The sequence below is a fragment of the Tabrizicola sp. genome (genome assembly GCF_034366665.1).
Classification (GTDB): domain Bacteria; phylum Pseudomonadota; class Alphaproteobacteria; order Rhodobacterales; family Rhodobacteraceae; genus Tabrizicola.
On sequence record NZ_JAXMMF010000119.1, the window covers coordinates 1 to 47,239 of the forward strand.

Annotated in this window: 48 protein-coding genes and 1 other RNA gene; 32 read left to right on the forward strand and 17 right to left on the reverse strand. The window is 66.1% G+C overall.

The features are described from left to right. From U1E69_RS16775 to U1E69_RS16840, 14 genes are all read left to right on the forward strand, one after another. A partial coding sequence (locus U1E69_RS16775; protein WP_322245567.1) for a UDP-N-acetylglucosamine--N-acetylmuramyl-(pentapeptide) pyrophosphoryl-undecaprenol N-acetylglucosamine transferase occupies positions 1–540 on the forward strand: 540 nt, incomplete at its 5' end. A gap of 1 nt (position 541) precedes the next feature. Next, complete coding sequence (gene murC, locus U1E69_RS16780; protein ID WP_305569403.1) at positions 542–1,948, forward strand: UDP-N-acetylmuramate--L-alanine ligase; 1,407 nt, start codon at positions 542–544, stop codon at positions 1,946–1,948. Further along, the gene (locus tag U1E69_RS16785; RefSeq protein ID WP_305569405.1) at positions 1,945–2,211 is read left to right on the forward strand and encodes a DUF2484 family protein; all 267 of its coding nucleotides are present in this window, start codon (positions 1,945–1,947) and stop codon (positions 2,209–2,211) included. Before murC ends, U1E69_RS16785 begins: the two co-directional genes overlap by 4 nt. Further along, positions 2,208–2,465, forward strand: coding sequence for a DUF2484 family protein (locus tag U1E69_RS16790; RefSeq protein WP_305569407.1), 258 nt, complete (start codon positions 2,208–2,210; stop codon positions 2,463–2,465). The genes U1E69_RS16785 and U1E69_RS16790 overlap by 4 nt, the downstream gene beginning before the upstream one ends. Next, positions 2,462–2,755 carry a hypothetical protein gene (locus tag U1E69_RS16795; RefSeq protein ID WP_322245568.1) on the forward strand — a complete coding sequence of 98 codons (294 nt, stop codon included), beginning with the start codon at positions 2,462–2,464 and terminating at the stop codon, positions 2,753–2,755. Before U1E69_RS16790 ends, U1E69_RS16795 begins: the two co-directional genes overlap by 4 nt. A 46-nt stretch (positions 2,756–2,801) precedes the next feature. Continuing rightward, positions 2,802–3,728 (forward strand): UDP-N-acetylmuramate dehydrogenase, encoded by a 927-nt coding sequence (gene murB / locus U1E69_RS16800; protein ID WP_305569411.1) that lies wholly within the window; start codon positions 2,802–2,804, stop codon positions 3,726–3,728. Positions 3,729–3,768: 40 nt separating this feature from the next. Continuing rightward, positions 3,769–4,704: a D-alanine--D-alanine ligase gene (locus U1E69_RS16805; protein ID WP_305569413.1), complete on the forward strand. Its 936-nt coding sequence runs from the start codon at positions 3,769–3,771 to the stop codon at positions 4,702–4,704. Next, positions 4,692–5,594 (forward strand): cell division protein FtsQ/DivIB, encoded by a 903-nt coding sequence (locus U1E69_RS16810; RefSeq protein WP_305569414.1) that lies wholly within the window; start codon positions 4,692–4,694, stop codon positions 5,592–5,594. The genes U1E69_RS16805 and U1E69_RS16810 overlap by 13 nt, the downstream gene beginning before the upstream one ends. Then, entirely contained in the window at positions 5,591–6,925 is a 1,335-nt protein-coding gene (gene ftsA, locus U1E69_RS16815) for a cell division protein FtsA (protein WP_322245569.1), read from the forward strand. The genes U1E69_RS16810 and ftsA overlap by 4 nt, the downstream gene beginning before the upstream one ends. Positions 6,926–7,120: 195 nt before the next feature. After that, positions 7,121–8,788, forward strand: coding sequence for a cell division protein FtsZ (gene ftsZ, locus U1E69_RS16820; RefSeq protein WP_322245570.1), 1,668 nt, complete (start codon positions 7,121–7,123; stop codon positions 8,786–8,788). A gap of 193 nt (positions 8,789–8,981) precedes the next feature. Then, positions 8,982–9,902, forward strand: a complete 921-nt coding sequence (gene lpxC, locus U1E69_RS16825; RefSeq protein WP_322245571.1) for a UDP-3-O-acyl-N-acetylglucosamine deacetylase — start codon at positions 8,982–8,984, stop codon at positions 9,900–9,902. A gap of 139 nt (positions 9,903–10,041) precedes the next feature. Then, complete coding sequence (locus tag U1E69_RS16830; protein ID WP_322245572.1) at positions 10,042–10,884, forward strand: outer membrane protein assembly factor BamD; 843 nt, start codon at positions 10,042–10,044, stop codon at positions 10,882–10,884. 39 nt (positions 10,885–10,923) lie between these two features. Continuing rightward, positions 10,924–12,567 carry a DNA repair protein RecN gene (gene recN / locus U1E69_RS16835; protein ID WP_322245573.1) on the forward strand — a complete coding sequence of 548 codons (1,644 nt, stop codon included), beginning with the start codon at positions 10,924–10,926 and terminating at the stop codon, positions 12,565–12,567. Between the two features lie 51 nt (positions 12,568–12,618). After that, positions 12,619–12,858 (forward strand): hypothetical protein, encoded by a 240-nt coding sequence (locus U1E69_RS16840; protein ID WP_322245574.1) that lies wholly within the window; start codon positions 12,619–12,621, stop codon positions 12,856–12,858. On the opposite strand, the gene U1E69_RS16845 is transcribed toward U1E69_RS16840, so the two are convergent. Further along, positions 12,859–14,235: an FAD-binding oxidoreductase gene (locus U1E69_RS16845; RefSeq protein ID WP_322245575.1), complete on the reverse strand. Its 1,377-nt coding sequence runs from the start codon at positions 14,233–14,235 to the stop codon at positions 12,859–12,861. Between the two features lie 97 nt (positions 14,236–14,332). Between U1E69_RS16845 and purQ the strand changes: the two genes are divergently transcribed. From purQ to U1E69_RS16870, 5 genes are all read left to right on the forward strand, one after another. Next, positions 14,333–15,001: a phosphoribosylformylglycinamidine synthase subunit PurQ gene (gene purQ, locus U1E69_RS16850; protein ID WP_322245576.1), complete on the forward strand. Its 669-nt coding sequence runs from the start codon at positions 14,333–14,335 to the stop codon at positions 14,999–15,001. A 46-nt stretch (positions 15,002–15,047) separates the two neighbouring features. Further along, a complete protein-coding gene (locus U1E69_RS16855; protein WP_322245577.1) occupies positions 15,048–16,808 on the forward strand; it encodes a sensor histidine kinase in 1,761 nt (586 codons plus the stop codon). A 10-nt stretch (positions 16,809–16,818) separates the two neighbouring features. Next, positions 16,819–18,147 carry a sigma-54 dependent transcriptional regulator gene (locus U1E69_RS16860; RefSeq protein WP_322245578.1) on the forward strand — a complete coding sequence of 443 codons (1,329 nt, stop codon included), beginning with the start codon at positions 16,819–16,821 and terminating at the stop codon, positions 18,145–18,147. 155 nt (positions 18,148–18,302) lie between these two features. Beyond that, entirely contained in the window at positions 18,303–19,181 is an 879-nt protein-coding gene (locus U1E69_RS16865; RefSeq protein ID WP_322245579.1) for a hypothetical protein, read from the forward strand. Positions 19,182–19,579: 398 nt separating this feature from the next. After that, positions 19,580–22,291, forward strand: coding sequence for a ribonuclease E/G (locus tag U1E69_RS16870; RefSeq protein WP_322245580.1), 2,712 nt, complete (start codon positions 19,580–19,582; stop codon positions 22,289–22,291). A 49-nt stretch (positions 22,292–22,340) separates the two neighbouring features. Here U1E69_RS16870 and U1E69_RS16875 read toward each other — a convergent pair whose 3' ends face one another. After that, on the reverse strand, positions 22,341–22,571 hold the full coding sequence (locus U1E69_RS16875) for a sulfurtransferase TusA family protein (RefSeq protein WP_322245581.1): 231 nt from the start codon (positions 22,569–22,571) through the stop codon (positions 22,341–22,343). Positions 22,572–22,693: 122 nt separating this feature from the next. On the opposite strand from U1E69_RS16875, the gene U1E69_RS16880 reads away from it, so the two are divergent. Genes U1E69_RS16880 through U1E69_RS16890 form a run of 3 tightly spaced genes read left to right on the forward strand, consistent with a single transcriptional unit; the run spans position 22,694 to position 26,040 of the window. Then, a complete protein-coding gene (locus U1E69_RS16880; RefSeq protein ID WP_322245583.1) occupies positions 22,694–23,452 on the forward strand; it encodes a cytochrome c biogenesis CcdA family protein in 759 nt (252 codons plus the stop codon). Positions 23,453–23,503: 51 nt separating this feature from the next. Beyond that, positions 23,504–24,718, forward strand: coding sequence for a hypothetical protein (locus U1E69_RS16885; protein ID WP_322245584.1), 1,215 nt, complete (start codon positions 23,504–23,506; stop codon positions 24,716–24,718). Further along, positions 24,715–26,040 (forward strand): cytochrome P450, encoded by a 1,326-nt coding sequence (locus U1E69_RS16890; RefSeq protein ID WP_322245585.1) that lies wholly within the window; start codon positions 24,715–24,717, stop codon positions 26,038–26,040. The genes U1E69_RS16885 and U1E69_RS16890 overlap by 4 nt, the downstream gene beginning before the upstream one ends. 81 nt (positions 26,041–26,121) lie before the next feature. Here U1E69_RS16890 and purS read toward each other — a convergent pair whose 3' ends face one another. Both purS and U1E69_RS16900 read right to left on the reverse strand, forming a co-directional pair. Continuing rightward, positions 26,122–26,361, reverse strand: coding sequence for a phosphoribosylformylglycinamidine synthase subunit PurS (gene purS, locus U1E69_RS16895; protein WP_322245587.1), 240 nt, complete (start codon positions 26,359–26,361; stop codon positions 26,122–26,124). Between the two features lie 62 nt (positions 26,362–26,423). Continuing rightward, entirely contained in the window at positions 26,424–27,176 is a 753-nt protein-coding gene (locus tag U1E69_RS16900) for a phosphoribosylaminoimidazolesuccinocarboxamide synthase (protein WP_322245588.1), read from the reverse strand. A 179-nt stretch (positions 27,177–27,355) separates the two neighbouring features. Here U1E69_RS16900 and U1E69_RS16905 point away from each other — a divergent pair, with 179 nt between their 5' ends. From U1E69_RS16905 to bmt, 3 genes are all read left to right on the forward strand, one after another. Beyond that, positions 27,356–27,670 (forward strand): DUF1476 domain-containing protein, encoded by a 315-nt coding sequence (locus U1E69_RS16905; protein WP_322245589.1) that lies wholly within the window; start codon positions 27,356–27,358, stop codon positions 27,668–27,670. Between the two features lie 135 nt (positions 27,671–27,805). Further along, positions 27,806–29,647, forward strand: a complete 1,842-nt coding sequence (locus U1E69_RS16910; RefSeq protein ID WP_322245590.1) for a phosphatidylglycerol lysyltransferase domain-containing protein — start codon at positions 27,806–27,808, stop codon at positions 29,645–29,647. A gap of 12 nt (positions 29,648–29,659) precedes the next feature. Further along, positions 29,660–30,673 carry a betaine--homocysteine S-methyltransferase gene (gene bmt / locus U1E69_RS16915; protein ID WP_322245591.1) on the forward strand — a complete coding sequence of 338 codons (1,014 nt, stop codon included), beginning with the start codon at positions 29,660–29,662 and terminating at the stop codon, positions 30,671–30,673. Between the two features lie 111 nt (positions 30,674–30,784). On the opposite strand, the gene U1E69_RS16920 is transcribed toward bmt, so the two are convergent. Together U1E69_RS16920 and U1E69_RS16925 are read right to left on the reverse strand one after the other, a co-directional pair. After that, a complete protein-coding gene (locus tag U1E69_RS16920; RefSeq protein ID WP_322245592.1) occupies positions 30,785–31,870 on the reverse strand; it encodes a PA0069 family radical SAM protein in 1,086 nt (361 codons plus the stop codon). Positions 31,871–31,939: 69 nt separating this feature from the next. After that, the gene (locus tag U1E69_RS16925; protein ID WP_322245593.1) at positions 31,940–32,455 is read right to left on the reverse strand and encodes a hypothetical protein; all 516 of its coding nucleotides are present in this window, start codon (positions 32,453–32,455) and stop codon (positions 31,940–31,942) included. 165 nt (positions 32,456–32,620) lie between these two features. On the opposite strand from U1E69_RS16925, the gene U1E69_RS16930 reads away from it, so the two are divergent. The 3 genes from U1E69_RS16930 to U1E69_RS16940 all read left to right on the forward strand — a co-directional run bounded on the left by U1E69_RS16930 (position 32,621) and on the right by U1E69_RS16940 (position 34,195). Beyond that, positions 32,621–33,319, forward strand: coding sequence for a B12-binding domain-containing protein (locus U1E69_RS16930; RefSeq protein ID WP_322245594.1), 699 nt, complete (start codon positions 32,621–32,623; stop codon positions 33,317–33,319). Positions 33,320–33,395: 76 nt separating this feature from the next. Beyond that, the gene (locus U1E69_RS16935) at positions 33,396–33,554 is read left to right on the forward strand and encodes a hypothetical protein (protein ID WP_322245596.1); all 159 of its coding nucleotides are present in this window, start codon (positions 33,396–33,398) and stop codon (positions 33,552–33,554) included. Positions 33,555–33,562: 8 nt separating this feature from the next. Further along, a complete protein-coding gene (locus U1E69_RS16940) occupies positions 33,563–34,195 on the forward strand; it encodes a DUF1638 domain-containing protein (protein ID WP_322245597.1) in 633 nt (210 codons plus the stop codon). Here the strand turns inward: U1E69_RS16940 and U1E69_RS16945 are convergent. The 10 genes from U1E69_RS16945 to U1E69_RS16990 all read right to left on the reverse strand — a co-directional run bounded on the left by U1E69_RS16945 (position 34,192) and on the right by U1E69_RS16990 (position 41,395). Continuing rightward, positions 34,192–35,229 carry a zinc-binding dehydrogenase gene (locus U1E69_RS16945; protein WP_322245599.1) on the reverse strand — a complete coding sequence of 346 codons (1,038 nt, stop codon included), beginning with the start codon at positions 35,227–35,229 and terminating at the stop codon, positions 34,192–34,194. The two genes, U1E69_RS16940 and U1E69_RS16945, sit on opposite strands and share 4 nt — an antisense overlap. After that, a complete protein-coding gene (locus U1E69_RS16950; protein ID WP_322245600.1) occupies positions 35,229–35,447 on the reverse strand; it encodes a ribbon-helix-helix domain-containing protein in 219 nt (72 codons plus the stop codon). The genes U1E69_RS16945 and U1E69_RS16950 overlap by 1 nt, the downstream gene beginning before the upstream one ends. Positions 35,448–35,535: 88 nt before the next feature. Further along, positions 35,536–35,766 carry an N-(5'-phosphoribosyl)anthranilate isomerase gene (locus U1E69_RS16955; protein WP_322245601.1) on the reverse strand — a complete coding sequence of 77 codons (231 nt, stop codon included), beginning with the start codon at positions 35,764–35,766 and terminating at the stop codon, positions 35,536–35,538. A 47-nt stretch (positions 35,767–35,813) separates the two neighbouring features. Then, on the reverse strand, positions 35,814–35,993 hold the full coding sequence (locus U1E69_RS16960; protein ID WP_322245602.1) for a DUF4169 family protein: 180 nt from the start codon (positions 35,991–35,993) through the stop codon (positions 35,814–35,816). Then, positions 35,993–37,387: a class II fumarate hydratase gene (fumC, locus tag U1E69_RS16965; protein WP_322245604.1), complete on the reverse strand. Its 1,395-nt coding sequence runs from the start codon at positions 37,385–37,387 to the stop codon at positions 35,993–35,995. Before fumC ends, U1E69_RS16960 begins: the two co-directional genes overlap by 1 nt. Before the next feature lie 82 nt (positions 37,388–37,469). Continuing rightward, on the reverse strand, positions 37,470–38,021 hold the full coding sequence (locus U1E69_RS16970) for a methyltransferase type 12 (RefSeq protein ID WP_322245605.1): 552 nt from the start codon (positions 38,019–38,021) through the stop codon (positions 37,470–37,472). Next, positions 38,021–38,479 carry an SspB family protein gene (locus U1E69_RS16975; protein ID WP_322245606.1) on the reverse strand — a complete coding sequence of 153 codons (459 nt, stop codon included), beginning with the start codon at positions 38,477–38,479 and terminating at the stop codon, positions 38,021–38,023. Before U1E69_RS16975 ends, U1E69_RS16970 begins: the two co-directional genes overlap by 1 nt. Before the next feature lie 156 nt (positions 38,480–38,635). After that, positions 38,636–39,286: a DUF1194 domain-containing protein gene (locus U1E69_RS16980; protein WP_322245608.1), complete on the reverse strand. Its 651-nt coding sequence runs from the start codon at positions 39,284–39,286 to the stop codon at positions 38,636–38,638. A 110-nt stretch (positions 39,287–39,396) separates the two neighbouring features. Then, positions 39,397–39,753: a transfer-messenger RNA gene (gene ssrA / locus U1E69_RS16985) on the reverse strand. A 67-nt stretch (positions 39,754–39,820) separates the two neighbouring features. After that, positions 39,821–41,395 (reverse strand): cation:proton antiporter family protein, encoded by a 1,575-nt coding sequence (locus tag U1E69_RS16990; protein WP_322245609.1) that lies wholly within the window; start codon positions 41,393–41,395, stop codon positions 39,821–39,823. Positions 41,396–41,646: 251 nt separating this feature from the next. Between U1E69_RS16990 and U1E69_RS16995 the strand changes: the two genes are divergently transcribed. From U1E69_RS16995 to U1E69_RS17005, 3 genes are all read left to right on the forward strand, one after another. Further along, entirely contained in the window at positions 41,647–42,399 is a 753-nt protein-coding gene (locus U1E69_RS16995) for a DUF1194 domain-containing protein (protein ID WP_322245611.1), read from the forward strand. Between the two features lie 44 nt (positions 42,400–42,443). Continuing rightward, complete coding sequence (locus U1E69_RS17000) at positions 42,444–42,653, forward strand: nickel-binding protein (protein WP_322245616.1); 210 nt, start codon at positions 42,444–42,446, stop codon at positions 42,651–42,653. A gap of 124 nt (positions 42,654–42,777) precedes the next feature. Continuing rightward, complete coding sequence (locus tag U1E69_RS17005) at positions 42,778–44,358, forward strand: winged helix-turn-helix domain-containing protein (protein ID WP_322245612.1); 1,581 nt, start codon at positions 42,778–42,780, stop codon at positions 44,356–44,358. A 66-nt stretch (positions 44,359–44,424) separates the two neighbouring features. Here the strand turns inward: U1E69_RS17005 and U1E69_RS17010 are convergent, their stop codons facing one another. Next, the gene (locus U1E69_RS17010) at positions 44,425–45,471 is read right to left on the reverse strand and encodes an ABC transporter substrate-binding protein (RefSeq protein ID WP_322245614.1); all 1,047 of its coding nucleotides are present in this window, start codon (positions 45,469–45,471) and stop codon (positions 44,425–44,427) included. A 399-nt stretch (positions 45,472–45,870) separates the two neighbouring features. Here U1E69_RS17010 and U1E69_RS17015 point away from each other — a divergent pair, with 399 nt between their 5' ends. Then, complete coding sequence (locus U1E69_RS17015; RefSeq protein ID WP_322245615.1) at positions 45,871–47,112, forward strand: aminotransferase class V-fold PLP-dependent enzyme; 1,242 nt, start codon at positions 45,871–45,873, stop codon at positions 47,110–47,112. Positions 47,113–47,239 lie beyond the last annotated feature (127 nt).

Here is a 47,239-nt window from a genome sequence, read left to right on the forward strand (position 1 = left end):
AGCCTTGTCGTCATCGGTGGCAGTCAGGGCGCGCGCATCCTGTCGGATGTGGTGCCAGCCGCCATTGCCGCCTTGCCCGCCGCGATCCGCCGCAACCTGCGCGTGGCGCATCAGGCGCGGGCCGAGGATGCCGACCGCGTCACCGCCGCCTATGACGCGGCGGGCATCATGGCCGAGGTGCAGCCCTTCTTCACCGACATTCCGCGCCGCCTGTCGGAGGCGCAACTGGTCATCTCGCGCTCGGGTGCGTCGTCGGTGGCCGACATCTCGATCATCGGGCGCCCGTCGATCCTGATCCCCTATGCGGCGGCCACCGGCGACCATCAGACCGCCAACGCGCGCGGGCTGGTTGACGCGGGGGCAGCCATCCTGATCCCCGAGAAGGTGCTTGACGCGGAAAGCCTCTGCGGCCACATGGCCGCAATCCTCGGCCAGCCCACGGTTGCCGAACAGATGGCCCGCGCCGCCCTTGCGCAAGGCCGCCCCGATGCGACAGAGCGCCTTGCAGCCCTCGTCCAAGACCTCGTGAAGGAGGCATGACATGAACGCCGCAACCAAACTGCCGATGGAACTTGGCCCCATCCACTTCGTCGGGATCGGCGGCATCGGCATGTCGGGCATTGCCGAAGTGTTGATGAACCTTGGCTACCGGGTGCAGGGATCGGACGCGAAAGCGTCAAGGATCACCGACCGTCTGGTGAAGCTGGGCGCGACCTTCTTCGAAGGTCAGGCCGCCGCCAACATCGGTGACGCCGCGGTGGTGGTGATCTCGTCCGCGATCAAGAAGGGCAACCCGGAACTGGAAGAGGCGCGCCGCCGCAAGCTGCCCGTCGTGCGCCGGGCCGAGATGCTGGCCGAACTGATGCGGTTGCGGTCGAACATCGCCATTGCAGGCACGCATGGCAAGACCACGACCACGACGATGGTGGCGACCCTGCTGGACAAGGGCGGGTTCGATCCGACGGTGATCAACGGCGGCGTGATCCATGCCTACGGCTCGAACGCCCGCGCCGGGGCGGGGGAGTGGATGGTGGTCGAGGCCGACGAGAGCGACGGGTCGTTCAACCGCCTGCCCGCGACCATCGCCATCGTGACCAACATCGACCCTGAACACATGGAGCACTGGCACACCTTCGACGCGCTGCGGAAGGGGTTCCTCGATTTCGTGTCGAACATCCCGTTCTACGGGCTGGCGGTGTGCTGCACCGACCACCCCGAGGTGCAGGCGCTGGTCGGCCGCGTCACCGACCGCCGGATCGTGACCTTCGGTTTCAACGCGCAGGCCGATGTGCGGGCGCAGAACCTGACCTACGTCAACGGCGTGGCGCATTTCGATGTGGCGTTGCAGGCCGAAAACACCGTGATCGAAGGCTGCACCCTGCCGATGCCCGGCGATCACAACGTGTCGAACGCGCTGGCTGCCGTGGCCGTGGCCCGCCACCTTGGCATGAAACGTGACGAAATCCGCGAGGCGCTGGCCAGTTTCGCCGGGGTCAACCGCCGCTTCACCCGCGTGGGTGAAGTCAACGGTGTCACCATCATCGACGATTACGGCCATCACCCGGTCGAGATTGCCGCCGTGCTGAAAGCGGCGCGGCAGGCCACCAAGGGGCGGATCATCGCGGTCCACCAGCCGCACCGCTATACGCGCCTCGCCAGCCTGTTCGACGATTTCTGCACCTGCTTCAACGAGGCGGATGTCGTGGCCATCGCCGATGTCTATGCCGCCGGCGAAGACCCCATTCCCGGTGCCAGCCGCGATGATCTGGTCGCGGGCCTGATCGCCCACGGCCACCGCCATGCCCGCGCGCTGATCGACGAGGCCGATCTTGTGCGCCTGGTGCGCGAACAGGCGCGGCCCGGCGACATGGTGGTGTGCCTTGGTGCGGGCACGATCTCGGGCTGGGCCAACAACCTGCCTGCCAAGCTGATCGGGCAGGCGGCATGAGCACACCCCTCATCCTGGGCTGCGTCTGGATCATCGCCGCCGCCATCGTGGCGATGCTGCCGATGCAGCGTCAGATGCTGCCGGGCATGGCGCTCTTGATTGCCGCCCCGGTCTTGCTGGCGTGGATTGCCTACGCGCATGGCTGGATGTGGCTGGCGCTGGGTCTGTTTGCGATCCTGTCGATGTTCCGCAACCCGCTGCTTTACTTCGCGCGCCGCGCGCTTGGCCGCCCTGCCGAACTGCCGCCGGAGTTGCGCAAATGATGCTGCCGCTGGCCCTGTGCCTTGTCTGGTTGGTGCTGGCGAACCTGATCGCGATGTTCCCGTCGCGCGATCATCACTGGCGCGCGGCCTATGTGCTGATTGCGCTTGGCATCCCGCTCCTGGGCTGGGTCACCTATGAACACGGGCCGATCATCGGCATCGCGGTGCTGGCGGCGGGGGCGTCGATCCTGCGCTGGCCCCTGGTGTTCTTCTGGCGCTGGGTGCGCTCCAAGGTTGGGTCGCGCGAGGGATGATGGAGGGAAGCCTGATCCCGATGGCGGTGGTGGCGGCGGTCTTTGTGGCCGGGGTGGTGGCGCTGGTGTGCTGGTATGTGGCAACGCGGCTGGGGCAGGGCTGGGCAATCGCCCTGCCGCTGGTCGCCCTGGCCGGGTTCGTCCTGATTGTCTGGGAACGGGTCGACGCGACCCTTGACCAAGGGCTGGGGTTCGTGGCGCTGTGCGCGATCGTCGCATCGCCCATCTTGCTTGGCGCCGCCCTCGGCATCGGGCTTTACCGCTGGCGCCGCAAGTCTGCCGCGCGCTGACCCCAACCCCTTGCCTGAAGGCGACCCCACCGCTACCAAGGCCCGCATGACCGACATGCCCACCCCTCGCGGCGCCCTGACGCCCGACCGCCCGCTTGCCGATCTGACGTGGCTGCGCGTCGGCGGCCCTGCCGACTGGCTGTTCCAACCGGCGGACGAGGCTGATCTTGCGGCCTTCCTCACCGCGCTCGACCCCGCAGTGCCGGTGTTTCCGATGGGTGTGGGGTCGAACCTGATCGTGCGCGACGGTGGCATCCGCGCCGTGGTGATCCGGCTTGGCCGGGGCTTCAACGGGATCACGGTTGATGGCGCTACGGTCACCGGCGGCGCTGCCGCGCTTGACGCGCATGTGGCGAAACGGGCGGCGGAGGCGGGGCTGGACCTGACGTTCCTGCGCACCATTCCCGGCTCCATCGGCGGCGCGGTGCGGATGAATGCGGGCTGCTACGGGTCTTATGTGGCCGATCACCTGATTTCCGCCCGCGTGATCCTGCGCAGCGGGCAGATCGTCGACCTGCCCGCCGCCGACCTGCACCTTGCCTACCGCCAGTCCACGCTGCCCGAGGGCGCGGTGATCGTCGCCGCCACCTTCCGCGCCAATGCAGGCGACCCGGCGGCGCTGGAGGCGCGGATGGCCGACCAGATCGCCCGCCGCGACGCGAGCCAGCCGACCAGGGAGCGCAGCGCCGGGTCGACCTTCCGCAATCCGGCCGGGTTCTCCTCCACCGGGCGGGCCGATGACAGCCACGAGCTGAAGGCCTGGAAGGTGATCGACGACGCCGGTTTGCGCGGTGCGACCCTTGGCGGGGCGCAGATGTCGCCCAAGCATTCCAACTTTCTGATCAACATCGGGGGGGCCACCGCCGCCGATCTGGAAAATCTGGGGGAGGATGTGCGAAAAAGGGTTTTCCAACAGAGCGGTATCACGTTAGAGTGGGAAATCATGCGGGTCGGAGAATACTCGCACAAATAACAAATATCACGGGCCACCAAAGGTCCGGATGAGGCAGTAAATGGCGGGTGCATCGAGCGGGATGCCCTCCAGAGTGGCGGTGTTGATGGGTGGGCCTTCCGCAGAGCGGGACGTGTCACTTGTCTCTGGGCATGAATGTGCCAAGGCCCTCAGGGAGGCAGGGTATGAGGTGGTCGAGGTCGATTGCGACCGCGATCTTCCCGCACGCCTGTCTGCGATCAGGCCCGATGTCTGTTTCAACGCGCTGCATGGCCGCTGGGGCGAGGATGGCTGCGTGCAGGGCATGCTGGAATGGCTGGGCCTGCCTTACACCCATTCCGGGGTGCTGGCCTCGGCGCTGGCGATGGACAAGGCGAAATCCAAGGAAGTCTATGCCGTCGCCGGTCTGCCGACCGTGACCGGCGTGCTGGCCACCCGCGACGCGGTGGAGGCCGGGCATGTGCTGCCGCCGCCCTATGTGGTCAAGCCGAACAACGAAGGCTCGTCGGTCGGGGTCTATATCGTGCATCCCGGATCGAACGCGCCGCGTCTGGCCGCGACGATGCCCGACACCGTGATGGTCGAAACCTACGCGCCGGGGCGCGAGCTGACGACCACGGTGATGGGCGACCGCGCGCTTGGCGTGACCGACATCATCACCGACGGCTGGTATGACTATGATGCCAAATACAAACCCGGCGGCAGCCGCCATGACTGCCCCGCGAACATCCCCGCCGAGATCGAGGCCGCCTGCCTTGACTACGCGCTGCGCGCCCACCGCGCGCTGGGCTGCCGTGGCGTCAGCCGCACCGATTTCCGCTGGGACGAAGCGCTTTGGAAAGAGAGGCGGGGGCTGGATGGCCTGATCCTCTTGGAAACCAACACCCAGCCCGGCATGACGCCGACCTCGCTTGCCCCCGAACAGGCGGCGATGCGGGGCATCGGGTTCCCGGAATTCTGCGCCTGGATGGTGAGGGACGCGTCATGCAACCGTTGAGCGCGCGGCGCGAACGCGGGCAAAGCCGCACCCTGCGCGACCCGGCCCCCAGCCGCTGGGCCTACCGTCTGCAGCGCGTGATGCTGACGCCGCACCTGCGGATGCTGATCCGCACCGGGCTGCCGACCTTTGCCGTGCTTGGCGCGGTGGCGCTGTTCTTTGCGCATGAGCCGAACCGGGCGGCGGTGGTGCAGACCGCCACCGACCTGCGCGACCAGTTCGAGGAGCGGCCAGAGTTTCGCGTGTCGCTGGCCCGGATCGAGGGCGCGTCGGAGGATCTGGCCGAAGCGGTGCGGATGCGGCTTGGCATCGACCTGCCGCAATCGTCGTTCGACATCGACCTTGATGGCGCCCGCGAACGGATCGAGGCGCTGGATGCGGTCAAGCAGGCCGAACTGCGCGTCCGGTCGGGCGGCGTGCTGCAGGTGGTGATCACCGAGCGCGTCCCCGTGGCCGTGTGGCGCACCGAAGACGGGCTGACGCTGCTAGATGACACCGGCCACCGCGTTGCGGGCCTTGTGGCGCGCACCGACCGCCCCGATCTGCCGCTGATCGCCGGAACCGGCGCCGACAGTGCCGCGCCCGAGGCGCTGGACCTGATCGCCGCCGCCGGGCCGTTGGAGCCGCGCGTCCGCGGCTTGGTGCGGATGGGCGAACGGCGCTGGGATATCGTGCTTGACCGCGACCAGCGCATCATGCTGCCCGAAAAGAACTCCGTCCGCGCACTGGAACGCCTGCTGGCACTTGACCATGTGCAGGACATCATGAACCGCGACCTGACCGCCATCGACCTGCGCATCGACCACCGCCCGGTCCTGCGTCTCACCCCATACGCCCTTGGCCAGATGCGTCAGGCCCAGGGCATTGACACCGTGGAGAACGAACTGTGACCGATCTCTATACTTCCCAACGTGCGATGCGGAACATGCGCAAGGCTGCCATGCAGCGTGGCGTGATCGCCATTCTGGACGTCGGCACCTCAAAGATCGCCTGCCTGATCCTGCGCTTTGACGGGCCGGATCACCTGCGCGAACAGGATGGCGTCGGGCCGATGGCGGGGCAAAGCCAGTTCCGCGTGATCGGCGCGGCCACCACCCGGTCGCGCGGCGTGCGCTTTGGCGAGATCTCGGTGATGAACGAGACCGAGCGCGCGATCCGCACCGCCGTGCAGGCCGCGCAGAAAATGGCCAACGTCCGCGTCGACCATGTGATCGCCTGCTTTGCCGGCGCCGAACCGCGCAGCTATGGCCTTGTTGGCGAATGGGAATTGCAGGACAGCGTGGTCACCGAACAGGACGTGGCCCGCGCCCTTGCCGCCTGCGACGTGCCCGACATCGGCCCGGGGCGCGAGGTGCTGCACGCCCAGCCGGTCAACTTCGCGCTGGATCACCGCTCGGGCCTTGGCGACCCGCGCGGCCAGATCGGCAACCGGCTTTCGTGCGACATGCACCTTCTGTCGGTCGACGGCGACGTGGTGCAGAACCTGCTTTACTGCATCAAGCGCTGCGATCTGGAATTGGCGGGGATTGCGTCCTCGGCCTATGTCTCGGCGATTTCGTCGCTGGTCGAGGATGAGCAGGAACTGGGCGCGGCCTGCATCGACATGGGCGGCGGGGCCACCGGCATCTCGATCTTCATGAAGAAGCACATGATCTATGCGGATTCGGTGCGGATGGGCGGGGATCACGTGACCTCGGACATCTCCAAGGGCTTGCAGATCCCGCTGGCGACGGCTGAAAAGATCAAGACGCGCCACGGCGGGCTGTATGCCACCGGCATGGACGACCGCGAGATGATCGACATCGGCGGGGATTCAGGCGACTGGGAGAAGGACCGCCGCCAGATCAGCCGGACCGAACTGATCGGCATCATGCGCCCGCGCGTCGAAGAGATCCTGGAGGAAGTCCGCGCCACGCTGGACGCAGCCGGGTTTGATACGCTGCCCAGCCAGCAGATCGTGCTGACCGGCGGTGGCAGCCAGATCCCGGGGCTTGACGGCATCGCGACGCGGGTCCTGGGGCAGCGCGTGCGCCTTGGCCGTCCGCTGCGGGTGCAGGGGTTGCCGCAGGCCGCGACGGGCGCGGCTTTTGCCAGCGCGGTGGGCCTCTGCCTCTTTGCGGCGCATCCGCAGGACGAATGGTGGGATTTCGAGATTCCGGCGGAACGCTACCCCGCACGCTCGCTGCGGCGGGCCGTCAAATGGTTCAAGGATAACTGGTGACCACTATATCCGGCTGCGAAGGGCGAAATACCGCTGAATACGGGGGTTTGACCCCCAGATTTCGTGGTTTGGCACGAGTTTTTGCGTGACCTTTGCGGGCGTTGTGGATAGAATCGGGGATAAGTCGGCCTTCGGCAGGGGTATCATGCGGAAAGGACCGGTAAACAGGCGGCGGACAAAGGGACAGGCGAACCCATGGCACTCAATTTGACGATGACTTCCGAGCGTGAAGAGCTGAAGCCGCGCATCACCGTGTTCGGTGTTGGTGGCGCGGGCGGCAACGCGGTGAACAACATGATCGACAAGATGCTGGAAGGCGTCGAGTTCGTCGTGGCCAACACCGACGCGCAGGCCTTGCAGCAAAGCCGGGCAGGCGCGCGGATCCAGATGGGTGTCAAGGCGACGGAAGGTCTTGGGGCAGGGGCCCGGCCGACGGTGGGTGCCGCTGCGGCGGAAGAGACGATCGAAGAAATCGTCGACCACCTGGCCGGGGCGCACATGTGTTTCATCACGGCGGGTATGGGCGGCGGCACCGGGACCGGGGCCGCTCCAATCATCGCGCAGGCCGCGCGTGAGTTGGGTGTGCTGACTGTCGGTGTCGTCACGAAGCCCTTCCAGTTCGAAGGCGGCAAGCGGATGCGCCAGGCCGAAGAGGGGATCGAAGCCCTGCAGAAGGTCGTCGATACGCTGATCATCATCCCGAACCAGAACCTGTTCCGGCTGGCCAACGAGCGCACGACCTTCACTGAAGCTTTCGCGATGGCCGACGATGTCCTGTACCAGGGCGTCAAGGGCGTCACGGACCTGATGGTGCGGCCCGGCCTGATCAACCTTGATTTCGCCGACGTCCGCGCCGTGATGGACGAAATGGGCAAGGCGATGATGGGCACCGGCGAAGCCCAGGGCGACGACCGCGCCGTGCAGGCTGCCGAGAAGGCGATTGCCAATCCGCTCCTGGACGAAATCAGCCTGAACGGCGCCAAGGGTGTGCTGATCAACATCACCGGCGGCCATGATCTGACGCTGTTCGAACTGGACGAAGCCGCCAACATCATCCGCGAGAAGGTGGACCCCGAGGCGAACATCATCGTTGGTTCGACGCTGGACACCGCGATGGAAGGCCGCATCCGCGTGTCGGTCGTGGCGACCGGCATCGACGCTTCGGCCGCCAACAAGGCCGATACCCCGGTCGCACGGCGTTCGATGGGCGCGCCGCTGACGCTGAATTCGGAAACTCACCGCGAAGCCGCGCGGGAACCTGTACGTGAAGCCCCTCGCGCTGCAGCCCCGGTCTACACCCCGGCTCCGGCCCCGGTGATGGAAGATCGCGCGCCCTTCCACGACGAGGTTGAATCCCTCGCCGATGCCGCCTTCGATGCGGCGGCTTCGAAGGCCGACATGGAGGCCGACGCCTTCTCGATCGCCGACGACCTGCCGCCTCCGGCCTACCGTCCGCAGCCCGCGGCCCAGCCGACCCTGGTGCGTTCGACCCCCGCCGCGATCGAGGCGGATGCCTCGGAGTTTGTCGCCCCCCGTCCGCGCGTTGCCGGTCAACCCTCGCCCGAGGCGCTGGCCCGGCTGCAGGCGGCGGTCAGCCGTCCGGGCGCTGCGGCATCGGCCAAGGTTGCACGTCCGGCCCCGGTTGCGGCCCCCGTGCCCGCCTCGGCGGCTGCGGCAGGGGCCAAGCCGCGCTTCGGGATCGGCTCGCTGATCAACCGGATGGCGGGTCATCTGGAGGCCAACCAGGCTGCACCCGCGGCCCGCGCCCAGCCCCCGGTGACGGCCTATGACGACGACCACGACATGGGCTCGGACCAGGACCGGATCGAGATCCCTGCCTTCCTGCGCCGCCAGGCGAACTGAAAAGAATGCGGTATCAACCTGTCGGAAAGGTCCGGGAAACCGGGCCTTTTCTTTTTGTTTCAATGCATTGCGTAACGTTTCAAACCTGACACATACCGTCACAAAGAGTGAGTTGAGCTTCAAACCCCTAACGAATAGCTAACATGCAATCGGAACGGGCGTGGAAGCCGGTCCACATGAGGTTGAGCGAGACGTGCAGAACACTCTGAAATCTCCAGCCGCCTTTACCGGCGTAGGCCTGCATGGCGGTGCGCCCGTGCGCATGATCGTGCGTCCGGCGCCAGCCGATCACGGGGTCTGGTTCCGCCGGACCGACGTGGCCGATCTGGACGCGCTGGTCCCGGCGCGCTGGGACGCAGTGACGCCCTCGCGACTATGTACGGTGATCGAGAATGCCGACGGCGTGTCGGTGTCCACCATCGAACATATCATGGCCGCTCTTGCCGGTTTCGCCATTCACAACGCCCTGATCGAGATCGACGGGCCGGAAGTGCCGATCCTTGATGGCTCGGCCGTTCCCTTCATCCAGGGGTTCCTGGCGGCTGGTCTGGAAGAGCAGGATCTGCCAGTGCGCGCCTTGCGTGTGCTAAAGTCGGTCGAAGTCCGCGACGGGGATGCCGTCGCGCGGCTGGAGCCGGCCGAGATGCTGGAGATCGCCTTCCGCATCGACTTTGCCGACCAGGCCATCGGCGTGCAGTCGCGGCAGTTGAACATGGCCAATGGGGCCTTCGTGCGTGAGCTGTCGGACAGCCGCACCTTCTGCCGCCAGGCGGATGTCGATGCGATGCGGGCCAAGGGGCTGGCTCTGGGCGGCTCGTTGGAAAACGCGGTGGTCTTTGATGGCGACCAGGTGCTGTCGCCAGGTGGCCTGCGCCACGCCGATGAACCCGTGCGCCACAAGATGCTGGACGCGGTGGGCGACCTTGCCCTGGCCGGTGGCCCGATTCTGGGGCGCTATGTCGGGGAACGGGCGGGCCATGCGTTGACGAACCGGCTGCTGCGCGCGCTGTTCGCCGACCCCACCGCCTTTGAAATCGTCGATTGCGGACCCCGGACGCTGGGCAAGCTGCCGGGCGTGGGTGTGCATGCCGGCGATCTTCCCGCGCGCGGCTAGGATCAGCGGCCAGATCACAGGACCCTGAAAAGTCACGAAAGGCGTTTTGCGCCCCGGATTTTTCTGTGCTAGGACGGGCACAACGAGACGAGCCGAGGGTGTGGCAAACCGCCCGGGCTGCAGGTTGGATAGGCAAAGCATGTCAGGCAGACAGCCCGGCGCAGGGTTTCTTCAGGCGGCGCTTCTGGCGTCCATGCTGGCTGGCTGTGCCGGCTCTGCGTCGAATGAGCGGGCGCTTGACAGCTATACCGCCGAGGAAATCTACAAGAAGGGCGAGCTGGAGCTTGAGACCGGCAAGAAGCCCAAGGACGCGCTGATCTACTTCCAGGAAGTCGAGCGGCTGTATCCCTACACGGAATTCGCCAAGCGTGCGCTGATCATGCAGGCCTTCACCCATCACAAGGCCAAGGAATACCCCGAAGCCCGCGATGCGGCGCAGCGGTACCTGGATTTCTATCCGGGTGACGAGGATGCACCCTATGCGCTGTATCTGATGGCTTTGTCCTATTACGACCAGATCGACGACGTGGGCCGTGACCAGGGCATCACCTTCCAGGCCTTGTCCGGCATGCGCGATGTGATCGAGACCTATCCCGACAGCGAATATGCCCGCTCTGCGATTCTGAAGTTCGATCTGGCCTTCGACCAGCTGGCAGCGAAAGAGATGGAGGTCGGGCGCTATTACCTGAAGCGCGGGCATTATGCGGCAGCGATCAACCGTTTCCGCGTCGTCGTCGCCGATTTCCAGACCACCACCCACACCGCCGAAGCGCTGCACCGTCTGGTCGAAGCCTACCTGGCGCTGGGTCTTACGGACGAGGCGCAGACGGCAGGCGCGATCCTGGGATATAACTACCAGGCCTCGCCTTTCTACGACGACACCTTCCGCCTGCTGAAAGGCAAGGGCCTGTCGCCCGAGGCCAAGGGTGAAGGCTGGCTGCGCACGATCTACCGCCAGATGGTAAAGGGCGAGTGGTTGTAGGAATGGTGGGTGGCATCACCCACCCTACGCGTGCGCCCTATGCTGCGTAGCCTGGATATCCGCGATGTGTTGATCATCGACCGGCTAAGCCTGGAGCTTGAGCCGGGCCTCAACGTGCTGACCGGCGAGACGGGGGCGGGCAAGTCGATCCTGCTGGATGCCCTTGGCTTCGTGCTGGGCTGGCGGGGCCGGGCGGAACTGGTGCGCCAGGGGGCTGCGCAGGGCGAGGTGACGGCGGTCTTCGACCTGGCCCCCGGCCACGCCGCGCGGTCCGTGCTTGCGGAAGCGGGGATCGAGGCGGAGGACGAGCTGATCCTGCGCCGGGTCAATGCGGCGGACGGGCGGAAGACGGCTTTCGTCAACGACCGTCGGGTCAGTGGCGAGGTCTTGCGGGACCTGTCGGATCATCTGGTGGAACTGCATGGCCAACATGACGACCGGGGACTGCTGAACCCTCGGGGGCACCGGGCTTTGCTGGATGCCTTTGCGGGGCTGGACCTGGGCGGCTTGCGGGCCGCTTGGGCGACGCAGCGCGAGGCGCGGGCGCGTCTGGCCGAGGCGGAAGGGTCATTGGCCCGGGCGGCGGCCGAGGAAGAGTTCCTGCGCCACGCGGTGGCCGAGTTGGACAAGCTGAACCCCTTGCCGGGCGAGGACGAGGCGCTGGATGCGCGGCGTCGGCTGATGCAGGGGGCAGGGCGCATCCGCGAGGATGTGGCCAAGGCGCTGATGGCCCTGTCGGACGAAGGCGCCGAGGGCCGGATGCGTGACGCGCTGCGCTGGATGGACGGCGCGGCGGAAAAGGCCGAGGGGCGGCTCGATGCGCCGATGGACGCGTTGAACCGCGCGCTGATCGAGTTGGGCGAGGCATCGGACGGTGTCGAACGCGCGCTGGAGGCGCTTGACTTCGATCCGGGCGAGCTGGAGCGGATCGAAGAGCGTCTGTTCGCGATCCGGGCGCTGGCACGCAAGCACGGGGTGCTGGCGGACGATCTGGGCGGATTCGCCGATGGTCTGCGCGCGCGGGTGGCGGCGATCGACGGGGGGGCTGCGGGGCTGGCGAAGCTGGGCAAGGCCGTGGCCGACGCCGAGGCGGCTTTTGCCGCAGAGGCTGCGCGGGTGACCAAGGCTCGGGTCGCGGCGGCGAAGAAGCTGGATGCGGCGATGGCGGCGGAACTGGCCCCCTTGAAGATGGAGCGCGCAGTCTTTGCGACCGAGGTGACGGCGGGCGAGCCCGGGCCCGAGGGCGTCGATGCCGTGACCTTCACTGTGGCGACCAACCCCGGCGCGCCCTCGGGGCCGCTGAACCGGATCGCCTCGGGTGGCGAGCTGTCGCGGTTCCTTCTGGCGCTGAAGGTCTGTCTGACGGGCGACAGCCCCGGCCTGACGCTGATCTTCGACGAGATCGACCGGGGCGTCGGCGGGGCGACGGCGGATGCGGTGGGGCGGCGGCTGAAGGCGCTGGCGCAGGGCGCGCAGGTGCTGGTGGTGACCCACTCGCCGCAGGTGGCGGCCTTTGGCGCGCGGCACTGGCGGGTGGAAAAGCGGGTCGCTAAGGGGCAGACGCTGTCCACGGTCACTGGTCTTGGCGCCGAAGAGCGTGTCGAAGAAATCGCGCGGATGCTGGCGGGCGATACCGTCACCGAGGCCGCCCGGGCCGCAGCTCGGGCCTTGCTGCAGGGCTGACCGGCCTGCCCAAATCCTCGGCGGACTTGCGGTGAGCCATGCGTTCAGCGCATGGCGGCACTTCAGCCTTGGCCCTACAATGCCGCACTGCAGCGTCCTATCTTCAAGGCAAGAAGAAAGGACATCATCATGTTCAACCTGTTCAAATCCTTGATCAACGGCACGGCGTTCCCCCGCATCGCGGACTTGGAGCGTGCCTATCTGAACGCATCGGCATCGCGCATCGACCTGGAGCGTCGCCAGCGCGAAGTCGAGAATGGCCTTTTCCGCCGGTCAAGCTTTGATCTGTGATCAAGTCTGACCCGGGACGACTTTTCCCGGGTTCATCAGACAAAGCGGGTCAAGCGCGGCTTTCACCGCGCCCATGACTTGCCAGCCCGCGCCATGCTCGGCCGCCATCAGACCCAGCTTGCCGAAGCCGACGCCATGCTCGCCAGTGATGGTCCCGCCCAGACGAAGGGACCGCTCGGCCATTTGCTGAGCCAGGGCCTTGGCAACCGCGATTTCCCCAGGCTGCGATGGGTCCACCAGCAGGGTCGCGTGGAAATTGCCGTCGCCGACATGGCCGAGGATCGGGCCGGGTAGCCCGGTGGCGGCGATGTCGGCCCGCGTCTCCTCGACCGCCTGTGCCAAGGCCGAGATCGGAACGCAGACGTCGGTCACAACCGCCTTCGCCCCCGGACGCGAGGCCAGGATTGCCCGATAGGCGGCATGACGGGCGGCCCAGAGGCGGGTGCGGTCTTCTTGCCGTTCCGCCCAATCCAGGCCCGTGGCCCCGAAATCCGATGCCAGGGTGCGGAATCGGGTGACATCCTCGGCAAGGCCCTGAGGGTGTCCGTGGAATTCGACCAGAAGCAGCGGGGCAGGGGGCAGGGTCAGGCGGGAATAGGCGTTGCAGGCGGCGACGGTCTCCGCGTCCAGAAACTCGATCCGGGCGGGGGTCAGGCCCATCTGCATCGTGGCGATGACGCAGTCAACGGCGGCGGCAACGGTGGGGAAGGCGGCGACTGCGGTCATCACCGCCTCGGGCTGGCCGTGCAGCTTCAACGTCAGTTCGGTGATCAGGCCCAGCGTCCCTTCAGAGCCGACGAAAAGCGCGGTCAGGTCGTAGCCTGCCGCCGATTTCGGCGCGGCGCTGCCGGTGCGGATCACCTGACCGTCCGCAAGCACCACCTCCAACCCCCGGACATTGTCGCGCATCGTGCCGTAGCGGACCGCCGTGGTGCCCGAGGCGCGCGTGGCCGCCATCCCGCCAAGCGAGGCATTGGCACCGGGATCGACGGGGAACATCAGGCCCGTTGTACGCAAGTCCTGGTTCAGCGCCTCACGCGTGATGCCGGGCTGGACGCGGACGAGGCGGTCCTCGGGCCGGAGTTCCAGCACGGCGGCCATGTCGCGGAAGTCGACCACGACGCCACCAGATAGCGCCAGGGCGTGCCCCTCAAGCGAGCTGCCGGCGCCCCAGCCGATCAGGGGCATGCGATGCGTGGACGCCCAGCGGGCCAGCGCCGCCACCTCGTCGGTCGAACGGGGGAAGACCACGGCATCGGGCAGGCCGCCCGAGACGAGGCTTTCGCTTTGCGCATGTTCGGACAAGGCGGCCGCGGCGAAAGAGACCCGGTCACCGAAGATCGTGTGCAGGGCGAAAAGGGCGGAATCGGTCAACATGCGGCCAGCGTAATGCCTGCAAAGCGTGGTGCAAGCACTGGCCCTTTGCCGCACATTCGGCTATCAGGCGCGCAGTCCGAAGACAGGAGTCGCCCCGATGAAAGCCGCCGTCGTCACCTTCCCGGGTTCGAACTGCGACCGCGACCTTGCCGTCGCCTTCGAAGGGGCGGGGTTCCAGGTCGAACGGGTGTGGCACAAGGACACCGCGCTGCCTGCGGGCGTGGATGTCGTCGGTATCCCCGGCGGGTTCAGCTTCGGCGACTACCTGCGCTGCGGGGCCATTGCCGCACAGTCGCCGATCAGTGCCGCGGTCCGGGCGCACGCCGACAAGGGCGGCTATGTTCTGGGCATCTGCAATGGCTTTCAGGTCATCACCGAGATGGGGCTTCTGCCCGGCGTCCTGATGCGCAATGCCACGCTGAAGTTCGTCTGCCGGACGGTCACGTTGAAGGTGGCCACGGTGCAGTCCGACTTCACCAGCGCCTACAAGGCGGGGCAAGAGATCCGCATTCCAATCGCCCATCACGACGGCAACTACACCATCGACGACACCGGGCTGGCCCGGCTGAAGGCCGAGGACCGGATTGCCTTCACCTACGGGCAGAACCCCAACGGCAGCATGGCCGACATCGCGGGCGTCCTGTCGGAAAATCGTCGCGTTCTTGGGATGATGCCGCATCCGGAACGCGCGACCGAGGCGGCGTTGGGGTCGCCGGACGGCAAGGGCCTCTTCGCCTCGCTGATGCGCGGGATGGCGCTGGCCTGAACCCCTTCGGCTTGAGGCCACCCCGGCGCGGGCCTAGTCTTCGGCCATGACCGCCAACGACCTTAGCGAAGCCCCGACCACGACACCTGGCCTGCCTTGGCGCGCCAAGCTTGTCGTTGTGCTGCTGGTGATTCTGGCGGTCGTCGTGGTGCTGGTGTCGAACCGCCTGCTGACCGACCGCTACACCGCCGATACCCGCAGCCGGGCCGAAGTGCGGCTGGCGCTTTACACCGGGAACCTGATGGCCGAACTGCAGCGGACCTCGGTCGTGCCGCTGTTGCTGGCCGGTGACCCCGACCTGATCACGGCGCTGAGGGACGGCAACTTTTCCAGCACCTCGGCCAAGCTGATTTCGTTGCAAAGCCAGCTTGGTGTCGCCTCGATCCGGCTGGTCGATGCCGATGGCCGGGTGGTGGGCGCGACCAACCGCAACGTGCTGGGCACCAGCCACCGCAACGAGACCTATTTCGTCGATGCGCAGCGCGCGAAAGAGACCGTCTTCACCCCGGTCAAGCGCGACGCGGGCGGCTTTGACTTTGTCTATTCGCGCGCGGTTCTGGCCGAATCCAAGGTCATGGGGGTGATCATCGTCTCGGTCGACCTGATGAAATACGAACGCGCCTGGGCCGGGTTGCAGGACGCGATCATGGTCACCGACAGCGAGGGCATCGTCATGCTCTCGACCGAGCCACGCTGGCGCGGTTTGCCCCGGGACGAGGCGCTGGCGCTGCGCGATCCGCCCTCGGCAATCTCGCGGGCGCTGCAGGCCACGACCGAATGGGCGCAAGAGCCGCCCGATGCCTATGTTCGCGGCGAAGCGGTGATGAGCACCGAGGCGCGCATTCCCTTCCGTGGCTGGCGGATCGCGACCTTCACGGCCTATGGCTCGGTCCGCGAGCAGGTGAACGGGATCCTGGCACTTCAGATCATGGGCTTCGCGATCCTGATGGCCTTCACCTTCTACCTTCTGTCCCGGCGGGCCTGGTCGCGGTCGATCTCGTTCCAGCGGGAATCGGCAGAGTTGCGGCTGCTGAACGCCCGGTTGCAGCGGGCGATTGCGGAACGTGAAAAGGTCAAGAAGGACCTCGAGGTCGCGGAACTGACGCTGGCGCAGTCGTCGAAGCTGGCGGCTTTGGGCGAGATGTCGGCGGCGGTGAGCCATGAATTGAACCAGCCTCTGGCGGCGATGAAGACCTATCTTGCCGGTGCGCGGCTCTTGCTGCAGCGCAAGCGTCTGGATGAGGCCTTGTCGTCGTTCCAGCGCGTGGACGACCTGATCGAACGCATGGGCGCCATCACGCGGCAGTTGAAGTCCTATGCGAGGAAAGGCGGGGAAGCCTTTGAAGAGGTTGATCTTCGCGCCTGCGTGTCCTCGGCGCTGGCGATGATGGAGCCGCAGCTGAAGGCCCGCGTCGTGAAGATCAGCCGGGGCATGCCGCGCCAGGCCGTGATGGTCATGGCCGACCGTCTGCGGCTGGAGCAGGTGATCATCAACCTTCTGCGCAATGCGCTGGACGCCACGAAAGACACCAAGGACCCGCAGATCGACATCCTTCTGTCGGCGGGCGAAACCGCGACACTTACAGTGCGCGACAATGGCCACGGGATCACCGATCTCGAGAACCTGTTCGAACCCTTCTACACGACGAAAAAGCCGGGAGAGGGCGTGGGGCTTGGCCTTGCGATCTCGTCGGGGATCGTCACCGATCTGGGCGGCCGTCTGACCGCACGGAACGGCGAAGGGGGCGGCGCCGTTTTCGAGATGCAGTTGCCGATCCTGGGCAACAAACAGGAAGCAGCAGAATGAAGAGGTCCACATGGCCCGGGCAATGAAAGTCGCAATCGTCGATGACGAAGCGGACATGCGGCAGTCGATCAGCCAGTGGCTGGCGCTGTCGGGGTTCGACACGGAAACCTATGCCAGCGCCGAAGAGGCGCTGAAGGTGATCGGGCCGGATTTCCAGGGCGTGGTGGTCAGCGACATCAAGATGCCGGGGATGGACGGGATGGCGTTCCTCAAGCGGCTGATGGGGCAGGACTCGGGGCTTCCCGTCATCATGATCACCGGCCACGGCGATGTGCCGATGGCGGTCGAGGCGATGCGGGTGGGCGCGTTCGATTTCCTGGAAAAACCGTTCAACCCGGACCGGATGACCGAGCTTGCCAAGCGCGCAACCCAGGCCCGGAGGATGACGCTGGACAACCGCGCGCTGCGCAAAGAGCTGTCGGATGGGTCGACGATCATCAAGAAGCTGATCGGCACCAGCCCTGCGATGGAGCGTCTGCGCGAGGATATCCTGGACCTTGGCCAGGCGGACAGCCACGTGCTGATCGACGGCGAGACGGGGACGGGCAAGACGCTGGTCGCCCACGCCCTGCACGCGGTGGGGCCGCGGGCCTCGAAGAAGTTCGTCGCGATCTCGTGCGCGGCGTGGAGTGAGGACAAGCTGGCCGGCCGACTTTTCGGCCCGGCCGAGGATGGGGCGCTGCCCTTGGTCGAGGAAGCCCGGGGCGGGACGCTGTGCCTGGAAGACATCGAGGCGATGCCGGGTGCCTTGCAGGCGCGGCTTCTGACCTTCATCAACGACCAGGGAGTGCCGCCCGAAACCCGGATCATCGCGATCTGCAACAGCCATGCGCCCGACACGACGCTGGAACAGACCTTGCGGCCGGATCTTTTCTACCGGCTGGGGGCGATGACGATCCTGTTGCCGCCCTTGCGGACGCGGGGCGAGGACATCCTGCAGCTTTTCACCCGCCTTTCCGAGCAGTTCGCCGAGGAATACGGCTGCGACGCACCGCAGGTGACCGCTCAGGAGGCGGCGCAGCTTCTGCAGGCGCCCTGGCCGGGGAATGTGCGGCAGCTGGTGAACATTGCGGAACGCGCCGTGTTGCAGAACCGGCGCGGGTCGGGGTCGATTGCCAGCCTTCTGATGGCCGAGAATGAGGCTTCGGGGCCAGCGTTGACCACCGAAGGCAAGCCGTTGAAGGATTATGTGGAAGCCTTCGAGCGGATGCTGATCGACAACACGATGCGGCGTCACAAGGGGTCTATCGTGGCGGTGATGGAGGAGTTGTGCCTGCCGCGCCGGACCCTGAACGAGAAGATGGCCAAGTATGGCCTCAGCCGTGGGGACTATGTCTGACAGGCCGCAAACCGGGTTCCCGCGTCGCGCTGGCCTCGTCTTCTGTTCTGGTCGGTCAGTGACGAGAAGACGCAGTCGAACGAGGCGGGTCGGGAACCCGCACTTGCTGTCCGCTTCGCGCCAAGTGTAACTGCCTCTGTCGAACGGAGGCGCGCGTGACAGGAAAAACACTGATCTTGCCGGGGCTTCTGCCATTCCTGGCAAGCCCTGCGCTGGCCGAATGCACCGGCGGGGGCTGCTATGACGGCTTGGCAGAGTTTCTGCTTGCGGTGCTGGTCTATGGGCTGATCGCGATTGTCCTGCTGGTCATGATCCTGGTGCGCAAGTGGCGCCGGACCGGGCTGCGCGGGCTGGCCCTTGTGCTCGCCCTTGCCGTTGGAGTGCCCGTGCTAAGCCAGGGCTGGCAGCGGCTGCAGGTCTGGTGGACCGAGACCGCCGAAGTTCTGGGCCAGCCGCCGGCGATGACGACGCGGGTGCCTCTTTTGATCGCGCCCGAATGGGCCTGTCGAGACGACATTTGCGCAGCAGTTCTGCAAGGGCGTGGGGCGGGTGGGGTGTTTGCCCTGCCGCTGGAGGCGGTGGAGGAACTGGATTTTGCGGCTCCGCTGGTGCTTGCCGATTTGCCGTTGGAGCAGTGGGCCGTCGGCAGGGGTGGGGAGCCGCGGAAGCGACGGTTGGGCGCGGCAGAACGCAGCGCGGCGGCAGCGCGGATCGACTATCTGATCATCGCGACCCGGCCCTATTATCAGACCAGTCCCGGCGCGCTGGAGGCAGGGTTGGGGCTTGGCCGCAAGGTTCTCTTGCGGCTCGCGATGGCGCCCTTGCAGGCGGGGCAGGGCCGCTTTCGTCTTGCCGAGTTGACGTTCGATGTTCTTGACCTGACGTCGATGCGGGCCGCGCTGGGCATTCCGCTTGCGCCCGGGAATTGGCAGACGCTGTGGGATGACCCGCTGGACCCCGATCTGGTGGCGCGGTCGCTTTGTGGGAACGGTGCCGAGCCGGATTGGACCTGCCTCAACGCGGCCTGGCGCTGAAACGCGCCGTGGGCTCTGCGAAATTCGCCATTGCCCTTGGTCGGTTTTTGCCGCTAGGGTCGCCTGAAGGCAGTTTTTCTGCCCGAAGAATTCTCTCCCTTGGGGCTTGGGCGCGTCGGAACGTGTCGCCTTGGGGGAGCCGGATCGGCCGCAAGGTCGTGCACATTGCCTGCAAGTCCTTGGATTTGTTGGCTTGATTAGGTGAGGGGCCCGAAAGGCCCTTCAATTGTAACCGCGATGAGGCGTGCAGGCATTTTACCCAGCGATCCAGTCGGCCCCCAGGGTCGAGGACCGTTGCATGTGCCCGCTGCCCGCGCCCAGACAAGCCGCCCCGTCCGTTTCGAACCCCCGTCTGGTCCGCCAGGCGACCCGTTGCGCCCGGGGCGCAGTGGACCAACATGTCAAAGAAAATGCTTATCGACGCCACTCACCCCGAGGAAACCCGGGTTGTCGTGGTCGACGGAAACAAGGTCGAAGAATTTGATTTCGAGACCGTAAACAAGCGTCAGCTGGCCGGGAACATCTACTTGGCCAAGGTGACGCGGGTTGAACCCTCGCTGCAGGCGGCCTTCGTGGAATATGGCGGGAACCGGCATGGTTTCCTGGCCTTCGCCGAAATCCACCCGGATTACTACCAGATCCCGGTCGCCGACCGTAAGGCGCTGATCGAGGAAGAGCGGGCGATGGCCCGCGCCGAGGAAGAGGAAGACAACCGTCGCTCGCGCCGTCGCGGGCCGCGGCCTTCGCCCAAGGCCGAAGCGGTAAAGTCCGACGACGCGGTGGCCGAGGGTCCCGCCGGGATGGATGTGGTCGACCTTGACGATGATGAGGCCGCCGATGGCCCGCTGGTTCAGGCGGGAGAGGCCTCGCAGGACCTGCACGACCATGATGACCATGAGCATGACCACGCGCATGGCGACGAGCACGATCATCACAACGAGTCGGTCGAGAACGGCAATGGTGGGCGGTATCGCGCCGTGGACCATGCCAGCGACACCGACGAGGAAATCGAATCCATCGCCGAAGAGGATGTGGCCGAGGAAATCGCCGCTCCTCGCCGTCCGCGCGCCCGGCGCTACAAGATCCAGGAAGTCGTCAAGGTCCGGCAGATCATGCTGGTCCAGGTCGTCAAGGAAGAGCGCGGCAACAAGGGTGCGGCGCTGACCACGTACCTGTCGCTGGCGGGCCGCTATTGCGTGCTGATGCCGAACACGGCGCGGGGCGGCGGGATTTCCCGCAAGATCACCAATGCCGTGGATCGCAAGAAGCTGAAGGAAATCGCGGGCGAGCTGGAGGTGCCGGAAGGTGCGGGCCTGATCGTCCGGACGGCAGGGGCCAAGCGGACCAAGCCCGAGATCAAGCGCGACTACGAATACCTGATGCGCCTGTGGGAGCAGATCCGCGAGCTGACGCTGAAGTCGATCGCTCCGGCCAAGATCTATGAAGAGGGCGACCTGATCAAACGGTCGATCCGGGACCTTTACAGCCGTGAGATCGACGAGGTTCTGGTCGAGGGCGAGGGCGGTTATCGCACCGCCAAGGACTTCATGCGGATGATCATGCCAAGCCACGCCAAGCAGGTGGTGCGGTATACCGAGCAGACTCCGCTTTTTGCGAAGTACCAGGTCGAGGGCTATCTCGCGGGGATGTTCAACCCGGTGGTGCAGCTGAAATCCGGTGGTTACATCGTGATCGGGGTGACCGAAGCGCTGGTGGCGATCGACGTGAACTCGGGGAGGGCCACGAAGGAAGGGTCCATCGAGGAAACCGCGCTGAAGACCAACGTCGAGGCGGCCGAAGAGATCGCGCGACAGCTGCGCCTGCGCGACCTTGCCGGCCTGATCGTCATCGACTTCATCGACATGGAGGAACGCCGCAACAACGCCACGGTCGAGAAGCGGTTGAAGGACAAGCTGAAGACCGACCGGGCGCGGATTCAGGTCGGGCGGATCAGTGGCTTCGGCCTTCTGGAGATGAGCCGTCAGCGGCTGCGGCCCGGGATGCTGGAATCGACGACCCAGCCCTGCCCGCATTGCCACGGCACCGGGCTGATCCGGTCGGATGACAGCATGGCGCTGCAGGTCCTGCGCGCGCTGGAGGAAGAGGGCACGCGGAAGCGGTCGCGCGAGGTGCTGCTGAAGGCGCCCGTCGGGATCGTGAACTACCTCTTCAACCAGAAGCGCGAGCATGTCGCGATGATCGAGGCGCGCTACGGGATGTCCGTGCGGCTTGAGGCGGACCCGATGATGGTCTCTCCCGACTATTCCATCGAGAAGTTCAAGACCGCGCTGCGGGTGGTCCCCGAGACCCCTGTCGTGTCGGGTCATGCGGGGCTGATGGGCGCGCCAGTGGCGGAGGAAGAGGAAGACGAGGATTTCGTCGACGAGCTGGTCGAAGAGGACGTCGAGGACGAGGTGGTGGTTGTGGCCGCTCCCGTGGCTGCCTCCGCTGTGCCCGCACCTGCGGCCGAGGGCGATGGCCAGCCAGGGCGGAAGAAGCGTCGGCGTCGGCGTCGTCGGCGCGGGGGCCAGCGGGATGACGCTGCGGGCAACGGGTCGGGTGAAGATCAGGCCTCGGACGACGATGGCGAAGAGGATGGCGACGACGAGGGTGCCGAGCCGGAGGTCGCTGTCGCCGAAATAGGCGCGGAAGTGGTCGAGGACGCGTCGGCCACCAAGCCGAAGCGCACCCGCAAGCCGCGTGGTGCCAAGGCAGAGGCTGCAGCGGCAGAGGCTGCCCCGGTGGTCGAGGCGGCTCCCGAACCCGCAGCCGAGCTGGTGGCCGAAGAGAAACCCGCGCCGAAAAAGCGGGCGAGCCGGTCGAAGGCGGCTCCGGCCGATGCGCCGGTTGCCGAGGCTGAGGTGGTGGTCGTCGAGGCTGCGGTGGCGGAGGCTCCAAAGCCGAAGGGCAGGGGATCTCGGGCCAAGGCGGCCGCGCCAGAGGTGGCACCTGCGCCGGTTTCCGAACCCGCGCCGATGCTGGCGGCGGATCCGGGGCTCGCAGTGGCCGAAACGGTGGTGGCCGATCCGGCCGAGGCCGAGGCCCCCACGCCGGACGCAGACGATGCCGGCAAACCCAAGCGCAAGGGCTGGTGGTCGCTGGGCCGCTAAGGCAGGCCAAAGGCAACAGGACGGGCGGCTTCGGCCGCCCGTTTCCGTTTCAGCCGCGCCGGATCAGGTGCAGGGTGACCCCGCCCTGGTCCTGCGCGCCCAGATAAGCGTGCCCCGCCTCGGCGCAGAAATGCGGCAGGTCGACCCGGGCCATCGCATCGGTCGCGCGAACGCAGACTACGGTTCCCACAGCCAGCGCCAGAAGCCGCTTCCTTGCGCGCAGCACCGGCAGGGGACACAGCAGCCCCTCGCAATCGATCTCGATGTCCCAATCCGCCATGCCTGGGGTGTAGCTGTCGTGCAGCCCTGCGGCAAGGTTACAGGCCCCCAACGCGGATGTGACGCGGTGTCCCGGTGACGCGGGGCAAGAAAGCGTCTATCTGGGACGGGACGGGGAGCCCCATGTTCGGAATCGAGATCATCGACGCAGCCCTTCTGCCCGCGATGCTGGTCGCGCTTCTGGCAGGTGTCCTGTCATTCCTGAGTCCCTGCGTTCTGCCGATCGTGCCGCCCTACCTGGCCTATATGGGCGGGATCAGCATGGGCGAGATGACCGCCCAGGGCACTCAGCGCCGCCGGGTGATCCTGCCGGCGCTGTTCTTCGTCATGGGGCTGTCGACGATCTTCCTGCTGCTTGGGTTCACCGCCTCGGCGTTCGGCAGTTTCGTGCTGGAGAACCAGGTCCTGCTGGCCCGGATTTCGGGCGTGGTGATCATCATCTTCGGCCTGCATTTCCTAAGCGTTTTCCGCATCCCGCTTCTGGACCGCGAAATGCGGCTGGACGCAGGGGACCGGGGCGGCAGCGCCTTGGGGGCTTACCTGCTTGGCCTGGCCTTCGCCTTTGGCTGGACCCCCTGCATCGGCCCCCAGCTGGGCGCGATCCTGTCGCTGGCAGCGCAAGAGGGCAGCACGCAGCGCGGCACACTGCTTCTGGGCGTCTATGCGCTTGGCCTGGGACTGCCCTTCCTGCTGGCCGCGATTTTCATAGAAAGATCAATGCATCTGATGGCGAAGTTGAAGCGCCACATGAAGCTGATCGAGCGGCTGATGGGCGCCCTTCTGATCATCGTGGGCCTGGCGCTGGTGACCGGGGCCTTCACCGATTTCAGCTACTGGATGCTGGAGACCTACGAAGTTCTGGGCCTCCCCCTGCCGGGTTGATGCTTTCCTCTTGCTAACCGTCAGGTAAGGTATGCCGATCAGAATGGCGGCATGGTGGAACGCGTGAAACAGTCGGGACCAGCGGGGGAAAGGGGCGCCTATCGGCGGCATGTCCTTTATATCCCCGGCTATGACCCGTTTCCGCCGCGCCGCTACCGCGAGCTTTACCGGACCGAAGGCGCCGCGCAGGCCGCACATTCGGGCTACGAGCTGACGCTGAAGGCGCGACCGGGCCAGACCTATGGCTGGCAGGTCCAGGCCCACATCGACGGGCGCGACATCGAGGCCGAGGTCGAGGTTCTGGTCTGGTCCGACCTGGTCAAGGGATCTATGACACGCGGCATCGTGGGGACCTATGTGCTCTTGGCCCGGACGGCCTGGGTCTACATCGCCTCGGGGGCGCTGTTCCGGCTGATCCGGCTGCGCAAGGGGCCGATGATTGCGGCGCTGTATCCGGCGGTGCTGCTGCTGCTGCAGGGGCTGCTGGCGCTTTTGGCCGGGGGGCTGACGGTGTGGCTTGCGCCCTGGACCGGGATCGACTGGGTCCTGGGGGCCGGGGTGGTCTGGGCCGTGCTGGCGGGGTTTCGGCGGCTGGACCGACGATTGTACGTCTATTACCTGATGCACGACTTTGCCTTCACCGCGCTGGGGGGCGGGGTCTATCCGGCGGCGCTGGAAGAGCGGCTGGCCGTCTTTCGCGCCAGGGTTCGGACCGCGTTGGCCAGTGGCGTCAAGGAAGTGTTGCTGGTCGGCCATTCCTCGGGCGTGCATATCGGGGTCTCGGTGCTGGCCGATCTGATCCGCGAAGGCCTGCCCCCAGGACCTTCGCTTTCGTTCCTGAGCCTGGGGCAGGCGGTGCCGATGGCGTCCTTCCTGCCCGGGGCCCAGCGGCTGCGGGCCGACTTGCGCTGCCTGTCGGAATGCGCCGAAGTGACCTGGGTCGACGTAACGGCACCCAGCGACGGTTGCAGCTTTGCGCTGTGCGATCCGGTTGCGGTCAGCGGGGTTGCGACCGAAGCGCAGCGTTGGCCGCTGGTGATCTCGGCGTCCTTCACCAAGACGCTAAGCCCCGAACGGTGGCGCGAATTGAAGCGCCGGTTCTTCCGGCTGCATTTCCAGTACATGTGCGCGTTCGACAGGCCCGGAGACTACGACTATTTCCAGATCACTGCGGGACCGATGTCGCTGCGCAAGCGCTATCGGCGCCGCAACCCCTCGGCCAGCCGGATCACTACGCCATACAGCCCCTACCGGGACGCGGCATGACCCCGCCGAAGCCCGAGCCGCGGGCGGACAAGGTCTCGCTCTTCGGTCATCTGCGCGCGTTTCGGCGCGACATCCTGTCGGCGCAACCGGCGCGGCTCTATCGGGCCTGGATGGCGGAATTCCGGACGCCGTTCTTCCAGAGCTACCTCTGCAATGACCCGGCCCTGGTGCGGCTGGTGCTGGATGAGCGGCCCGGAAATTTCCCGAAGTCGGACCGGGTGACCGAAGGCCTGCGGCCCCTGCTGGGCCGGTCGGTCTTTGTCACCAACGGGGAGGAGTGGCTGCGCCAGCGCCGGATCATCGACCCTGCGTTTGAGGGCGGACGGCTGAAGGCGGCTTTCCCGGCGATCTGGGCGGCGGCGGAGGCGGCGGTGGCCCGGATGGACGAGGGCGAGGTCGAGGTGGAACTGGCCTCCAGCCACGCGGCAGCGGATGTGATCTTCCGCACGCTGTTCTCGATCCCGATCGAGGACCGGGTGGCGCAGGCGGTGTTCCACGAGTTCCGGGCCTATCAGCGGTCGGCGCCCATCCTGAATCTGGGGGCGTTCCTGCGCCTGCCGCGCTGGTTTCCTCGGCTGCACCGGGGGGCGACAAAGCGGTCGGCCGCAGTGATCCGGAGCTTGATCCAGGACCTGACGGGAGCGCGGGCGGCGGCGATTGTCGCGGGCCAGGCCCCGGAAGACCTGGCGACGAAGATCATGACCACGCCGGACCCGGTGACGGGGCAGCGGTTCGCGACCGAAGAGATGGTCGACCAGGTGGCGATCTTCTTCCTTGCCGGGCACGAGACCAGTGCCTCGGCCCTGGCCTGGGCGCTGTATCTGCTGGCGACGCATCCCGAGGCGCAGGATCGCGTGGCCGCCGAAGCGGCCAGTCTGCGACCGGAGTTCGGGGTGGTCGGGTCCTTGCGGTTCACGCGCGATGTCTTCCGCGAGGCGCTGCGGCTTTATCCCCCGGTGCCGATGCTGGTGCGCGAAACGGTGCGGCCGGAGGAGTTCCGGGGGCGGGCGGTGAAGAAGGGCGCGCAGGTCGTGATAAGTCCCTGGCACCTGCACCGGCATGAACGCTTGTGGGACCGGCCTGACGCCTTCGACCCCGACCGCTGGGCCGGCGAGGTGCCGCAGGGCGGCTACCTGCCGTTCTCGCGCGGGCCAAGGGTCTGTCCGGGGGCGGGCTTCGCCATGCTGGAGGGCACGCTGATGCTGGCGCATCTGGTGCGGGCGTTCCGGTTTCAGGCTGTGGAGGGGCGGGTGCCAGTCCCGGTGGCGCATCTGACAGTGCGGGCGAAGGACGGGATCTGGCTGCGGGTTTCGCGACGGTAAGGCGATCGGCGGGAAGGTGGGCGGATCGCCCACCCTACCTGGCGCCCGCGTAGGGTGGGCGATCCGCCCACCCGAAGATCGTCAGAGCAGCTCGACCCGGTAGCTTTCGATCACGGTATTGGCGAGAAGCTTGTCGCACATTGCCTTGACGTCCGCTTCGGCCTTCGCGGCATCGGTCGCGGCCAGATCCAGCTCGATCACCTTGCCTTGCCGCACGCCAGTCACACCCTGGAACCCCAGCGACCCCAACGCATGGCGCACGGCCTCGCCCTGCGGGTCAAGGACGCCGGTCTTCAGCATGACAGTGACGCGGGCTTTCATCGGGGCCTCCAGAAGTTGCTGTGGCCCGTCCTTAGCGAAGGGTCGGGCGGGCGACAAGCCGGTCAGTTGATCAGCGTGGGCTTCGTCGTGTGGGTGATGTTCGTGGGCAGGACACCCAGCCGACGCGCCAGTTCGGTGTAGACGTCGTTCATCGGCTGCGGGTCGGGGATCGTGCCGTCGGGCCGTTCGGGCTGGCGCATGTCCCACAGGCGGCAACTGTCGGGGCTGATCTCGTCCGCCACGATCAGGCGCATGAAATCGCCTTCCCAGATCCGGCCGACCTCGATCCTGAAATCGGCCAGCCGGATGCCGACGCCCATCATCACGCCCGACAGGAAGTCGTTCACCCGCAGGGACAACGCGACGATATCGTCCAGGTCCTGCTGGTTGGCCCAGCCGAAGGCGACGATGTGCTCCTCGGCCACCAGGGGGGACTGCAGCTTGTCGTCCTTGTAATAGTATTCGACGATCGGGCGTGGCAGCTGCGTGCCCTCGGGGATACCCAGGCGCGTGGTCATCGGGCCAGCCGAGAAGTTGCGCACCACCACTTCCAGCGGGATGATCTCGGCCATCCGCACCAGTTGCTCACGCATGTTGATGCGGCGGATGAAATGCGTGGGCACCCCGATCTGGTTCAGGCCCGCCATGAAGAATTCCGACAGCCGGTTGTTCAGGACGCCCTTGCCCTCGCGCGTGGCGGGGGCCGCGACGGACGGCGCGTCGTCGTCCTTGAAATACTGGATCAGCGTGCCCGGCTCGGGTCCTTCGTACAGGATCTTGGCCTTGCCTTCGTAGACCTTCTTGCGCCGTGCCATGCTTCACTCGATCAGGGGGGCGGTGACAGGGTGTCGCCTTCAAACCGCTTTCCTTGGGCTATAGTCCAAGGGGACCACACTCGCAAGGCGCGAGCAGCCCGGGCGGTGGCCAAGGGGCTTGCGGTGTTGGGTGCGGATAGGCATATGGATGGAAACAACCGCACTTCCGGGGGAAGCCCATGACGACGTTTGACGACCGCGAGAATGCCTTCGAGGCCAAGTTCGCCCATGACAGCGAGATGCAGTTCCGGGCCGAGGCGCGGCGCAACAAGCTGGTCGGGCTTTGGGCCGCGGACCTGATGGGCAAGTCGGGTGACGCGGCGGCCGCCTATGCCCTGGAAGTGGTGAGCGCCGACTTCGAGGAAGCAGGCGACGAGGATGTGGTCCGCAAGGTCGTGGCCGACCTCGCCGGCAAGGCCAGCGCCGACGACGTGCGGGCCAAGATGCGCGAACTGCTGCCCGTCGCGAAGACGCAGTTGATGTCGGAACTTTAAGCCGCTGATCCTCCGGAAGGGCGCGGTCCCGCTCCGGGGCCGCGCTTTTTCATTGCGCATTTGAGACGTTAACCGGATCGCCATGCCTGATCTGCATTCTTGTCCTTCGGTGGCACGAAGGGACGGATGCGACGCATGGCGGCTGCAAGGGCATTGGGTCCCAAACTCTATCGTCGGCTGGGGCTGACGGCAGGAAGCGGGCTTTTGTGCCTTGGCCTGCTGGCCGGACAGATGCAGGCGATCGATCCGGTCCGGGTGCTGGGCGCGCTGGGCCAGGTCGGATGGCTGCCCTGGGTTCTGGCGGCCTGCGCGACCTTGATCAGTTTTTGCGCAGTGGCAGGATACGACCTGGCGCTGCATCGCCATTTGGCGACCGGCATTTCCCCGGGGCGGGCCCGCAGCGCGGGGTTTGCCGCCATTGCCATCGGGCAGACTGTCGGGATGGGCGTGGTGGCCGGGACGCTTGTCCGCTGGCGGCTTTTGCCGGAACTGGGGTTTCTGGGGGCCGCGCGGCTGTCGCTTCTTGTGGCGGGCTCGTTCCTGGTGGCCTGGGCCGTGCTGACGGTTCTGGTCCTGGTGACCGTGCCGGGTGCGCCGTATTCCGGCGTGGCAATCTGGGGGCTTGTGGCAGTGGCAGTGCTGCTGTGCGGCCTGGCTTTTCCGCGGCCCGGGATGCCGAACCTGATCACGGGCGCGCGGCTGATCTTCCTTGCCGCGATCGACTGCGGTGCGGCGGCCTTGGCGCTATGGCTTCTGGTCCCGGCAGACATCGGTCTGGCAGCCTTCCTTCCGGCTTTCCTGCTGGCGTTTGGCGCGGGTCTGCTGTCCGGCTCGCCCGCCGGTTTGGGCGCGTTCGAGCTGGTGTTGCTGGCGCTTTTGTCCGCTGCCCCACCCGAGGCGCTGGTGGCCGGGGTTCTGGCGTGGCGCGGGCTTTACTATGCCCTGCCTGCCTTGGCCGGGGCCGGAGTGGCGTTGCTGTGTCACGGCGATGCGGGGCTGACTTTGCCCAGCCTTGCCGCGCCCGAGATCGCCGAGGCGGGTCTTGGCGCCCAGGGGACCTTGCGTCCACATGCTGCTGGGTTCCTGGCGGGACGGACGCCGCACGGACTGGTGGCACTGGCCGCCGTCGCGGACCTGGACCGTTTCCAAGCCGCAGCGCAAGAGGAAGGGCGGTTTGCGGTTCTTTACAAGGCCGACGCCCGGACAGCGGCGCGGGCGCGGGCTGCCGGCCTCGCTGTTCTGCCCGTCGCGTGCGAGGCGTGGCTCTGCCCACAAGACTTCGGGCTGGACGGCCCGGCCCGGGCCGGGCTGCGGCGAAAGCTGCGCCGGGCGGCTGCGACGGGCGTGGTCGCGGCGCGTGCCGCAGAGCCGGACTGGACAGCTCTGGCGGCCGTCAATACCGCCTGGACGGCCGCTCACGGCGGGGAGTACGGCTTTTCGATGGGGCGGTTCGATCCCGCCTATTGCGCCGGGCAACAGGCTATCGTGGCCTCACAGGCGGGGCGGACCGTCGGGTTTGCGACCTTTCATGCAGCGCGGGTTGCGGGACAGGTGGTCTGGACACTTGACCTTTTGCGTCCCGCGCCGGACGCGCCCGAGGGGACGGCACAGCTTCTGGTGGTTGCGGGCATCGAAGCTGCGCGCGCCGCCGGGGCCCGCATCCTGTCGCTGGCGGCGGTGCCCATCGGGGGCTGGCCAGACGCCGCCGACCCGGTGGCGCGTCTGGGGCGCAGGCTGGCGCGCGACACGATGCCGGGTCTGATGCAATTCAAGGCCGGGTTCGCGCCAAACTGGCGCAGGCTGTACATCGCGGGACCCTCGTGGCTGGCCCTGGCGCTGGTCGGCTGGGAAATCTGGCGCGCGGTGCAGCGTCCGGCGGGCAGGGCCGAGATGAGGCCGACCACAACACGACTTGCGGATAATGAAATTGCCTCTGGCTGCAACCCGTGGCAGAGGGAAGGGGATAGGCCCGCCTGAAGGAAGTTTGAGATGACCGATGCCCTGACCCGGATGCTTGAGACGCGTGATTGGCTGATGGCCGATGGGGCGACGGGCACGAACCTGTTCAACATGGGTCTTTCATCGGGCGAACCGCCGGAATTCTGGAACGTCGATCAGCCGCAGAACATCCTGAAGCTTTACGGCGACGCCGTGGCGGCCGGGTCGGACCTGTTCCTGACCAACACTTTCGGAGGCAACGCCTCGCGCCTGAAGCTGCACCAGGCGCAGGGCCGGGTGCGTGAGCTGAACCGGGTCGGCGCCGAACTGGGGCGGGAAATCGCCGACAAGGCGGGCCGGGCGGTCGTGGTGGCGGGCTCGATCGGGCCGACGGGCGAAATCTTCGAGCCGATGGGCTCGCTGACCCATGCGCTGGCAGTCGAGATGTTCCACGAACAAGCCGAAGCGCTGAAAGAGGGTGGGGCGGATGTCCTGTGGATCGAGACGATCTCGGCCCCCGAAGAATACCGCGCGGCGGCGGACGCAGCCCTGCGCGCCGACATGCCCTGGTGCGGCACGATGAGCTTTGACACGGCAGGGCGGACGATGATGGGCACGACCTCGGCCACGATGGCCGACATGGTCGAGCGGCTGGTGAACCCGCCCATTGCCTTTGGCGCGAACTGCGGGGTCGGCGCGTCGGACCTGATGCGGACGGTGCTGGGCTTTGCGGCGACGGGGACCGAACGCCCGATCATCGCCAAGGGCAATGCCGGGATCCCGAAATACCACGATGGCCACATCCACTATGACGGAACGCCCGAACTGATGGCGGAATACGCCGTGCTGGCGCGGGATGCGGGTGTCAGGATCATCGGCGGCTGCTGCGGCACGATGCCGGAGCACCTGCGCGCGATGCGGGTCGCGCTGGAAAGCCGCCCGAAGGGCAACCGCCCGTCGCTGGAAGTGATTCAGGCGAAACTCGGTGGGTTCTCTTCGGCTTCGGACGGGACCGGGGATGATGCGGGCGCAGGTCGCCGCGAACGCCGCGGCCGTCGGGGCTGAAAATTCGGGGCTGAAAATTCGGGGCTGAACGGTCGGGCAGTGGCCAAAATCCTTACGCAAGGATTTTGACAAATTTCTTACTCAAGAAATTTGACCCCCGGTCGAAGCCGGTCAGAACAGCGACAACTGATCGCCTGCCTTGGGCGGCGCGGCAAACAGGTCGGTGCGCAAGGCGGGCAGGCCTTCCGCCAGCCCCAGCCGCTTGCGTGCCACAGTGGCCCGCAGGTGGATCAGATCCGCCCAAGGGCCTTCGCCCCGCATCCGCTTTCCGAACTCGGGGTCGTAGTCGCGCCCGCCGTGCAACTCTCGCACCCGGCCCATTACCCGCTCGGCCCGGTCGGGGACGGTTGTGGCCAGCCAGTCGCGAAACAGGGCCGAGACCTCCAGCGGCAGGCGCAGCGGGATCGTGTTCGCGGCCCGCGCCCCGGCGTCGCGGCCCGCCTCCATCACCGCCTCCAGCTCGTGATCGGTCAGCGCGGGGATCAGCGGCGAGACCTGGACGCGGACCGGCACGCCAGCCTCGGCCAACCGCCGGATCATCTGCAGCCGCCGCTTCGGCGCGGGCGCCCGGGGTTCCATCTTGCGGGCCAACCCTTCGTCCAGAGTGGTGACCGAAATCGAGACCGAGGCCAGCCCTTCGGCCGCCATCCCGCCGATCAGGTCGATGTCACGTTCGATGGTGGTGCCTCGCGTGGTGATCCAGACCGGGTGGCGAAAGGCGGCCAACACCTGCAGCACCTGGCGCATCAGCCCGTGGTCCCGCTCGATCGGCTGGTAGGGGTCGGTGTTGGTGCCGATCGCCACCGGGGCGACCTTGTAGGAGGGGCGGCGAAGCTCGCCCTCCAGCACTTCGGCAATGCCGGGCCGGGCGATCAGCCGGGTTTCGAAGTCAAGGCCGGGGGACAGGTTCAGGAAGGCATGGCTGGGCCGGGCGAAGCAGTAGATGCAGCCATGCTCGCAGCCCCGGTAGGGGTTGATTGAGCGGTCGAAAGGCACATCCGGGGACCGGTTGAACGTCAGGGCCGAGCGCGGGCGTTCCAGCCGGACCTCGGTTGCGACAAGGCGGTCTTCTTCGGGCAGGTCCCAGCCGTCATCGAAAGCCTCGCGCGCGGTGCCTTCATACCGGCCGGTCCGGTTGCTGTCGGCCCCCCGCGCGCGCAGGCGCTGGCCGGGCAGAAGGGAAGGGTTGACTGTCATGCCGCAAGTCTAGAACAAAGAAAGAACATCGCCAACCCTGCATCGGACGACATGCAGCGAAGGGGCAAGTCACGACAGGAGCGGGACGCAGAGCCCTGTGTCATCCAGCCCCACGATGACGAAGTCATAGGCGATCAGCAGGGTGTCGCCGTGCAGGATGGTCAGGACATAGCGCCCCTCGGGCAGGGCTTGTCCGGGCATTGGCAGGCGGCCGACCTCCATCGTGCCGGTTTCGGGGACCTTGATGTCCCAGGTGCTGACATCCTTGTTCGGCGCCTTGATGCGGATCGTCATCAGGTGACCGGGACCATAGCCCGGCAATTTTACCCGCAGCCCGAACCCAAGGCCGATGGCCGGCGGCAGGATGTCGCCTTCTGTTACAAAGTCGAAGCCGCGGAAGTTGTGGTCGATGGTCCCGGTCTCGGTCCCTGGCGCGGGCAGCATTTCGTCCGGTTTGCGGTCGCAGTGGCCGCCCGCGAAGATCGACACCGGCAGAAGCGTGCGGTCGATGATCCGGGCCGTTGCCACGTTGGCTGAAACCGCACAGAGGATGCCAAGGGCCGAAAGCGGGAAGACGCGCACCATCACGACCTTTCACCAGGGACTGTCCCATTCTCGCACATCCGGGGCTGCGAGCGCCAGATTCGCGCTTGCTGTCGGCTTTCATCCCGGGCATGTCGCTTGTCGCATAGTGACTTCGCCGGTTTGCGCCCATCACGATGCCAGACCCTTCCGCTTGGAGCACGCCAGATGGCTGACGAAGACGAGATCATCCTTTCCGAACTGTCGGATGACGAGCTTGTGCTGCAGATGCATGACGACCTTTACGACGGTCTCAAGGAAGAGATCGAAGAAGGCGTCAACCTGCTGATCGCCCGCGGCTGGACCCCCTATGACGTGCTGACCAAGGCGCTGGTCGCCGGCATGACCATCGTCGGGGCCGACTTCCGCGACGGGATCCTGTTCGTCCCCGAGGTGCTGCTGGCCGCCAACGCGATGAAGGCCGGGATGTTCATCCTGAAGCCCTTGCTGGTGGAAACCGGTGCGCCTCGGATGGGCAAGATGGTGATCGGCACCGTCAAGGGCGACATCCACGACATCGGCAAGAACCTTGTCGCCATGATGATGGAAGGCGCGGGGTTCGAGGTGAAGGACCTTGGGATCAACAACTCGGTCGAGAAGTATCTCGAAGCGCTGGAATCGGAAAAGCCCGACATCCTGGGCATGTCCGCGCTCTTGACCACGACGATGCCCTACATGAAGGTCGTGATCGACACCATGAAGGAAAAGGGTCTGCGCGACGACTATATCGTGCTGGTCGGCGGGGCCCCGCTGAACGAGGAATTCGGCAAGGCGATCGGTGCCGACGCCTATTGCCGCGATGCCGCCGTGGCGGTGGAAACCGCCAAGCAGTTCGTTGCGCGCAAGCACAACCAGCCGAACGGCTGAAGCACGCCTCTGTGATTCGGGAGGGGGTTGTCTAAGCCTCTCCCGAAGCGCAGATTGAAAGTCAGGGAGACACAGAATGCCCTTGACCCATTTCCTTGGACTTATCGCTCTGGTGATCGTTGCGGCTGGATTGACTATCTGGCTTGCCCTTTGGACCGGGGTGCCTGTCGCGGCACTGGCCTTTGCGGCCCTGTCAGCCAGCGTGATCCTGACCTGGACCCGCGTCAGCCGGTAAGGCAGCCGATGGATGACATCACCCTTTCCGAGACCGGGCTGCCTCCGGCCCATGCGGGCCGCATCCTGCTGATCGCCTGCGGGGCTCTGGCGCATGAGATCCTGGCGCTGAAGGCGGCAAATGGCTGGGCGCACATGGACTTGCAATGCCTGCCGGCAAAGCTGCACCTCTGGCCCGAGAAGATCATCCCCGCGGTGGAAGAGGCCGTCGTCGCTGCACGGGGCGACTACGAGACGGTGTTTGTCGTCTATGCCGATTGCGGCACGGGGGGCTTGTTGCAAGCCGCGTGTGACCGGTTGGGGGTCGAGATGGTCGAAGGCCCGCACTGCTACGCCTTCTTTGAAGGGAACGCAGCCTTCGCCGCCAAGGCTGAGGAAGAGTTCACCGCCTTCTACCTGACCGATTTCCTGGTGCGGCAGTTCGATGCCTTCGTCTGGAAGCCGATGGGTCTGGACCGCCACCCCGAGCTGCGGGACATGTATTTCGGGAACTACACCAAACTGGTCTATCAGGCGCAAAAGGACGACCCGGCGCTGGATGCCAAGGCCGAGGACTGCGCGCGGCGCCTTGGCCTGGCCTATGAACGTCGGTTCACCGGCTATGGCGACCTGGCGGTGACGCTGGCGCGGGTGGCCGGTTAGCCGGCGAAATCGGTGATGACGGCGACCCCAGGGGCGGTGGGGCCGTCGAAGGCTTTCAGTTCCTCGGTGGCCTGGCTTAACGCGACGGTGCGGGCCACGATGGGGGTTACGTCGATCCGGCCAGTCTCGATCAGGGACAGCAGCGTCGGGTAGCGCCAGGCCGGCATGCCACGGGTGCCGAAGACCGACAGTTGCCGCATGTAAAGCGTGTTCATGTCGATCTGCATTTGCGCGGTGTGGCCGGTGGGCAGGCCGACCTGGACATGACGGCCAAGCGGTCGCAGGCACTTGAGCGAGTTGTTCGCGGTGGCTTCGATGCCAAGTGCCTCGACACTGACATGCGCGCCTCCGCCAGTGAGGTCGACGATCCGTGCGGCCACGTCGCCGTCGCGGCCGTCAAGGGCGGCTTCGGCACCCAGGGCGAGGGCATGGTCCAGCTTTTCGGGCACCACATCGACCACGATCACCCGCGCGCCAAGCGCCTTTCCGATCAGAAGACAAGAGAGCCCGATCCCACCGGTGCCATGGACGGCCAGCCATTCCCCCGCCTGCAGGGCTGCACGCCCGGTAAGGGCATGAAACGCGGTGGTCACGCGGCAACCAAGGCCTGCGGCGAGGGCGGGGGACAGGCTTTCGGGCAGGCGGGTCAGATTGTGGGCATGGGGGACCGAGACGTATTCGGCATAGGCGCCCCGGTCGCCAAAGCCCGGGACGCGCTGGCTACGGCAGGTTGTGGTCTGGCCGGACCGGCATTCGGGGCAATCGCCACAGGCCAGGATGAAGGGTGCGATGACGCGGTCGCCCTTGCGCCACTTCGCCAGGGGACCGGCCTCGACCACTTCGCCGCAGTATTCGTGGCCGGGGATATCGCCCGGTTTCACCTTGGGGTGCTCACCCACCCAGCCGTGCCAGTCGCTGCGACAGATCCCGCAGGCAAGGGTCTTCAGGACCACGCCATCCGGTTCGCAGGTGGGGTCAGCGACGGATTCCAGGCTGAGGGGTTCGCGGTAGGCGCGAAGAACGGCGGCGCGCATCAGGTTCTCCGGTAATGGTTCAGGCAGAAGACACGGATGGCCGAGGCAAGGCCCTCCTCTCCGCGACGTGCGGCGTCGATTTCTGCGGCCAAGGCGTTGAGGGGGGTATCCTTCTCGGCCGCGATGGTGCGGAAGGCATCCCAGAACTCGTGCTCCAGCGACACGCTGGTGCGGTGGCCATGGAGCGTGAGAGAGTGTTTGGCGGGGCGGGTGGTCATTTCGAGAGGCTAGCCAAAGTGCACGCCGCCCAAAATCCTTAAGTAAGGATTTTGACAAATTTCTTACTTAAGAAATTTGGGTCCGTGGTCAGAGACGGAGCAGGACATCATCCGAATTGCAGAAGACCACGAAATGGCCTGCGTTCTCGACCACCCGGTACCCGCGTTTCTTCATTGCCCCCAGAAAGGCGTCCCGTCCGACAAGACGCTCAACATCGCTGACCTTGCGACGGATTACCCCGCCGTCAAGTGCTGTCTTGGTGGCAAACATCTGACGCATCCACTCCTGCGACGTGATCGGTAGCTGCAGTTCTCGCATCGGCGCACCTCCTGCCGTCACCCTGCCAAAGCAGGGTTAACGGGGGGTTACTCCGTCTCGCGCTTGTGGGCGTCGAGTTCTCGCGCGGCCTTTTCGGCGCGAATCTTTTCCAGATCACGTTCGGCCTTCGTGCGGCCATGCTTCGCAGCATTGGCATCGGCGGCAGAGCGGGCGGCCTTACGGGCCGCCTGCTTCTTCGCCTGCCGAAGGTTGACGACTTCGGCCATCAGCCTTTGGGGCCGACCATGTCCTCGGGGCGGACGATGCGGTCGAACGTTTCGCCATCGACGAAGCCAAGCGCAATCGCCTCTTCCCGCAGGGTCGTGCCGTTCTTGTGCGCGGTCTTGGCCACCTTGGTCGCGTTGTCATAGCCGATGGTGGGCGCCAAAGCTGTCACCAGCATCAGCGATTCCTTCATGAGCTTCTCGATCCTTGGCAGGTTCGCCTGCGTGCCCACCACCATGTTGTCGGTGAAGCTGGAGGCCGCATCGCCCAGAAGCTGGATCGACTGCAGCACGTTGTAGGACATCATCGGGTTGTAGACGTTCAGCTCGAAATGTCCCTGGCTTCCGGCAAAGCCCACGGCAGCATCGTTGCCCATGACGTGGGCGCAGACCATCGTCAGCGCCTCGGCCTGGGTCGGGTTGACCTTTCCGGGCATGATGGAAGAGCCGGGCTCATTCTCGGGCAGGATCAGCTCGCCCAGGCCTGAGCGGGGGCCAGAACCGAGAAGCCGCAGGTCGTTGGCGATCTTGAAAAGCGACCCGGCCACCGTCTTCAGCGCGCCCGAGAACATGACCATCGCGTCATGCGCCGCAAGCGCCTCGAACTTGTTCGGGGCGGTGACGAAGGGGAGATTGGTGATCTTGGCGATCTCGGCGGCGACGCGGATATCGAAACCCACGCGGGTGTTCAGTCCGGTGCCGACCGCAGTGCCGCCCTGGGCCAGTTCGTAGATGTGGGGCAGGCACATCTTCACCCGCTCGATCCCGCGATCGACTTGTGTTGCGTAGCCAGAGAATTCCTGTCCGAGGGTGAGCGGCGTCGCATCCTGCGTGTGGGTGCGGCCGATCTTGATGATGTCCTTGAATTCATGGGACTTCGACCAGAGTGCCTTCGACAGTTTCGTCAGCCCCGGGATCAGCACGTCGCGGGTGTGCATGCCGATGGCGACATGCATCGCGGTCGGGAAAGTGTCGTTCGAGGATTGCCCCATATTCACATGGTCGTTCGGGTGCACCGGCTTTTTCGAGCCCATCACCCCGCCCAGCATCTGGATCGCCCGGTTCGAGATCACTTCGTTTGCGTTCATGTTCGACTGGGTGCCGGACCCGGTCTGCCAGACGACCAGCGGGAAGTTGTCGTCGAACTTGCCGTCGATCACCTCGCTCGCGGCGGCGACGATGGCATCGCCCAGCGTCGCCTCCAGGTCGCCTTGCGCCATGTTTACCACGGCGCAGGCGCGCTTGATCACGCCCAAAGCGCGGATGATCGGGACCGGCTGGCGTTCCCAGCCGATCGGGAAGTTGATGATCGACCGCTGGGTCTGCGCGCCCCAGTACTTGTCGGCGGGCACTTCAAGCGGGCCGAAGCTGTCGGTTTCGGTACGGGTCGCGGTCATGGCACACTCCTCAAGCTCTCACGCGACCCATAGCGGCTGAGGCGCGCGAAATCAATCCGGCATGCAATGGTATACCGAAAACTCAGGCCCGGCGGAAGCGGTAGACCGTGGCCGGGGGCAGGTTGGCCCAGACCTTGTGGCCCTTGTTCACCTTCAGCCCCAAAGTCTCGATGGTTTCGGGCGGCAGAGGCGGGCGCTGGCCGTAGGTGAACTGCACGTAATGGCCACGAGGGGCCAGGATCGCAAAGGCGGCGCCGACGATGCCTTCCCGGATTTCGGGCGGCATCGACAGGAGCGGCAGGCCCGAGATCACCGTGTTCACCCCGACCGGAACCAGTCGGGCAGCGTCCTGTGCGGGAAGCTGATGCACGGTCACGCCGGGGAACTTCTTGCGCAGGTAGTCGACGAACTCTTCGTCCAGCTCGAACAGGGTGATGTTCTCGGGCGGGACGCCGCGGGCCAGAATCGCCTCGGTGAAGCGGCCGGTTCCGGGGCCGAACTCGACCACCGGACCGCTGTTCGGGCCCAGGCCCAAGGTCATGGCGCGGGCCAGGGTCCGGGAAGAGGGCGCAATCGCTGACACCTGCCGGGGGTTCTTCAGAAGCCGCCGGCGGAACAGCGCAAGATCGGACATCAATGTTTCCGGAACTGGTCGAGCGAGACGATCTCGGCATCCTGCCGGACCGGATCTTCCTCGACCTCGATCTCCAGGTCCTCATCGTCCTCGTCTTCGTCGTGCTCTTGCGTTTCGAAGCGAAGGCCGAACTCTACCGAAGGGTCGACGAAGGTGCGCAGCGCGTCGAACGGAATGACCATCGGCTCGGGATTGTTGCCGAAGTTAAGCGTAATGCTGAAGCCTTCGTCGGTCACCACAAGGTTTTCGTACCAGTGCTGGATCACGACGGTCATTTCCGTCGGATAGCGTTCCTTCAGCCAGTCGGCGATCTGGACGTCGGGATGGGTGGTGTCGAAGGTGATGAAGAAATGATGTGCGCCGGGCAGGCCGTGTTCGGCCACGTCGGCGAGGACCGACTGGATCAGACCCCGCATCGCGCGGTGCATGAGATTTCCGTAGTCGATGCTGCGCGCCATGTGCCGCCCTTTCCCGGTTGTGCTGCAGCATAGGGGGGCACGGGGGCCAAGGGAAGGGGGGCTTGCGCGCAGGCTGCCGCCCCGGACAGAGAACCGCCAGTTTGGTGAAAACGGGGATCGGTCAGCCGATGGCGTGGGTTAGCCGGGGGCGGCGGGTCAACCGATGGGCCGGGTCAGTTCGCGCAACAGCTTTTGTCGCAGCGTCGCGGCATAGTCCTGCAGACCGCGCGCCGTGACGACAAAACCTCCGGGCGTGATGATCCAGTTGCGGTAGTAGGTGGTGATGGGAAAGGCCGGACCCGGCTCTTCGATCGCGATGGCGTTGATCATCAGGCCCGCGGCGATGGCCTCGCGGCGCGCCCTGGCGTCGGAGAAGCCCGCGTTTTCCTGCCCGTCGCCCGAGACGTCGATCACCTTGTTCCGGCAGTCGGGCACGGCGGCGAACTGGGCCGTGGCGAAGCGGAGGCCCTGGCCCACGGCCGTGTCCGATCCTGTGAAGCTGCGCGGGATGGCGGTGGCGCGGGCGGCGAAGCGGGTGACGTCTTCGGGCGCTAGCATCCGCCGCCACGACAGGACAAGGGCCTGTTCGTCAACCCCTGACCACTGGATCACGGCAAGCGCGACCTGCCCCCCCACCAGGGCCTCGGCGACTTCGGGGTTCGTCAGGGCCGCGGCAAGCCCCTCGGTCTGCAGGCGGTACTCGCCTGCGTCGATGGACCCGGACACGTCGATGGACAGCAGCAGCGCCGTCTCGCAGGGGGCGGCGGGCTGGGCGGTCAGGCAAAGGAGCAGAGCCGCGCGGAGCATGGGTCAGGATGTGGCCTGCGGCGGTTTGTGGCAAGCGGCTCGTCGATGACTTCGTCACTCCTCGCAGGGGCGACGAGGAGACGAAGTCGAACGAGGAGCAGTGGAGAGAAGGTGCAGGTTTCTGTTGCCAGGTACCTGCGAACCCCGCCTTACGGGGCTAACCGCAAGGGCTTAGTTTTGATATTGCGAGCCGCTTACGCGGCCAGCGCCATCGGAGCACGGTTGTCGTTGGCAACTGTGATCTTGGACCGATAACGGTGGTACCTCACCGAGCGAAAGCTGGCCTCTTTGGTCGTTCGTCGATCCTATTTCGGCCCCACACGCCCGCAACGAACGGGAAAGTCTGGTGGAGCCGCCGGGTACCGCCCCCGGGTCCGAGCCGATTATTACAGGTGCGTTTATCGCCATAGTCGGAGTTGCCCCCGACAAGGATCAATATAGGCGGCGGGGGTGGGGGCCGCAAGGGCCGTCTCCGCCCGGGTGGGGCAAGCCAGGTGATCGCCGCCGAACAGGTGTCGCGTCTTTCGCGCGGCCCTAGACCTCGATGAAGCTGGCGGGCTCGCGGTCGACCTCGATGGCGCGGCTGGCCTGGTCGGCAAGCCCGATCCCGGCCTGGTTCATCGTCTGGTAGATGTGGTCCGCCCCGGCGGTCTTCAGGCGCAGCACGTGGTCCTCGTACAGGGCGTGGGCGATGATCGGGCCGTGGAAACCCTTGGCGCGCAGGGCGCGGGCGGCGCTTTCCTTGGCCTCGACACTGTCCATCGCCAGGATAACGCCCTCGATCTGCGCCATCTTGAGCCCACGCCAGAAGGCAGCGTCCTCGACATCGGCAAAAAGAACGTTGCGGCCGGCCGCGGTGTGGCCCTCGACGCGGTAGGTGTCGGCGTCGATCCCGACGGTGCGGAACGGCCCGGAAATCTGGTCATAGGCGGCTGTCCCGGTGCGGCCCATGCCCAGGATCAGCACCGAGGCACGGCCAAGGTCGGTCGGCAATTCATCGCGGTGGACCCGACGCGGCTCGAACCCCTGCAGCCGGGGTTCCAGCCGTTCGAAGATGCGGTCGGCAAGCCGGTCGAGGGGCGCGGCCAGAAGGAAGGACAGGCTGACCGCCAGCGCCAGCGGCACCAGCCATTCGGGCAGGACGGCGGCGGCGACGATCAGACTGAACTCGCTGTAGGCGGTCAGGTTGGCGGCCGTCAGGAAGGCCGTCCGCGCGCGCAGGCCAAAGGCCAGGAGAAGCGCAAAGAACAACAGGCCCTTCAGCGGAAGCAGCAGGACCAGCACAAGCGCGATGATCAAGTCTTCCATCCCTGGCAGCCCGGACATCCCGATCTGCAGGAAAAAGCCGACAAGGAAGAGCTCTTTCAGGCCCCAGAGGGCGTCTGACAGCTCTTTGGCGCGGGGATGGGTGGACAGCAGAAGCCCCATGACCAGGGCCCCGATCTCGGCCCCCAGACCGACGGCCTGAAAGCCCGCGCCACCGGCGACCACGGCCAGAAGCATCCCGGCCAGGACCATCAGCTCGTCATGGCCCGAGACATCGACAAGCCAGTGCAGGACCGGACGAAGAAGCGGCAGGGCAGCCAGCAGGGCCAGAGCCCAGGGCGAGGGGGCCTGGCCGCTGTAAAGCGCCAGCACGGCAAGGGCGATGATGTCCTGGACGATCAGGATGCCGATGGCAGTGCGGCCATAGAAGGCGCCGATGTCGCGCTTGGCCTCCAGCACCTTGGCCGAAAAGACGGTCGAAGACAGGGACAGGACCACGCCAAGCAGGATGGCGGTGGTCCAGTCCAGCTGCAGAAAGACGACCAGGCCCGTGCTGAAGATGGCAGTGGTGATGGCCGAATGGATCAGCGCCCCCCCAAAGACCTGGGGCTGGGCCAGCTGGCCAAGGCGCAGCTTCAGCCCGACGGCGAAGAGCAAAAGAAGGACACCAAGATGCGCGATGTGGTCAAGGACCGCACCGGATTCCTCGGGCAGGCCCAGGCTTGGCCCCGCGGCATGAATCGCAAAACCGGCGGCAAGGAAGCCCACCAGCGGCGGAAGGCCCAGGCGGCGGACGGCAAGGCCGAAGAAGAACGCAAAGCTGAGGCTGATGACTTCGAACATGGGGAACCGGAAAGGATTGATCCGGAGTAATCGCGGAGTCAGTTTGGCGCAACCCGGGTTTCACCGCCTGGGCAGAAGGCAGTGACTGCACGGCGTGGAAAGACGGCGGGGCGTCGGCAGGATCTCTTCGGGTGCCGCCCCCGGGATGTCTGGCGCGCCCCGGATTTCACCAGAAATTCAGAACTTCGTCAGGACTTTCGCGCCGAACCGGACCAGCCTGAAACCCTTGTGGCTACGGCGTGGATTTCATCATGCGATTCATCATGCGCTTCCGCGGTCTGCTTCTTTCCCTCGCGCTTGGCTCTGGAGGTATCCCCGCCTCTGGAGCCTCTGCGGCCTGCCCGGACCTGGCGCTCGTGTTGGCGATTGACGGGTCGGGCAGCATCGATGACCAGGAGTTCCAGTTGCAGCAGCAGGGTTATGTGGCAGCCTTTGCCGACGGGCGGGTGCAGGCGGCGCTTGGCTCGGCGGGAGTGGTGGACGTGGCCGTGGTGCTGTGGGGCGACGCAGAGATGGAGGTGCAGGTCATTGCGTGGCAGCGCATCACGGCTCCCGGTGAGGCCGCCAGGGTTGCGCGCCGGATCGGGGCACTGCCGCGCAAGGTCACGGGCGACACCGGGATCGGCAGCGGCCTTTGGGCGGCGCTTGATCTTCTGGAAAGCGGTGCGGTCTGCGCAACGCGGCGGATCATCAACGTATCTGGCGACGGCAAGGAGTCCTTTGGCGCGCGGTCCCGTCACCATATCCCGCTAGCCCTTGCCCGCAGTCGCGCCGAAGCGATAGGCGTGACGATCAACGGGTTGGCGATCACGGTGGCGGGGCCCCAGCTTGAGACCTGGTACCGCGACAAGGTCATCACCGGCCCCGGTGCCTTTGTCCTTGCCGCCGAAAGCTTCGAAGCGTTCGGCGACGCGATCATCCGCAAGCTGGCACGGGAAATTTCCCCGCCGACCTTGGCTGCGGCGAACACCGGAAGGGAGGCGATGCCGTGTAGACATTTCTGATCGAACGCGATCTGGACGGGATCTCGGCGACGGATCTGCATGGGCTGGTCGCGGCCAGCCAGCGGCAGGTGGCACGGATGCGCGAGGAGGGAGACCTGGTACATTACCTCGGCTCGACATTTCTGCCGGGCGAGGGGCTGTGCTACTGCCTTTATCAGGCGAAGGACGAGACGGTGCTCTCTGCCCTGAACCGTGCCGCCCGGCTTCCGGTCACGCGGATCGTCCCGGCCATCGCGCTGGCGCAAAGTTCGTGAATGTCATTGGGCCGCGCAATCAAGGTTCTGGCCCGGTTCTGACGGCGTTGCCACACTCTGCGCCTTGCTAAAGCGGGGCAGAGGTCCGTAGGATTTGCCCGGTGAAGTGGGCAAGGGCCATCCTATGCCAGCCAGTCAGGTCAGTTCCGCCGACGCCACCGCGTTCCGGTTTGCCGGATACACCCTTGATCTGCGTCAGGGACGGCTTTTGGGGGCCTCCGGAGAAATCCAGCTGCGCCCCAAGCCGTTTGCGCTTTTGGGCTACATGGTCCGTCATGCCGGGCGGGTGCTGTCGAAAGCGGAATTGCTGGAGGCGGTCTGGCCGGACGTGATCGTGACCGAGGAATCGCTCTCCCAATGCGTCCATGCGCTGCGCGATGGCTTGGGGAAGGCAGGGTCTGATCTGGTCAAGACCGTGCCACGGCGGGGCTACCTGTTCGACCTTCCGCTGTCAGCCGCTGCGCAGGCCGGGGCGGTGGCCGGGCCGACTGCGGGTGATCCCGCGATCCTGACGCCGCGACAAAGCAGCATTGCGGTCCTGCCCTTCAGCGCGGGCCCCGGGGTGTCGCCGCAAGACCGGCTGTGGTTCGACGCTGTGGTGAATGATGTGATCAGCCAGCTGGCGCGGCTGCGCAGCTTTGATGTGATCGCGCGGGGCAGCACCTTCGCTTTGCGGCATCTGGCCAGCGATGTCAGGCGCGCCGGGCAGAAGCTGGGCGCTGACTACGTCTTTGCGGGATCGGTCATGCCGCAAGCCAAAGGCATCCGGCTGCAGATGGATCTGGTCAGGACCGATGTCGGCTCGATCCTCTGGACCGAGCAGATCGAGCTGGGGCGAGCAGGTTTTCTTGAACTGGTGGGGGCTCTGGTCGACCGGATCACGGTGGCGGTGGTAACGGAAGTTACCACGGCCGAGCGCAATCGGGCGCGGCTGGTGCCTGATCAGTCACTGACGGCCTGGCAGGCCTTTCATCGTGGGCAAGAGGCTTTTGGCACCAACACCCAGCCGTCGCTGATGCAGGCGCGCGCCTATTTCACACGCGCGACAGAGCTGGATCCGGGGTTCGTCCGGGCCTTTGCCGCGCTGTCGGAATGTCAGGCAACCCTCGCGCGGTCGCCCTATTGCACCGATGCCACGGCAGAGGCAGCGGCGGCGCGGCGAACTGCAGAGCTGGCCATGCGTCTGGACGAGGCGGCGCCCTCGGCCCAGTTCGCCTATGCGCATGCCCGCTGGTTGCATGGAGAGCCTGACATCGCACTGCTGCATGCCCGGCAGTCAGTTGCCCTTAGCCCAAGCTTTGCCGAAGGATTTGCCGAGATCGGGTTCTATGAGGCGCTCTATGGACAACCGAAAGAGGCATTCGCCAACCTTGCGCGGGCCGAACTGCTGAACCCGTTCAGTCCGTTCATCGACTCGATCCAGATAGATCGTGCCGTCGCGCATCTGCAATCGAACGACCTCGACGCCGCCGCGATGTGGGCGACAAGGGCAATCAGCCGTCGGGAAAGCTATCCGCAAATGCAGATCACCGGTGCCCTCGTGCTGGCGGCGGCAGGGCATCGTGGCGCGGCAGAAGTGATCCTGAGCACGCTGAACGATCAGGACGCCGCCTTCGATCCGCTGAAGATCTTCAAGCCACCATTCAGCCTTGCCGGTCCGGCGAAGGACCTTCTGTTGCGGGCTGTGACCGACCTTGGACTGTAAGCAAGCCAAAGCCAAAGAAGAACGCCCGAGGTTTCCCCCGGGCGTTTCGCGTTCCGTCAGTCGGGATCAGAACCCCGACTTGATCAGTTCGAATTCCTCGATCATGCGATCGCGAAGCTCGGTCGAGGGCGGCGACTGCACGAAGAGGGGCGTGGTCACCGGGTCGACGTAGGCGGCCTTCAGCGCTTCGGCCGGGATTTCGGCCATCGCTGCGTCGTTTGCCAGCGCATAGCCGATGGCATCCAGAAGCGGCTGGGCCGAGGAATGGGCCAGAAGCGAGTTGATGTGGTCGTAGGCCTTGTCCTCGACGCCGGGGGCGTCCTTCATGTTGACAAAGCCACAGTACCAGGTCGCGGCCCCTTCGGCCGGGGCGCGATTGAAGCCGACGGGGAAGTTTTCCGCCTGCAGGATCGCGACCGGGTCGTTCCAGGACCAGGCGACCTGCACCTCGCCCGAGGCCATCAGCTGCGACAGTTCCGACGGGTCGGACCAGTAGGCGCGGACGTTCGGGTGCACCTTGCGCAGCCAGTCGGCGGCGGCGGTGAACTGTTCGTCCGTCACATTGTCCCACGAGGTGACGCCGGTGGCCATGAAGGCCAGCGACCAGACGTCGTCGGTGTTGTCCGGCAGCGCGATGCGGTCAGCGTATTTTTCGTCGGCGAAGACCTGGACCGTTGCCACATCTTCCGCCGGCACCGTCTCGGCGTTGTAGGCGATCGCGGTGTAGGCATAGTCCGTCGGGATGAACCAGACGCCCTGCTCATTGGTGAAGGGCTCGACCATCCGGGCCGGGACATTGGCGAATTCCGGGATCTTCGAGGTATCCCAGGGCTCGATCAGGCCCGCGTCGATGTAGCGGGGGACGGCGGCGGCGCAGGGGTGGACCACGTCCGCCTTGAAGCCGGACGAAACTTTCTGGAACGCCTCGTCATCGTCGGCGAAGAAGACATAGGTCGGCTTCTGGCCGTGTTTGTCGACATAGGGCTGCAACATGCCGTCGATTTCCCAACCGGCCCAGTCCAGAACGGTGAACTCGGGGTCGGCGGCATGGGCGGCGACGGAAAGCGACAGCACCGAGGCTGCGCCCAGAAGGGCAAGGGATTTGCGGCTCATATGTGCTCCTCTGTGTGACAAGCAGACAGCGCCAGCGGCTGCCAGTTGTGCATCTTATTTGGTTATGGCGGGGCCCCCTCGGCACACCTCCGTTGAGAGAAGTTGGTTTGCGTTCTTCGAAAGGACAAGGGGAAACTGCGGGAATTTGCAGCCGTTGGCGCGGAAACGGGCAGGAATCCGTCTGACCTTGCGTCAAGGTGCCTGATTGGCGTGCGCGTCAAGGCTTGAGCGACGGCGGGCATGGGGCTTGCAGGGCCGGGGGCGGGACGCTAATCCTTTGATCGAGGCCGGGACAAGACCCGGCTCTGGCCCTGGGAGAGACATCCGGGGGTCTGGCTGGAAGACCTGCCGCGGACCGGGACATGCCCGCCTCGCGCGGGTATCCCCGACCGCGGCCCGATGGAGGAGCCGCAGGTGGCGCTTGATATAGATTTCGTCCGTTCGCAGTTTCCGGCGTTTCAGTCGCCGGTATTGTCCAGTCACGCGTTCTTCGAGAATGCGGGCGGCAGCTACCCTTGCGTCCAGGTGGTGGACCGCCTGACGCGGTTCTACCGGGACCGAAAGGTGCAGCCCTACGGCCCCTATCCAGGCGCGCAGGCGGGGGGTGCCGAGATGGACGAGGCGCGCACCCGGCTGGCCGCGATGATGGGCGTCGCACGCGAGGAAGTGTCGTTCGGACCGTCGACCAGCGCCAACACCTATGTGCTGGCGCAAGCGGTGCGAAAGTGGCTGGCGGGGACGGGCGGCGCGGTGGTCGTGACGAACCAGGACCACGAGGCGAACTCGGGCGTGTGGCGGCGTCTGGCCGAAGAGGGGATCGAGGTTCGGGAGTGGAAGCTGGACCCCGACACCGGGTCACTGGAGCTGCCGTCTCTGGCGGCCTTGCTGGCGGACGGGATGGTGAAGCTGGTCTGCTTCCCGCATTGTTCCAACGTGATCGCCGAGATCAACGATGTCGCGGCCATTTGCGCGATGGCCCGGGACGCCGGCGCGCGGACGGTGGTGGACGGGGTCAGTTACGCGCCGCACGGGTTCCCCGACGTGGCGGCGCTGGGCTGCGATGTGTACCTTTTTTCGGCCTACAAGACGTTCGGGCCGCATCAGGGGATCATGGTGCTTCGCGAGCCGTTCGGGATGGAGCTGCCGGGGCAGGCGCATTTCTTCAACCACGGGGTCTTGTACAAGCGGCATACGCCGGCGGGGCCGGATCACGCTCAGATCGCGGCCTGTGCGGGGATGGCGGATTATGTCGACGCGCTGGCTGGGCGGCACGGGATCGGTGGCGACGCGGCCGCGCGGAACCGGGGCGTTCATGACCTGATGCGGGCGCAGGAAGTGGCGGTGATCCAGCCCTTGCTGGACTACCTGGTGCAGCGGAACGATGTCCGGCTTTTGGGGCCTCGGGATGCCGGACGGCGGGCGCCGACCGTGGCGGTGGAACTGGACCGGGTCGCCGAACCTGTGTCCGAGGAGTTGGGACGGAACGGGATTGCCTGCTGGGCCGGGGATTTCTATGCGGTGCGGCCCTTGGAGGCGCTGGGGATCGACCGCGAGAAGGGCGTGCTGCGGATGTCGGCGGTGCATTACACCAGCGCGGAAGAGGTCGCCTTGCTGATCGCGGCGCTGGACCGGGTGCTGTGAGGTCAGCCTGACGGAGCGCTGACGCGCAAGCCTTTGCGTTTGTCCCTTGCGCGAAGATGCGCAAGGGACGGCGTTGGGGGCGCTTCGCCCCCCAAACCCCCCGAGGATATTTGAGCCAGTATGAAAG

Excerpts from the sequence above, each read along its gene's own strand:
- murC (WP_305569403.1), top strand. The coding sequence starts at position 542 with ATGAACGCCGCAACCAAACTGCCGATGGAACTTGGCCCCATCCACTTC.
- U1E69_RS16785 (WP_305569405.1), top strand. The coding sequence starts at position 1,945 with ATGAGCACACCCCTCATCCTGGGCTGCGTCTGGATCATCGCCGCCGCC.
- U1E69_RS16790 (WP_305569407.1), top strand. The coding sequence starts at position 2,208 with ATGATGCTGCCGCTGGCCCTGTGCCTTGTCTGGTTGGTGCTGGCGAAC.
- U1E69_RS16795 (WP_322245568.1), top strand. The coding sequence starts at position 2,462 with ATGATGGAGGGAAGCCTGATCCCGATGGCGGTGGTGGCGGCGGTCTTT.
- murB (WP_305569411.1), top strand. The coding sequence starts at position 2,802 with ATGACCGACATGCCCACCCCTCGCGGCGCCCTGACGCCCGACCGCCCG.
- U1E69_RS16805 (WP_305569413.1), top strand. The coding sequence starts at position 3,769 with ATGGCGGGTGCATCGAGCGGGATGCCCTCCAGAGTGGCGGTGTTGATG.
- U1E69_RS16810 (WP_305569414.1), top strand. The coding sequence starts at position 4,692 with ATGCAACCGTTGAGCGCGCGGCGCGAACGCGGGCAAAGCCGCACCCTG.
- ftsZ (WP_322245570.1), top strand. The coding sequence starts at position 7,121 with ATGGCACTCAATTTGACGATGACTTCCGAGCGTGAAGAGCTGAAGCCG.
- U1E69_RS16830 (WP_322245572.1), top strand. The coding sequence starts at position 10,042 with ATGTCAGGCAGACAGCCCGGCGCAGGGTTTCTTCAGGCGGCGCTTCTG.
- recN (WP_322245573.1), top strand. The coding sequence starts at position 10,924 with ATGCTGCGTAGCCTGGATATCCGCGATGTGTTGATCATCGACCGGCTA.
- U1E69_RS16840 (WP_322245574.1), top strand. The coding sequence starts at position 12,619 with ATGGCGGCACTTCAGCCTTGGCCCTACAATGCCGCACTGCAGCGTCCT.
- U1E69_RS16845 (WP_322245575.1), bottom strand. The coding sequence starts at position 14,235 with ATGTTGACCGATTCCGCCCTTTTCGCCCTGCACACGATCTTCGGTGAC.
- purQ (WP_322245576.1), top strand. The coding sequence starts at position 14,333 with ATGAAAGCCGCCGTCGTCACCTTCCCGGGTTCGAACTGCGACCGCGAC.
- U1E69_RS16855 (WP_322245577.1), top strand. The coding sequence starts at position 15,048 with ATGACCGCCAACGACCTTAGCGAAGCCCCGACCACGACACCTGGCCTG.
- U1E69_RS16860 (WP_322245578.1), top strand. The coding sequence starts at position 16,819 with ATGGCCCGGGCAATGAAAGTCGCAATCGTCGATGACGAAGCGGACATG.
- U1E69_RS16870 (WP_322245580.1), top strand. The coding sequence starts at position 19,580 with ATGTCAAAGAAAATGCTTATCGACGCCACTCACCCCGAGGAAACCCGG.
- U1E69_RS16875 (WP_322245581.1), bottom strand. The coding sequence starts at position 22,571 with ATGGCGGATTGGGACATCGAGATCGATTGCGAGGGGCTGCTGTGTCCC.
- U1E69_RS16880 (WP_322245583.1), top strand. The coding sequence starts at position 22,694 with ATGTTCGGAATCGAGATCATCGACGCAGCCCTTCTGCCCGCGATGCTG.
- U1E69_RS16885 (WP_322245584.1), top strand. The coding sequence starts at position 23,504 with ATGGTGGAACGCGTGAAACAGTCGGGACCAGCGGGGGAAAGGGGCGCC.
- U1E69_RS16890 (WP_322245585.1), top strand. The coding sequence starts at position 24,715 with ATGACCCCGCCGAAGCCCGAGCCGCGGGCGGACAAGGTCTCGCTCTTC.
- purS (WP_322245587.1), bottom strand. The coding sequence starts at position 26,361 with ATGAAAGCCCGCGTCACTGTCATGCTGAAGACCGGCGTCCTTGACCCG.
- U1E69_RS16900 (WP_322245588.1), bottom strand. The coding sequence starts at position 27,176 with ATGGCACGGCGCAAGAAGGTCTACGAAGGCAAGGCCAAGATCCTGTAC.
- U1E69_RS16905 (WP_322245589.1), top strand. The coding sequence starts at position 27,356 with ATGACGACGTTTGACGACCGCGAGAATGCCTTCGAGGCCAAGTTCGCC.
- U1E69_RS16910 (WP_322245590.1), top strand. The coding sequence starts at position 27,806 with ATGGCGGCTGCAAGGGCATTGGGTCCCAAACTCTATCGTCGGCTGGGG.
- bmt (WP_322245591.1), top strand. The coding sequence starts at position 29,660 with ATGACCGATGCCCTGACCCGGATGCTTGAGACGCGTGATTGGCTGATG.
- U1E69_RS16920 (WP_322245592.1), bottom strand. The coding sequence starts at position 31,870 with ATGACAGTCAACCCTTCCCTTCTGCCCGGCCAGCGCCTGCGCGCGCGG.
- U1E69_RS16925 (WP_322245593.1), bottom strand. The coding sequence starts at position 32,455 with ATGGTGCGCGTCTTCCCGCTTTCGGCCCTTGGCATCCTCTGTGCGGTT.
- U1E69_RS16930 (WP_322245594.1), top strand. The coding sequence starts at position 32,621 with ATGGCTGACGAAGACGAGATCATCCTTTCCGAACTGTCGGATGACGAG.
- U1E69_RS16935 (WP_322245596.1), top strand. The coding sequence starts at position 33,396 with ATGCCCTTGACCCATTTCCTTGGACTTATCGCTCTGGTGATCGTTGCG.
- U1E69_RS16940 (WP_322245597.1), top strand. The coding sequence starts at position 33,563 with ATGGATGACATCACCCTTTCCGAGACCGGGCTGCCTCCGGCCCATGCG.
- U1E69_RS16945 (WP_322245599.1), bottom strand. The coding sequence starts at position 35,229 with ATGCGCGCCGCCGTTCTTCGCGCCTACCGCGAACCCCTCAGCCTGGAA.
- U1E69_RS16950 (WP_322245600.1), bottom strand. The coding sequence starts at position 35,447 with ATGACCACCCGCCCCGCCAAACACTCTCTCACGCTCCATGGCCACCGC.
- U1E69_RS16955 (WP_322245601.1), bottom strand. The coding sequence starts at position 35,766 with ATGCGAGAACTGCAGCTACCGATCACGTCGCAGGAGTGGATGCGTCAG.
- U1E69_RS16960 (WP_322245602.1), bottom strand. The coding sequence starts at position 35,993 with ATGGCCGAAGTCGTCAACCTTCGGCAGGCGAAGAAGCAGGCGGCCCGT.
- fumC (WP_322245604.1), bottom strand. The coding sequence starts at position 37,387 with ATGACCGCGACCCGTACCGAAACCGACAGCTTCGGCCCGCTTGAAGTG.
- U1E69_RS16970 (WP_322245605.1), bottom strand. The coding sequence starts at position 38,021 with ATGTCCGATCTTGCGCTGTTCCGCCGGCGGCTTCTGAAGAACCCCCGG.
- U1E69_RS16975 (WP_322245606.1), bottom strand. The coding sequence starts at position 38,479 with ATGGCGCGCAGCATCGACTACGGAAATCTCATGCACCGCGCGATGCGG.
- U1E69_RS16980 (WP_322245608.1), bottom strand. The coding sequence starts at position 39,286 with ATGCTCCGCGCGGCTCTGCTCCTTTGCCTGACCGCCCAGCCCGCCGCC.
- U1E69_RS16990 (WP_322245609.1), bottom strand. The coding sequence starts at position 41,395 with ATGTTCGAAGTCATCAGCCTCAGCTTTGCGTTCTTCTTCGGCCTTGCC.
- U1E69_RS16995 (WP_322245611.1), top strand. The coding sequence starts at position 41,647 with ATGCGATTCATCATGCGCTTCCGCGGTCTGCTTCTTTCCCTCGCGCTT.
- U1E69_RS17005 (WP_322245612.1), top strand. The coding sequence starts at position 42,778 with ATGCCAGCCAGTCAGGTCAGTTCCGCCGACGCCACCGCGTTCCGGTTT.
- U1E69_RS17010 (WP_322245614.1), bottom strand. The coding sequence starts at position 45,471 with ATGAGCCGCAAATCCCTTGCCCTTCTGGGCGCAGCCTCGGTGCTGTCG.
- U1E69_RS17015 (WP_322245615.1), top strand. The coding sequence starts at position 45,871 with ATGGAGGAGCCGCAGGTGGCGCTTGATATAGATTTCGTCCGTTCGCAG.